Raw genomic sequence first — 50,414 nt, 5'->3', positions numbered from 1 at the left:
ACGGCTACCAACTACCGCCGCCTGCGCATCCCTTCTCACAACACGGTATTAACTTGTCAATGAACCCGCAGCGCTGATCGCGCCGCTTCCGAACATCTCGGCGACGATCCGCTCTGGATCACCGCGTCTTGTTCAGCTTATTTAGCGGTCTTTACTTTCGCTGTCAACCTCTTTTTTTTGAGGTGCTCGGCAGTTACTTGATCGGACCGCTGTTTCCTTTGAAGCGTCACTGCTCTTTCGAACCGTGCTGCGTCGCGGGAGGCGGTGTATAGGCCGCTTGGCCGATGCCGCGCAAGCGCTTTTTTCGCCCCATCGCGATTTTCATGCGGCACCGCCGCCTCACCGGATGGCCGCGGTCAGGGCTCAGCGTCGAATGATCGCCTTGAGCCAGGGCGAAATTGCAAAAACGTCGGTGAAGTAGCCCTGCTGGATCACGGCGCGCCCAGCCTTGTGAATGTTGGCCGGCAGCTTCCCCAGCTCTCCCTTCCGGGTCACCACATGGATGGAACGGCGGAAGCCGGAGGTTGGCAGCGGCAGCACGCGCATATGGTTGAGGTGCTGGCGGCTTTTCACCAGGGCCGTCGGCGGAAGCAGGCTCCATCCCATCTCCTCCGCCACCATGGCCATCACGGTGTCGGTCGCATCGAAGGCGAAGCTGCGCGGCACCTCCATGCCCAGCCGTCGCAGATGCTGGTCCACCAGCCGGCCGAGCGCGCTGTCCGTCGTGCTGCGGATCAGCGGCAAGGTTTGCGATAGCGTCCGCAGGGCGGCCTCATCGACCACCTCGGGACAACTGCGCGGCAGCAGCAGCACGAAGGGCTCGGTGAGCAGACACAGGCTGTCCACCTGATCCATGTCGTCGAAGCTGTCATTGGTGAACAGGACGTCCAGCCGGCGGGCGAGGAACTGCTCGCGCAATTGCCCGCACAGGCCCGACGCGATGCTGAAGGACGGCACATGGTCGCGCAGCCGTTGCAGCAGCCGCGGAATGAACGGTGCCGCCAGCGTGTCGATGCAGCCGATGCGCAGTTCCGGCATGAAGGCGCCATCCGTGCCGCCGATTGCCGCCGGCAATTGCCGCGCGTCGGTCAGGATGCGGTTGCTCCAATGCCAGAGCCGCTGCCCGGCCGCCGTCAGCGCCATCGGCCTGATGCTGCGGTCGAGCAGCTGGGTGGCAAAGGCGGTTTCCAGTTGACGGACGACATGGGAGACGGCCGATTGGGTCAGCCCGAGCCGGCCGGCGGCGCGGGTCATGCTGCCCAGTTCGGCGACGGCGACGAACACCTCCAGGGATCCCAGGTCAAAGTCTCGGTGATGCATGACGCTCCGATCTGCGACGGTTCGGGACAACTGCAAACTGCATACTATCTTATGTTGGCTCTGGGCATGAATGCAGCTCATCCCGACCATGAAAGAAATTTCTCCAACTGACTGGAGCACAGGTTTCCACGGCAGCCTCATCGCCTTCCTGCAATCACGCCGGGGTTCCTGCCATGACGCCTCCCTTCGACGAACCCAACCCGCCGACGGCCGCAGCCCGACGGATCGGCGATTGGGTGGCCGGGTTGCGACGAAGCGATGTGCCGGGCCCGGTCGCCGCGGTGGCACTGGACTGCATCGTCGACACGCTCGGGGTCGCGCTCGCCGGCACCGGCGAAGCGTCCGCCCGGCTGGCGGCCGACGAGGCGCTTGCGAGCTATGCCGCCGGGCCATCGCAGTTGCTGGCCGGGGGTCGTCTGTGCGCGGAGGGCGCCGCCTTCGCCAATGTCGCAGCCGCCCACGCGCTGGATTTCGACGACAACAGCTATGCCGGCTTCGTCCACGGCTCCGCCGTCGTGGTGCCGACGGCGCTGGCGATGGTCGAGGAGGCTGGAGGTACGGGACGCGATCTGCTCACCGCCGTGGTCGCCGGCGCGGAAGCGCAATATGCGTTGGCGGAAGCGGTCGGCAACGGCGTGTACCATCGCGGCTGGTGGACAACCGCACTGTTCGGCACCGTCGGGGCAGCGGCCGCCAGCGCCAAGGCGCTTGGACTGGACGGACGGACGACAGCGGACGCCATCGCCTTCGCGCTCTGCGGAACCGGCGGCCTGCGTGCCTGCTTCGGCACCGGGGCCAAGCCGCTGCTGGCGGCGCAGGCCGCAGCGAACGGGGTGCGCGCCGCCCGGCTGGCCGCGCGGGGCCTGACCGTGCCCCATGGGGTGGTGGAGGACCCGCGCGGCTTCGCAGCGCTGATGGCGGCGGGCCGCTTCGACCCGGCTGCCCTGGATAGGCTCGGGCGGCGCTGGCGCCTGCTCGATCCCGGCATCGACACCAAGCTCTATCCGGTCTGCCTGTCCGCCCACGCCGCCATCGACGCGGTGCGCGACCTGATGGCGGAGCATGGATTGAAACCGCAGGACATCCGGACCGTCCACTGCCGCGTCCCGCCGGTGGTGGCCGCCAACCTGACCTATCGGTGTCCGGCAACGGCGGGAGAAGCCCGCTTCAGCCTGCCCTTCGCCGTCGCCTGCGCGATGCTGTACGGAACGCTTGGGCTGGAGCATCTGGACGATGCGACGCTCACCGACCCGGACCTGCGCCATGCCATCGGATGCGTCTCCATGGCGGCCGATCAGGACTGGAACGCCGATCCCACCCGCGCCCGCACCGCCCCCGAGGGCGCGGAGGTGAGCGTCGAGACACAGGCGGGAGAGCGCCATACACGCTTCTGCGCCTCGGCACGCGGCACGGTGGCCCGTCCGTTGTCGGCGGCGGAGCGTGCGGCGAAATTCCGCGACTGCGCCGCCCGCGCCGTCGAGGCCGAGGCGGCGGAGCGCCTCCATCGGAAATTGTACCGGCTTGAGGCCGAAGGCAGCCTGTCACGCCTGCTCGCCCCCGCACACCATGGCGCCAGCTCATGATGTCGATGAATATCGATCATGCTGCGTAGCCACTCTCCTGGGAGCGGCCCGTATTTTCATCATGCTGACCCGGCCAACCATCCTGGGAAAAACATAAGGAAACCAGGGATTTCTCCGGGAGTGCACTGCACAAATTTTGCCCGCTCCGGCCCTTTGCACAAATCTTAGCCCGTTCGTTGCCCGGTTCGTCGTCCGTCCGGCGTCCTTTCCTCCGGCCGCGGCCTTGTGAGACCGTTTCGGTCAAGCAGGAACCAAGGTCCGCGGCAAGGGCCGGCAAACAGAGGGGCTTTCATGATGATGCGACGTTTGGTGGCACGCGCCGTGCTCTCGGCGATCCTCCTGTCCGGGACGGCGATGTCGGTCCAGGCCGCAGGGACACTCAAGGTCTCGGTGGACTCCAACCTGAACACGCTGGATCCGGCCAAGATGAAGGGTGGCCAGGAGTATGTTGCCGCCTATCTGATCTTCAACGGCCTGACCGTCATCGGCCATGACATGACGGTGAAGCCCGATCTGGCCGAACGCTGGGAGCGCAGCGACGACCTGAAGACCTGGACCTTCCGTCTGCGCAAGGGCGTGAAGTTCCACAACGGCCGCGAGCTGGACGCCGAGGACGTCGTCGCCACCATCGCCCGCATCCAGGACAAGGCGACCGGCTCCACCGCCCGCGTCAATTTCGAGATCGTTGACTCGATGAAGGCGCTGGACCCGCTGACGGTCCAGTTCCAGCTGAAAAGCCCCTATGCCGGCTTCGCCGAGCTGTTCGGCGAGCGTCAGGCCCGCATCGTCCCGCGCGACGCCGTCGACACGCTGGCCTCCAAGCCGGTCGGCACCGGGCCGTTCGAGTTCGTGTCCTTCGCCCCCGGCGACCGCATCGTCCTGAAGCGCAACGCGAACTACTTCGAGCCCGGCCTGCCGAAGCTGGACGAGGTGATCGTGCGCATCCTGCCGGAATCGGCCGCCCAGGTGGCGGCGCTGACCACCGGCGAACTGGATCTGGTGTGGAACCTGCCGCTGGAGGCCATCGACAAGGTCAAGGGCGACCCGAAGCTGAAGATCGATTCCGTCCCGACCTCGACCTGGGACGGCGTCATCATGAACAACACGGTGAAGCCCTTCGACGATCCGCGCGTGCGCAAGGCGGTGGCGATGGCGCTCGACAAGCAGGCCATCACCCAGATCGCGCTGTTCGGCAACGGCACCCCGACCCACTCGCCGATCCCGCCGAGCCATCCCTACTACAACAAGGATCTGAAGATCGCCAAGGGCGACCCGGCCGGCGCGAAGAAGCTGCTGGCCGAGGCCGGCTATCCCAACGGCTTCGAGGTCACGCTGCACACGCCGGCCGGCCGCGCCACCCGCGAACGTCTGGGCCTTGCCGTGCGCGAGCTGCTGAAGCCGGCCGGCATCACCGTCAATGTCCAGCGCGTTCCCTTCGACGTCTTCCTGAAGGACATCGAGGGCAAGGCCGGCTTCTACATCGACGGCTTCTTCAGCCGCCCGACCATCGACACCTCGGTCTACCCCTGGTACCACTCGCGCGGGTCGTGGAACACCGCGCTGTGGAGCTATTCCAACCCGAAGATGGACACGCTGCTGGACGGCGCGCGCCAGGCCAAGAGCGAGGATGAGGCCAAGGCGCTCTACACCCAGGTCCAGGCGCTGGCCGTGGAGGATTCGCCGGGGGTCATCCCCTACGTCATCAACCACATCAACGGTCTGAGCGCCAAGGTCCACGGGTTCCATTCGCACCCGATGATGTTCCTCGACCTGCGCGACGTATCGGTCGACTGAGGTCGTTCGGGGACCGGCACCAGACGCCGGTCCCCTCCTCTTCCCGCAGGGGATGCTGCCATGTTTGCCTACACACTGACCCGTCTCGTCTATCTGGCGCTGGTCCTGGCCGTGATGTCGGTCCTGATCTTCCTGGTGACGCAGGCGATGCCGGGCGATGTCGCCTCGATGATCGCCGGCCAGTTCGCCTCGAAGGAGGTGGTGGACGCCATCGCGGTCAAGCTCGGCCTCGACCAGCCGCTGATCGTCCAGTACGGGCATTGGGCAGCCGGCATCCTGCGGGGCGACCTCGGCCGCTCGCTGGTGCTGGAACAGCCCATCGGCCCGATCCTGATGGAGGCGCTGGCCCGCTCGCTGGTGCTGGCCGTGGTAGCGCTGTTCGTGGTCGCGGTGGTCGGCATCGGGCTCGGCGTGCTGGCGGCGGTGCGGCGCGGCAAGCTGACCGACCAGCTGGTTTCCGGGGTCTCCTATCTCGGCATCGCGGTGCCGGACTTCTTCTGGGCCATCGTGCTGGTGCTGGTCTTCGGCAGCTATATGAAGCTGCTGCCCACCGGCGGCTATGCGCCGATCGCCGACGGCTTCCTGCCCTGGGCCTCGCATCTGGTGCTGCCGGTCGTCACCCTGGTGCTGATGCTGCTGGCCCGCATCGCCCGGCTGACCCGCTCCAGCATGATCGATGTGCTGCAAACCAACTACGTCAAGTTCGCCCGCGCCAAGGGCATGCCGGAATCGGTGGTGATCCTGCGCCACGCGCTGAAGAACGCGCTGCTGCCGACCATCACCGTGCTGGCCATCGATTTCGGCCTGATCCTCGGCGGCGTCGTGGTGATCGAGACGATCTTCTCCTATCCCGGCATGGGCCGGCTGCTGCTGTTCGCCATCCAGCGCCACGACCTGCCGCTGATCCAGGCGACGATCCTGATCGTGTCCGCCGCCTACTGCCTCGCCAACCTGACCGCCGACCTGCTCTACGCCTTCGTGAACCCGAAGATCCGCCACGGCATGAGGGCCTCCTGAGATGACCGACGTGACCCCCGTCCAATCGGTTCCACGCCGGCACCTGCCGTCCCTGCCCGTCTCGCTCCTCGTCGGCATCGTCCTGCTGGCCCCGCTGGTGGTCGCCGCCGTCGCCGGCTCCTGGATCGCCCCCTACCCTTATGATGAGATGAACATCATGAGCCGGCTGCAGCCGCCGGGGGCCGAGTTCTGGTTCGGCACCGACGAGTTCGGCCGCGACGTGTTCAGCCGCACCCTGGTCGGCACCGGCAGCTCGCTGGTGATGGGCGTCGCCGCCACGGCGCTGAGCCTGCTGGCCGGCGTGCCGCTGGGGCTGATCGCCGGCTACAAGGGCGGGCGCGCCGGCGAGGCGATCATGCGGGCCATGGACGTGCTGATGTCCTTCCCGCCGATCCTGCTGGGCATCCTGGTTCTGGCCGTCACCCCGCCGGCGCAGTGGAAGGCCATCGTCGCCATCGGCATCGTCTATGTACCGCAGGTGGTCCGCCTGACCCGCGCCATCACGCTGGAGCTGATGCAGGAGGAGTTCATCACCGCCGCCCGCCTGCGCGGGGAGAGCGCCGCCTACATCCTGTTCCACGAGATCCTGCCGAACATCTGGCCGCCGCTGGTGGTGGAAGCGAGCCTGCGCGTGGTCTTCGCCATCCTGCTCGGCGCTTCGCTCAGCTTCATCGGCATGGGGGCGCAGCCGCCCTCCTCCGACTGGGGCCTGATGATCAGCGAGGCGCGGCCCTTCGTGGAACAGGCGCCGTGGATCGCGCTGTGCCCCGGCTTCGCGCTGGCGACCGCGGTGATCGGCATCAACCTGCTGGGCGACGGGCTGCGTGCCCTGCTCGACCCCCGCAACACGGGAGCGCACTGAGATGATGACCGCTCCGCAAGCCCGTCCGGCGGTTCCGCCGGTGGTCAGCCCGGCGATCGCGCCCGAACCGGCGCCGCTGCTGGATGTCCGCGGCCTGACCATCAGCTACGGCAATGCCCGCGGCACGCTGCGCGCCGCCAGCGACGTCAGCTTCGCCATCCGTCCCGGCGAGGTGATGGGGCTGGTCGGCGAGTCCGGATCGGGCAAGAGCACCGTCGCCATGGCGATCCTCGACCTGCTGGGCGGGGGTGGCCGGGTGGACTCCGGCGAGATCCTGTTCGACGGCGTCGATCTGCGCCGCCTGTCGCCGTCAGAACGCCAGGCGTTGCGCGGCGACCGCATCGCCGCCGTCTTCCAGGACCCCTTCACCTCGCTGAATCCGGCGCTGACCGTCGGCCACCAGATCGCCGAACCGCTGATCCAGCACAAGGGCCTCTCCCCCCGGCAGGCCGCCGGACGGGTGCTGGACCTGCTGGCCGAGGTCGGCATCCGCGATCCCCGCCGGGTCGCCGCCGCCTACCCGCACGAGCTGTCCGGCGGCATGCAGCAGCGGGCGCTGATCGCCACCGCGCTCGGCTGCGAACCGAAGCTGCTGATCCTCGACGAGCCGACCACGGCGCTGGACGTGACGGTCGAGGCCCGCATCATCGAACTGCTGGCGAAGCTGTGCGACAGCCACCGGCTGAGCGCGCTGTTCGTCTCCCACAATCTCGGCATCGTCAACCGCATCTGCCAGACCGTCACCGTCCTCTATGGCGGCGTGGTGGTGGAGACGGGAGCGACCGGCCGCGTGCTGTCCCGTCCGGCCCATCCCTATGCCAAGGGTCTGGTCGCCGCCCTGCCGCGCATCACCGCGGAGCGCCGCCACCGCCTGCCATCGATCCCCGGCACCGTCGCCAAGCTGGCTGGACCGCCCGCGGCCTGCGTCTTCGCCCCGCGCTGCCCCTTCGCCGAGGAGACCTGCCGCAGCCAGCCTCAGGCGATGCTGACGGATGGAGACGGGGCCGGAAACGGGGACGGCGTGCGCTGCTGGAAGGCCAATGCGCTGGCCGGCACGCCCTGGCCGGACGAGGATGCCGCCGCCGGCCGCCGCCCCAGGGCGGCGCAGCCGCACTCCGCCCCGCTGGTGGAGGTCGACCATCTGCGCAAGATCTACGGCGCCAACCGGTCCATCCTGCCCTGGCTGCGCCGGGCCGGCACCGTGGCGGTGGAGGATGTGTCCTTCACCGTCGGCCGCGGCGAGGTTGTCGGGGTGGTCGGTGAAAGCGGCAGCGGCAAAAGCACCATCGGCCGCGCCCTGCTGGCGCTGACCGAACCCAGCGCCGGCACGGTGACGTTCGACGGCGCCGACCTGACGGAGCGGGTCAAGCGCGGCGACCAGACCCTGCGCCGCCGCGCCCAGCTGGTCTTCCAGAACTCCGCCGCGTCGCTGAACCCGCGCAAGACGGTGGGGGCGGCGATGGACCGGCCGCTGGTGCTGGCCGGCCGGGCGGATGCGGAGGAGCGGCGAAAGACCGTCGCCAGCCTGCTGACCCGCGTCGGGCTGCCGGCCGCCTACGCCGACCGCTATCCGCACGAGCTGAGCGGCGGCGAGCGCCAGCGTGTCAACATCGCCCGCGCGCTTGCCACCGATCCGGATTTCGTCGTCTGCGACGAGGCGGTGTCGGCCCTCGACGTGTCGGTGCAGGCCAACATCCTGAACCTGCTGGCCGAACTGCGCGACGAGATGGGGCTGTCCTATCTCTTCATCACCCACGACATCGCCGTGGTGTCGCACATCGCCGACCGCGTGCTGGTCGTCTATGGCGGCACCATCTGCGAGGAAGGGCCTATCGGCCGCGTGCTGCGCCCGCCCTACCATCCCTACACCGAGGCGCTGCTGTCCGCCGTGCCGCGGCTGGCGGAGGACGGGCAGGAGGCGCCGCGCATCCTGCTGGAGGATGCGGCCCCCACCCCCGGCGGGCGGGGCTGTGTCTTCGCCGGACGCTGCCCGCGCAAGCTGGGAACGGTCTGCGCCGAGCAGGCTCCCCCCGTCCATGAGACGGCCGACGGCCACCGCATCGCCTGCCACATCCCGCTGGCGACGCTGGCCGAACGCGCCGCGGTCTTTCCCGAACTGGCCGACGGCGACACCCGGCACTGACCGGGTACCGTCCGACCGGCCAATCTGCCGGCGTTTCCCCGCGGAGGCGCCGGACGCCACCCCCTTGCCTTATCGATCACCCACCCTCAACCGAGCCGGGACTTTCCGCCATGACCGTCCACACCCGCATCCGTCAGTTCAACACCAAGAAGACCTATCCCGAGCAGTCGATCGACAACGACCTGTGCCAGACCGTCGTCGCCCGCGGCACCATGGTCTTCGTCCGCGGCCAGATCGGCCAGAATCTCGACACCAGCGAGAGCGTCGCCATCGGCGATGCCGCCGGCCAGACCGAACAGGCGATGGCCAACATCAAGATGCTGCTGGAAGAGGCCGGCTCGCAGCTGGAGCACATCTGCAAGATCACCGTCTACGTCACCGACCCGCGCTACCGCGAACCGGTTTACCGCACCATCGGCAAGTGGCTGAAGGGCGTCCACCCGGTGTCGACCGGCCTGGTGATCAGCGCGCTCGCCCGCCCGGAATGGGTGGTCGAGGTCGATGCGATCGCGGTGATCCCGGACGCCTGAGGCTCCGCACCCGCCGCCAATCGTCAAACCAACCGACAAGAAGAACCGCCACCATGAGCACCAGCCTGACCAACCCGCCGCGCCGCGAGCTGCAGAGCTTCCTCGACTTCCCGATCTGCACCGACCTCGACCAGCTCGACGGCCATATCGGCATTCTCGGCATTCCCTACGGCGATCCCTACTCCATCGACGAGGTGACCAACGACCAGACCAACGCCCCGACCTGGGTGCGCCGCTACACCGAGCGGGCGCTGCGCAAGCTGGAACGCTGGGACTTCGACATCGGCGGCCCGCTGCTGGGCGGCAAGGACATCAAGGTGGTGGATTGCGGCGACGTGAAGGCCGATCCCCGCAATCTCGACCTGCATTACGCCAACGCCGAGGCGGTGGTGCGCCGGATGCTCGCCAAGGGCATGCTGCCCATCGTCATCGGCGGCGACCATGGCATCCCGATCCCGGTGCTGCGCGCCTATGACGACCAGGGGCCGATCACGCTGGTCCACATCGACGCCCATCTCGACTGGCGCGACGACGTGAACGGCGCCCGCAACGGCTATTCCAGCCCGATCCGCCGCGCCGCCGAGATGGACCATATCGGCCAGATCTTCCAGATCGGTCTGCGTTCCGCCGGCAGCGCCCGGCCGGAAGAGGTCGAGGCGGCGATTGCCTATGGCGCGGTGCTGGTGCCGGACGTGGAGTTGCAGGACATCGGGATGAAGGCGGTGCTCGACCGCATTCCCGACGGCGGCCGCTACTACTTGACCATCGACGCCGACGGCATGGACCCGACCATCATGCCGGCGGTCAACGGCCCGGCGCCGGGCGGCGTCACCTATCCGCAGATCCGCACCCTGATCCACGGGCTGGTGGCGAAGGGCCGCGTCGTCGGCATGGACATCGTGGAGATCACGCCGAAGAAGGATCTCAACGGTATCACCGCGATCACCGCCGGCCGCATCATCTGCAACCTGATCGGCAAGACCATCCAGGCCGGCTATTTCGACGCCAAGTGAAAACAATCGAGTGATGGGGAGCATGGAGCGATGACCGCTGCCCGCCGGCTCGACCGGCTTTTCTGCGACCGGGCGCTGCTGGCCGGCGGCTGGGCGTCGGGGGTGCTGCTGCGCTTCGACGCGCAGGGGCTGATCGCCGCCATCGAAACCGGGGTGGACGCGCCGCCCGCCGGGGTGGAGCGGGCAGCCGGGCCGGTCATCCCCGGCATGCCCAACCTGCACAGCCATGCCTTCCAGCGGGCGATGGCCGGGCTGACCGAACGGGCCGGCCCGGCCGAGGACAGCTTCTGGACCTGGCGGGAGGTGATGTACGGCTTCGTCCGCCGCATCGATCCCGACAGTCTCCAGGCGGTGGCGGCAATGGCCTATGCCGAGATGCTGGAGCGCGGCTACACGTCGGTGGCGGAGTTCCACTATCTCCACCACGATGCCGACGGCCGGCCCTATGCCGATCCCGCCGAGATGTCGATGCGCATCCTGGCGGCGGCGGACTCCACCGGGATCGGGCTGACCCATCTGCCGGTGCTCTATGCCCAGGGCGGTTTCGGCGGTCAGCCGGCGGGCGAAGGTCAGCGGCGCTTCCTCAACGATCCGGATCGCCTGCTCGCCATCGTCGAGGCCAGCCGCGGCGCGCCCGGCGGACAGCGCGTCGGTTTGGCCCTGCATTCCCTGCGCGCGGTGTCGCCGGACGCGATGGCGGCGGCGCTGGACGGCATGGCGGGGCTCGATCCTACGGCGCCGATCCACATCCATGTCGCCGAGCAGACCGCGGAGGTGGAGGCCTGTCTCGCCTGGTCGGGACGGCGGCCGGTGGAATGGCTGCTCGACCGCGGCTGGCTGGGGCCTTCCTGGTGCCTTGTCCATGCGACCCATGTCACCGCCGGCGAGGTAACGGGCATCGCGGCCTCGAAGGCGGTGGCGGGGCTTTGCCCGACGACCGAGGCCGATCTCGGCGACGGGCTGTTCCCGGCGCGCGATTTCCTGGCGCAGGGTGGCCGGTTCGGCATCGGGTCCGACAGCCAGATCGTCATCGATGCCGCGGAGGAACTGCGCCTGCTGGAATTCGGGCAGCGGCTGGCCGCAAGGCGGCGCAATCTGCTGGCCCCGCATCCGGACAGCTCGACCGGTGCTGCCCTCTACCGGGCGGCGGTGGCCGGCGGCGCACAGGCGCTGGGACAGCCGGAGCCGGCAGGCGGCCTCAAAGCCGGACAGCGCGCCGATCTGGTCGTGCTCGACCCGGACGATCCGCGTCTCTACGGCCGCAGCGACGACACGCTGCTCGACTCCTATGTCTTTGCCAGCCCGCGCAATCCCGTGCGCGATGTGGTGGCGGCCGGGCGGCTGGTGGTCAGGGACGGCCGGCATGTCGATGCCGAGGCGATCCGCACCGGCTGGCGGCGTGCCGTCGACCGGCTGCACGCCGCCTGAGCGAAGCCCCGAACGAAGCGCAAAAGGAACAGGGACATCCCGATGACGGCGACCATCGACATTCTGGAACGGCTGGTGGCCTTCAACACCGTCAGCCGCGAAAGCAACCTCGATCTGATCCGCTGGGTGCAGGAGAGGTTGGAAGCCGCCGGCGTCGCGACCTGGCTGGTGCCGAGCGACGACGGGCGCAAGGCCAACCTGTTCGCGACGCTGGGGCCGGCGGACCGCCCCGGCGTCCTGCTGTCCGGTCACAGCGACGTCGTCCCGGTCGAGGGGCAAGCATGGACCAGCGATCCGTTCCGGCTGACCCGCCGGGACGGCAAGCTGTTCGGCCGCGGCACCGCCGACATGAAGGGCTTCGTCGCCGCCGCCCTCGCTTTGTTCGACCGCGCCGCCGGCCAGCAGGCCACCGGCCGGCCCCTGTCGCAGCCGCTGCATCTGGCCTTGTCCTATGACGAGGAGGTCGGCTGCCTCGGCGTCCGCCGGCTGATCGAGATGATGGCGGCATTGCCCGTCCGTCCGCGCTTCTGCATCGTCGGCGAGCCGACCGGCATGCAGGTGGTGACCGCCCACAAGGGCAAGACCGCCCTCCGTGCCGAATGCCACGGTGTCGAATGCCATTCCAGCCTGGCGCCGCAGGGCCTGAACGCCATCCATATGGCGAGCGACCTGCTGACCGGGCTGCGCCGCATCCAGAACCAACTGAGAGAAGACGGCGCGCAGGACGAAGCCTATGACGTGCCCTGGACAACCATCCATGCCGGGGTCATCCAGGGCGGGGAGGCGCTGAACATCGTGCCGAACCGCTGCCGCCTCGATTTCGAGATCCGCCACCTGCCGCAGGACCCGGTGGGGCCGCTGCTGGACAGCATTCAGGCGGAGGCCGATGCCATCGTCCGGCGCCTGCTCCCCGATTTCCCGGCGGCCGGGCTGACCGTCGCCGAGCTGTCGAGCTATCCGGCGCTCGACACCGACAGCACCGCCGAGGTGGTGGCCTTCGTCAAGGCACTGACCGGCGGCAACAGCACGGGCAAGATCTCCTTCGGCACGGAGGGCGGGCTGTTCCAGCAGCGGTTGTCGATGCCGACGGTGGTGTGCGGCCCCGGCAGCATCGGCGAAGCCCACAAGCCCGACGAGTTCATCGCCGAGGACCAGCTTGCGGCCTGCGACCGCATGCTGGATGCCCTGCTCGCCCGCCTGACCTGACGGCATTCCCCCGGAAATAGGGCCGCCGGTGGAGGTGGGGCCGCCCGATCAGACGGCAACCATCTCCATCAGCCGGGCACGGTCGGCGGACGAGGCCGCTTCGCCATGCAGCGTGATGCGGCCCCGCTCCACCGCATAGAAGCGGTCGGCGACGTCGAGCGCGCGGTGGATGTTCTGTTCCACCAGCAGGATGGTCAAACCCGCCTGCTTCAGTTCCGTGATGATCGCGAAGATCTCGTCGACGATCATCGGCGCCAGCCCTTCCGTCGGCTCGTCGATCAGCAGCAGCTTGGCGGTCCCCACCATCACGCGGGCCATCGCCAGCATCTGCTGCTCGCCGCCGGACAGGGTGGTGCCGAGTTGCCGCCGCCGTTCGGCCAGCCGGGGGAAGCGGGCGAAGGCCTGCCCGATTGCCTGCTCGTTCTCCCGGCGCGCCCGGCCGGGGCATTGGCGCAGCCCCAGCCGCAGATTTTCCTCGACGCTGAGGCCGGGGAAGATGCGGCGGTCCTCCGGCACCAGACCGAGCCCGAGGCGGGCGATGGTGTCGGGCGTCTGCCCGGCCAGGTCGACGCCGCCGAAACGGATCGTGCCGGAACTGGCCGGCACCCAGCCGGCGATGGATTTCAGGATGGTGGTCTTGCCGACGCCGTTGCGGCCGAACAGCCCGACCACCTCGCCCGGACCGGCCTGGAGGGACACACCCTGCAGGACATGGCTGAGGCCGTAATGCGCGTGCAGGTTCTCGATGGAAAGCATGGCTGTCACCCGTGTCCGAAATAGGCGGCCTGCACCGCGGGATCGGCGCGCACCGCCGTGGGCGTCCCCTCGGCGATCTTGCGGCCCTGGGCCATCACGACGACATGGTCGGACAGGCTCATCACCAGCCCGATGTCGTGTTCGATCAGCAGCACGGTCAGCTCGCCGGCCAGCGAGCGGATCAGCGCGCCGGTGTCGGCGGTGTCGCCATGGCTCATGCCCTGGGTCGGCTCGTCCAGCAGCAGCACCCGCGGTTCGGCGGCCAGCGCAACCGCGATCTCCAGCCGCCGCTGTTCGCCGTGCGACAGGTTGCCGGCAAGCTCGCGCGCCTTGGCCGACAGGGAGAAGCGGTCCAGCAGCGCCTCGGCCTTGGCGAGCGCCCGGCGGCTGTGGCCGACCGGACGCAGCGCGTGCCAGGGCCGTTCCAGCACCTGCGCGGCGATCCGCAGGTTTTCCAGGACCGGCAGTTCGAAGAACAGGTTGGTGATCTGGAAGGACCGCGCCAGCCCGGCGGCGAGCAGCCGGTCGGGCGAGCGCCCGGTGACGTCGGCGCCGTCCAGGGTGACCCGGCCGCCGGTGGGGCGGATGGCGCCGCTGATCAGGTTGAACAGCGTGCTCTTGCCGGCCCCGTTGGGACCGATGACCGAGGTGATCCGTCCGGCGGCGGCATCGAAACCGACGCCCGCCACCGCCTGGAGCCCGCCGAAATTCACCGACAGGTCGCGGACGCCCAACGCACAGGCGCTGCCCGCCACCGTCTTGAGGGAGGCCGCTGTCATGGCGTCGCCCTCCCCTTTTCGCCGCGGCGGCTCAGCCGCGCCAGCAGGGCGCCGACCAGCCCCTTGCGCAGGAAGATGACGGACAGCATGAAGATGACCCCCACGACGATCAGGTGATGCTCGGTCCAGGACCCGACGACCGAGCGCAGGGCGGTCAGCAGCAGGCTGCCCACCACCGGCCCGACCAGCGTGCCGACGCCGCCGACGATGACGGTGATCACCGCGTTGCCGGAGGTCTCGAAGAACATCAGTTCGGGCGAGACGAAGCCGCGCAGCATCGGGTAGAGCGCGCCTGCCAGCGCCGCGACGCAGGCGGCCAGCACATAGACCGCCAGCTTGTAGCGCCAGGCGTTGAAGCCCAGGAACGGCACGCGCTTCTCGTTGGCGCGGATGGCGGCCAGCGTCCGGCCGAACGGCGCATCCATCAGATAGGCCAGCCCGGCATAGGCCGCGACGGTCAGGCCGAGCACCAGCAGGAAGAAGGACAGCGGGTCGGCGGTGTCGAGGCTGAACGGCCCGAAGCCGATGCTGATCTGCGGGATGCCGATCAGCCCGTCCGACGCGCCGAGCGCACGGGTGTTGTAGACGGACTTGGCGGCGACCTGGGCCAGCCCGAAGGTGATCAGCGCGAAATAGACGCCCTTCACCCGGTTGGCGATGACGCCGCCGATCAGGCCCGCCACGCCGCCCGCCAGCAGGGCCGCCGCCATCGACAGCCAGAAGCTGGGCGCGACATCGCGCAGGACGAGCGCCGAGACATAGGCGCCCAGCCCGAAATACAGCGCCTGCCCGAGCGACAGGAGACCGGTGTAGCCGAGCAGCAGGTCGACGCTCATCGCCAGACCGGCGAAGATCAGCGCCTCGGTCGCCAGACGCAGGTAGAAGCCGTTGCCGGTCGCCCAGGCGACGGCGGCGAAGCCCAGCGCCGCCGCCAGGAAGGCCAGCGCCAGCCAATGGACCGGGGCCAGACGGGAAAGCCGGGATGCCGGACCGGCGCGGCCGGGATCGGAGAGGGTGCGCAAGGTGGCCTCAGGCATGTCCCAACCTCCCGAACAGGCCCTGCGGCCGGACCATCAGCACCAGCACCATGATCCCGAACACCAGCGGGTCGGACCAGACCGGCGAGATGTAGAGGCTGGACAGCGCCTGCACCTGGGTCAGCAGCAGGCCGGCGATCACCGCCCCCTGGATCGACCCCATGCCGCCGACGATCACCACGGTGAAGGCCATCAGGATGAAATCGCGCCCCATGGTCGGGAACACCGAATAGATCGGCGCCAGCAGCACGCCGGACAGGCCGGCCAGCGCCACCCCGAAGGCGAAGGTGCCGGCATAGACGCGCCGCACCGGCACGCCCAGCGACGAGGCCATGTCCTTGTCGAAGGCCGCCGCCCGCACCATGGCGCCCAGCCCGGTGCGGAAGACCACGACCCAGACCGCGGCGATCAGCGCGAGCCCGAAGCCGATCAGGAACAGCCGGTAGTTGGGCAGGAACATGCCGAGGATTTCGGTGCCGCCCTCGATGGGGTTCTCGGGCCGCTGGGTGTTGGGGCCGTAGACCAGCTTCAACAGGTCTTCCATGATCATGCCCAGCCCGAAGGTCAGCAGCAGGGTCAGGATGTGGCGGTCGCGGCTGTGGAAGACCCGGGCGATCAGCCAGCGCTCGGCCAGCCAGCCGATGGGCAGCATCAGCAGCGGCACCAGCACCAGCAGCGCCCAGAAGCCGACCCCCAGCCCGGCCAGCGTCAGGGCCAGGAAGGCGCCCATGGCGTAGAACTCGCCATGGGCCATGTTGATGACGTCCAGCAGCCCGAAGATGATGGTCAGGCCCAGCGCCATCAGGACGACGGCAACCCCGAGCGACAGACCGTTCAGCGCCTGCGGCGCCAGGACGAATTGCAGATAATCGATGAGATCGGCCATGGGCGTCGGCTCCCTGGAAGCGGTCCTCAGAAGCGGGTGCACTGGTCCGGCCCGATGGCGGCGTCGCCCGGCACGGTGCCGACCACGTCGAAGCGGTTGCCGCTGCCGTCCGCCGCGATGCGCACGGCATACATGTCCTGGATCGCCTGATGGTCGCCGGCCCGCATGGTCTTGGTGCCCTGCGGCGTCGACCAGCTCAGCCCTTCCATCGCCTTGCGCAGCGCATCGGTGTCGGTGCTTCCGGCCTTCTCCACGGCGGCCTTGAAGAACCCGATCAGGCCGTAGCTGTCGGCGCCATAGAGGTCGGGCGCGGTGTCGTAGGCCTTGCGGAAGGCGGCGACGAACGCCTTGTTCTCCGGCGTGGCGAGTTCGGCGGAATAGCCGACGCCGGTGACGAAGCCGTCGGCCGCCTTGCCGATGGCGCCGATGTTCTGGGCGGTGACGGTGCCCGACGCGCCGACGATGGTCAGGTTGCGCAGCAGCCCGTATTCGCTCATCTGCGTCAGTAGCCGGACGGTGTCGTTGCCGGCGGTCGATGTGTAGAGCACGCTGGGCCGCGCGGCGCGGAGCTGGCCGAAATACTGCGAGTAATCCTTGCTGCCGAGCGGGGCGAAGACCTCGCCGGTCGATTGCGCGCCGGTCTTCTCCGCCGCCTGCTTGAAGGCCGCGACGGTGGAGCGGCCCATCTCGTAGTCGGGGCCGAGATAATAGACCTTGGCCTTCGGCTTGTCCTTGGCCAGCCATTCCGCCAGCGCCGCCGATTGCTGCCCTGCCCGTGCGTTCACCCGGAAGACGTTGGGCGAGCATTTGTCGGTGGTGATGGCGTCGGAGAAGGAGACGGTGGTGGCGATCAGCCGGCCGTTGCGCTCGGCAAGCTGGCCGACCGCCAGGGTGGAGCCGGAATTGACGGTGCCGGTCAGGAAATCGACCTTGTTGACCTGGAACAGCTTCTCCGCCTTCTGGGTGGCGACGGCGGGGTTGGCCTCCTCGTCCTCGAACAGCAGTTCGACCTGACGGCCGAGGATGCCGCCGGCGGCGTTGACCTCCTTGGTCGCGAGTTCCAGGCCCCAGCGGACCTGCTGGCCGATCGGCGCGTAGGTGCCCGACAGCGGGGTCACCACCCCGATGCGGATCGGATCGGCGGCGGACGCGACCCCGCCGAGCCCGAGCAGGAAGAGCGCGGCGGTGCCGAGAAGCGTGGTCTTGGTCATGATTTTTGGTTCCTCCCTGTTTTGCCCATGCTTGGAAGCATCGTTCAGACGCCCGTGAAGACCGGCTTGCGCTTCTCGTGGAAGGAGGCGACGCCTTCCTTGAAGTCCTCGGAGCCGCGCAGGCGCCCGTAGGCCTGCCCCTCGATCTCGATGGCGCCGTTGACCGAGACGTTGTTGCCGCTGTTCAGCACGCCCTTGATGGTGCGCTGGGCGAGAGGCGAGAAGCCGCGCAGTTCGTCCACCAGGGCGGCGACCGTCGCTTCCAGTTCGGCGTCGGCGACGCACTCGGTGACGAAGCCCCAGTCGGCGGCCTGCCGGCCGGAAATGCGCCTGGCCCGCATCACCATGTCCTTGGTCCGGCAGATGCCGATCATGTGCAGCAGGCGGGCGGAACCGCCGGAACCGGGGATCATGCCGATGCGCATCTCCGGCAGGGCGAACTGCGCGGTCTCCGACGCGATACGGAAATCGCAGGCCAGCGACAGCTCGAAGCCGACGCCGAAGCAATAGCCGCGGACCTGGGCGATCACCGGCTTGCGGCAGCGTTCCGGGGCGGCGATGTTGACCGCCAGTTCCGACACATGCTCCGCCGACTTCTCCATGAAGCCGGCGATGTTGCCGCCGGACGAGAAGTTCTCGCCCTCGGCGCGCAGCACGATCACCCGCACCATGGGGTCGCGGTCCAGCACCTTGAACACGGCGGCGAACTGGTCGCGCTGGAGCATGCTGACGATGTTGAAGGGCGGACGGTGCAGCACGATGTCGGCGCGCTCCTTCGCCTCGTCGATCTCCACGCGGAAGCCGTCGAGGTCGGCGAGCAGGCGGTCGGTGCTGTCGAAACGATAGGGGGTCACGGTCGAAACTCCATGGATGAAGACTGAATTCAGGACAGGGTCGGGCTGTGCTCGGCCGGGCCGTTCTCAAGGGCGAACTCGCCGGCCTGCAGCTTGCGGCGCAGGATCTTGCCGACCGGCGATTTCGGGATTTCGTCGAGGAAGACGTACTCGCGCGGGCGCTTGAAGTTGGCGAGGCCGGAGGTGCGGCAATGGTCGTCGAGATCCTTCGCCTCGACGCCGCGGGTGCGCTTGACGAAGGCAACGACCCGCTGGCCCCAGCGTTCGTCGGGCAGGCCGGCGACCGCCACCTCCAGCACGCCGTCATGCAGGGACAGCACGCTCTCGATCTCGACCGGCGAGACGTTCTCGCCGCCGGTGATGATCATGTCGTCGACCCGGCCGGTGACGAAGAGGTCGCCGTCGCCGTCGAGGAAGCCGATGTCGCCGGTGAAGTACCAGCCGGCATGCAGCGCCTTGGCGTCGGCGTCCGGCCGCTTCCAGTAGCCTTCGAAGGACTCGTCGCCCGACAGGTCGGCGGCGATCTGGCCTTCCTCCCCGGCGGCGGCACGCTCGCCGGGATCGAAGCTGCCGAGGCGGACGATGCGGATGCGCTGGTTCAGCGCCGCCTTGCCGGCCGACCCCGGCTTGGCCGGCGCGTTCTGGTCGATGGTGAAGGTGTAGATCTCGGACGAGCCGTAATGGTTGACGAACAGCTCGGGCCGGAAGGCGGCGTCCAGCCGCTTCAGCAGGCCATCCGTCATCGACGCCCCGGCGAAGCCCAGCTTGCGCACCGACGACACGTCGGTGTGCGCGAATTTCGGGTCGGCCAGCAGGTCGTGATAGAGCGTCGGCACCAGATAGAGGCAGCTCAGCCGCTCCGCCGCAATCAGGTCGAGCGCCCGGGCCGTGTCGAAACGGGGCAGGCAGACGAAGCAGCCGTCCACCAGCGCCATCGCCAGCAGCGAGCGCACCCCCATCGTGTGGTAGAGCGGCATGACGCCCAGCGTCCGTTCGCCCCGGCGGTAGCAGTTCTGGGCGACATGGGCGACGGCGGCGGCACGCTCCGTCCGGTGGCGGCGCGGCACGCCCTTGGGCCTGCCGGTGGTGCCGGAGGTGTAGAGGAACAGCGAGACATGTTCCGCCGTGGCGCGCGGCTGTGCCGCAGCCGGATCGCCGTCCAGCAGGTCGGCGAAGCGGCGGTCTCCGGGATCGACCGGATTGCCGACCGCGATGCGGGGCAGCGCCCGCGCCGCGGCGGAGGTCCGGACGGCGTCGGCCGACACGTCCTGATAGAACAGGACGCGCACCTCGGCGTCGGGCAGGCAGTAATCCAGCTCGTCGGGCTTCACCCGCCAGTTCAGCGGCACCACGGCGATGCCGGCCAGCTGGCAGGCCCAATGGATGGTCGCCATCTCCCAATTGTTCTGCAACGCGGTGGCGATGCGGTCGCCGGGGCGCAGGGCCAGCCGGTCGAAGGCGCCGACCAGCCGGCGGATGCGTTCCAGCCACTGCGCGTAGGTCAGCCGCAGGTCGCCGTCGACGATGGCGAGCGCGTCCGGGCTGCGCTCCGCGCTGGCCAGGATGCTGCGGCCGAGGTCAAACATGGGCGACCTCCCTCACTGTCTGGCCGGTGACATCCATCACGGCGCGGACGATGCCGGCATAGCCGGTGCAGCGGCAAAGATGGCCGCTCAGCATGTCGCGTAGCTCCTCTTCGGTTGGCTTGGGATTGCGGTCCAGGTAATCGGTCAGCGACATCAGGATGCCGGCGGTGCAGAAGCCGCATTGCAGGGCGTGATGCCGCCGAAAGGCCTCCTGCAGCGCGGTCATCCGCCCCTCGTTGGCCTGCGACAGGCCTTCGACGGTGTCGATGCGCCGGCCGTCGGCCTGCACCGCCAGCGTCAGGCAGGCGCGGACCGCCACGCCGTCGATGCGGACGGTGCAGGCGCCGCAGACGCCGTGCTCGCAGCCGACGCGGGTGCCGTGGGCGCCCAGCTCGTGGCGCAGGAAATCGCTCAGCAGCAGGCGCGGATGGGCATGGCCGGTGCGCGGCGTGCCGTTCAGGACGATGGAGACGGCGTGGCGCGCCTCCGCCGTCAGCGCGGATGTGGATTTCAGCGGCGGCATGACAGGGCCTCTTCAAGGACGGTTCGGCCGATCCGGCGGACGAGGTCGCGGCGGTAGCGGGCGGTGGCGTGCTGGTCGTCGTCGCCGCCGAGGTCCCAGGCGAAGCCGTTCAGCGCCTCGTCGAGATCCGGCGGCAGCCCGCCCTCGACCAGCGGCCAGGAGCGCATGGTCGGCCGGTCCGCCACCCCGCCGACGGCAAGGCTGGCGCGCTCCCCGTCCACCGTGGCGGCGCAGGCGGCGATGGCGAAATCGCCGTGCCGCATCGACTGCTCGCGGAAGGCATGGCCGCTGCCGGGGCGGGCGAGCGGAAAGCGGATGCTTTCGACGATCTCGTCCGCCGCCTTCACCGTGGTCAGCGGCCCCAGGAAGAAATCGGCGGCGGCGATTGTGCGGCGGCGCTTCACGTTGCGCAGCACCACCTCGCCGCCGGTGGCGACCAGACAGAGCGGCGTCTCGGCGCTGGGATCGGCATGGGCGACCGACCCGCAGAGCGTGCCGCGGTTGCGGGTCTGGAAATGGCCGACCCACGGCAGGGCGGCGGCCAGCAGCGGCACATCGCGCGCCAGGGTCGGGCGGGCCAGCACCTCGGCCTGGGTGACGGCGGCGCCGACGGTCAGCCAGCCATCCCCGGCCCGCAGCGTGCGCAGCTCCTCCAGCCGGCCGAGGTCGATCAGCAGGCGCGGCTGGACCAGCCGCATGTTCAGCATCGGCATCAGCGACTGGCCGCCGGCGATCACACGGGCGTCGTCGCCTCCGGCCGCCAGCGCCGCCAGCGCCTCGGCGACCGTCGCCGGCCGCAGATAGTCGAAGGGTGCGGGCTTCATCGGTCAAACCCCAGAAGACGCAGCAGGCGCGTCAGAAGCGAGGGAGAGTCGGCGGGCACCTCGGCGCCACCGGCGCGGGCGACCAGCTTTTCGAAGAACTGGCCGATCAGCAGGCGCGACGCGCTGTCGAGCATCCGCCCGCCGACCGCGGCGACCTTGCCGCCGACCGACGCGCTGTAGCGGTAGGTGACACGCGTGCCGGTGGCGGTGCGCTCCAGCGTCACATGCCCGGTGCCGCTGCCCGACCCGAGCGCGCTGGTGCCGCTGCCGGTCAGGGTCAGCGCGCTGGGCGGATCGAGGTCGGACAGCGCCACCTCGGCGGTGTAGCGTCCCCTCACCGGTCCGATTCCGACCACCACCTCCGCCCGGTAGGCGTTGGGGCCGACGAGGTCCAGCGCCTCGCAGCCGGGCAGCAGTGCCGCCAATTCCCTGGGGTCGAGCAGGATGGCCCAGACCTGTTCCGGCGTCGCCGGCACCTCGCGGCTGCCCTCCGCGGTCAGGCCGCGCCCACCCTTCACGGCAGCCAGCGGAACTTCCCCGGAACCGGGGGCGGAGGCCGGGCGCGGCGGCTCCGGCGAATGGATCAACGCCGCCAGCTTGGCCGGGGTGATCGGCAGGGACGGCACCTCGTTCAGGCCGTCGGCGGACAGCGCGTCCGCCACCGCATTGGCAAGGCAGACCGGGGTGCTCATGCAATTCCCCTCCCCCACCCCCTTGGCACCGAGCGGCGTCACCGGCGACGGGCTTTCGCGATGGAGGATGACGGGAACCGGAACCTCGCAGGCGGTCGGCACCAGATAGTCGGCGAAGGTGCCGGACAGGAACCGGCCATCGTCGCCATAGGCGTACTCCTCGTAGAGCGCGGTGCCGACGGCATGGGCGAAGCCGCCGAGGATCTGACCCTCCACCAGCAGCGGATTCAGCAGCCGGCCGGCGTCGTGCATGGTGACGTAGCGGTCGATCCGCACCGCCCCCGTCGTCCGGTCGATCTCGACCCCGCAGAAATCGAAGATGAAGCCGTAGCAGGCGGAGCTGTTGATGTGGTCGGCATCGGTCGGCGCCTTCAGCGGCTCCGGCGTCCAGAAGGCGGTCTCACGCAGCGCCGCCTCCTGCCCGTCGGGCAGCGTTCCCGGCGCCCAGTGGCCGGCGGCGGCGACACGGGAGAAGGACAGGCCGTTGTCTGGGTTGGCGTCGGAGAAGACCTTGCCACCGGCGAAGCGCACATCCTCCGCCCGGCAGTTCAATTGTCCGGCGACCAACGTCGCCATGCGGCCGCGCAGCTGGGTTGCCGCCACCTGGGCCGCGCCCGCCACCGCCCCGGCAAAGCGACTGGAATAGTTGCCCGACGCGATCGACCAGGCGTCCTTGCCGGTGTCGAGGTCGGTGTTGACGCGGATGTCCTCGAAGCGCAGGCCGAAGACGTCGGCCACCACCTGGGCCAGCACGGTGCGGTGCCCCTGCCCCTGGGGAGCGGAGGCCACCGTCACCGACACGCCGCCGGTGGGATCGACGGCGACGCTGGCGGTCGCCTGCGCGCCGTTCTTCGGCCCGGCCTTGCGCCGTTCATCGGCGGTCAGCACGGTGGTGATGTAGCCCATGTTGGAGATCGACGGCTCGACCACCGCGGCATAGCCGATGCCGTAGAGCCGCCCCTCCGCCCGCAGCGCGTCGCGCCGGGCCTTCAGCGCGTCGAGCGCCCCCTCGTGCACCGCCTGCTCCAGCGTCGCGCGGTAGTCGCCGCTGTCGAGCATCCCGCCCGACGCCGTGCGGTAGGGCATGGCGTCGGCCGCCACCAGATTGCGGCGGATGACATCGAGCGGGTCCAGCCCAAGCTCCGCCGCCACCCGGTTCATCAGCCGCTCCAGCCCGTAATAGAGCTGCCCGCCGCCGAAGCCGCGGTTGAGGCCGGTCGGCGTCTTGTTGGTGACGACGATGCGGTTGGTCACCGTCAGGTTCGGGATGTCGTAGGCGCCGGTCAGGTTGCCATGGTTGCGGTAGAGCGAGGCCGGTTCCGGCGCCCGCAGATAGGCGCCGCAATCCTCGGTCTGCTCCATCCGCAGCGCCAGCACCCGGCCGTCCGGCTCCACCGCCGCCTCGATGCGCATGCGGCGCGCGGTGGCGGAGGTGGCGGCCATCAGATGCTCCAGCCGGTCCTCCACCCATTTCACCGGCCGGCCGGCGACGCGGGCGCACAGCCCCATCAGCACGACATGGGGGAACACCGCCTGCTTGTTGCCGAAGCTGCCGCCGGAATGGGGCGGCGTCTTCAGCCGCAACCGCGATCCCGGCACGTTCAGCGCGCGCGCCATCACCGGATGGACGGCGAAGGGACCGGAGAAGTTCGACAGCACCTCGTACGCATCCTCGGCCGCATCGTAGTCGGCCAGGACGACGAAGCACTCCATCGGTGTGCAGGAGTTTCGGGGATACTCGACCTCGACCGACACGGCATGGGCGGCACGGGCGAAAGCGGCCTCGGGGTCGCCATAGCGGAAGCTGCGGCTGTTGACGAGGTTGGAGCCCACCGCCGGATGCAGCGGCTCCGACTCTTTCTCCAATGCCTGGGCAATCGAGGTCACCGGCGGCAGCGGGCGATAGCGCACCTCGATCCGGTCGAGCGCGTCCTCCGCGACATAGCGGCTGTCGGCCAGCACCACCGCCACCGGTTCGCCGACATGGCGCACGCGGTCGATGGCGAGGCACCAATGCTCCATCGGCGCGCGGATGCCGACCAGGAAGGCGCTGGCAAGGCGCTTGGCGTCGGCCCCGGTCACCACGGCGGCGACGCCGGGAACCGCCAGCGCGGCGGCAAAGTCGATGTCCAGCAGGTCGGCGTGGGCGTGCGGCGAGCGCAGGATCGCGGCGTGCAGGGTGCCGGGCTTCACCGGCAAATCGTCGGCATAGCGGGCGACGCCGGTCAGGAGTGCTGCGTCCTCCACCCGCGGCATCGCGCGGCCGACGAACGGCACCGCGGCCGGCGGCGGCGGCGGCGAAACGCCTTCGCTGTCAATGGTGTGAGCGGCGGTCTGCGTGGCCGTCATCGTCATCCTCCCGTTACCGGAGGAGACTAGACCGTTTGCCAAACGAAGCTTTTACCGTGGAGTGTCGCGATTTACCCTAGCGTCTCATTTTTATGCACGTCTCATTATCATGCATGCCCGGCTTCCGGCCGCCCCCCGCCGGGCCGGTCCACCAGATTGACGACCCGGCGGTATTCGGTGGGCGTCACGCCCTGGTGGTTGCGGAAGAAGCGGCTGAAATGGCTGGGGGCGGAAAAGCCGAGCCGGCCGGACACCTCGGTGGCGCTCTCCAGCCCAGCGGCCATGGCGTCAATGGCCGCCTCCATCCGCAGCACGTTGAAATAGAGCGCCGGGGTGATCGCCATCGTCTGCTGGAACAGCCGGAACATGTGGGCGCGCGACAGGCCGGCGGCGGCGGCGACACGGGCGGCGTCGAACTCCTCGCCCAGGGTTCCCCGCATGAACAGGATGGCCTGACGGATGCGGAAATCGCCGGCCATCGGCGCGGCGTAGCGTGTCCCGCCGAGCGTCCGCCATTCGGAGAAGCGGTCGATGATGGCGATCATCAGGTCGAACAGCGCCTCCTCCATCCGCTCGCCCGACGGGTCGTCATAGAGCAGTTCCGCCGCCATGCGGTCGGCCAGCCGGCGGATGTAGGGCGTCAGCTCGCCGCAGGATTGCGCGAAGAAGCCGGGGTTGCCGCTGGCATTGAGTTCCCGCTGCATCGCACCGAGCCAGCGCGGCTCGATATACAGCGCCAGGATCACGGTGCGCGGGGCGCCCGGCTGATGAGCATAGGAATGGGCCTCCCAGCTGTTCACCAGCACCGCGGTGTCGTCGCGCAGCGGATAGAGCTGTTCCCCGACGGCAAAGCGGGTGTCGGCGCCGGATGCCTTGATCAGCACATGGCAATGGGGATGCGCGTGGTGGATCAGCGCACTGTCCATGTCCAACAGGGCGACGCGGCCGAAGCTTCCCTGATGGATGCGCATCGCTTTCGACATGGCTTCCGGTCCCTTCCTGCCCATCGGCGGCAAACGGCCGCCGGGATGCTCTTCAATGGTTTGCTTTACAAGCTAATCGTCGGCGATCCCCTTTACCAGTTCCATGCGGGCGCAACCCTGCTTCCGCCGGAGCGGCCGGTCACCGCGGCATGCGGCTTTGCGGCGTTTGGTAGACGTCGCTGAAATGCGTGCGGAACAGGCGCATGGCCGGCGTCAGCTCGACCCCCTGTCGCCAGGCGAGGCCGACATCCATCGCCGGAACCCGCTCGCGCATGATGATCGTTTCGATGCGCCGGCCCTCCAGCGACCATGGCCGGTAGACCATGTCGGACAGGATCGTCACCCCCTGGCCGTTGGCCACGGTGGAGCGCACTGCCTCGATCGACGAGGTCCGCAGCCGGACATTGGGACGGAAGGGCGAGGCGCTCCAATAGCGCGTCGTCCAATGGGCGGCCTCGTCCACGGTCAGCATGATGTAGGGGTGCTCGGCGACATCCTGCAACCCCACGGAATCGAGGTCGAGCAGCCGGTGCCCGGCCGGCACCCACAGGCGCCGCTGGCTTCCGATCAGCGTTTCGGTCGTCAGTTCCGGGTTGCTGATGTTGGAGGTCAGGACCACCGCCATGTCGAGCCGGCCGGTGATCAGATTGTCCTCGATCATCTCGCGCGTCAGCTCGTGGATGTGGATGCGCAGGTTGGGGTAGCGCCGTTCCAGCCGCTCCAGATGCTGCGGCAGGAAATATCCCAGCACCGTATAGCTGGCGCCGATGGTCAGGCTGCCGGCCACCTCCTCCGCCGTGTCGGCGGGGTGCAGCGCCTCCTCCACGCTCGCCATGATGCGATGGCTGGCAGCCAGGAAGCGGCGGCCGGTGTCGGTCAGTTCCATGCCCTGCGCGGTGCGGACGAACAGCCGCCCGCCGATCTCGGCCTCCAGTTCCTTGATGGCGGAGGTGATCGCCGACTGGGAAATCGACAACTCGCGCGCCGCACGCGACACCTGCCCGAGATTGGCGGTGGCGACGAAATATTTCACATGACGGAAATTCAGCATGCCGAACCCCGGAATTTGGCGTGAATGGATATTGAGAAATCAGAACATGCCTAAATCCTGCACAGGCTTTGCGGACTCGATTTTGGCAGAATTCTGCGGAAATGCCTGATTTACAGGCGGATTTTGACATCGGAAAAACAGATAAAGCAATCTCAAAAATTAGAAATTGCAAAGGGTCGGAAACAACATACGCTCATATGGCAAGGCAGCCATTCCGCGGACTCAGTCCTGGGGCTCGACGCCCCCGGTTCCGCGAAGCAAGGGAGTAAGGCGTTGGCTCGTACAATGGTCGATCTCAACTGTGACCTCGGCGAGGGGTACGGCCAGTGGACGCTCGGCGAGGCCTCCGACGATGCGCTGATGGACCTCATCAGCTCGGCCAATGTCGCCACCGGCTTCCATGCCGGCGATCCCAACCTGATGGACCGCGTGGTCCGGCTGGGCGTCGAGCGCGGCGTGGCGCTGGGCGCCCATCCCGGTTACCGCGATCTCCAGGGCTTCGGCCGCCGCGTCATCCAGGCCAAGCCCGAGGAGCTGGTGAACGACATCCTCTATCAGGTCGGCGCGCTGCGCGAATTCGCCCGCCGCCACGGCACCCGGCTGCAACACGTCAAGCCGCACGGCGCCCTTTACATGGAAGCGGCGAAGGACGAGACGCTGTCGCGCCTGATGGTCGAGGCGCTGCTGAAGTCGAGCCCCGACACGCTGCTGTTCTGCATGGACGTGTCGAAGACCTGCGCCGTCGCCGAGGCGGCCGGCCTGCCGGTCATCCGCGAATTCTACGCCGACCGCGATTACGACCGCAGCGGCTCCATCGTCTTCGCCCGCCGCATGCGCCCGCTCGATCCGGCGGAGGTCGCCGACAAATGCGTCCGCGCCTGCCGCGACGGCAAGGTGCGGACGGTGGAGGGCGACGACATCGACATCGCCTTCGACTCCATCTGCTTCCACTCCGACACGCCGGGCGCGCTCGCCATCGGAGCCGCGGTGCGCGACGGCCTGCTGAAGGACGGGCTGCGCATCGTCGCCGCCGCCGACCTGCACCCCCAAACCCGCTGATCTCCATTCCTGCCGACCAGACAGCTCGCCCACCACAGCTCGCCGACATTTCCTGATTTCTCCCCCTCGCCCCAGGCGGCCCGTTGAAGAAGGATTGATTCGATGCCCGAGATCCGTTCCCCCCTGCCCGGCTCCTTCTACCGGCGCCCCGCTCCCGGCCAGCCGCCCTTCAAGGAAATCGGCGACCGGGTGGAACCGGGCGACGTCATCGGTCTCGTCGAGGTGATGAAGAGCTTCAACGAGATCCGGGCGGACGTCGGCGGAACCATCCTGAGCTTCGCGGTCGAGGACGAGGAACCGGTGATGGCCGGCGCCGTCCTCGTCGAGCTGGAAGGCTGACCCCGATGACGATCCGCCGCCTGTTCGTCGCCAACCGGGGCGAGATCGCGGTGCGGATCATCCGCGCCGCCAAGAGCCTGGGGATCGAGACGGTCCAGGCCTATTCCGAGGCCGACCGCGAGATGCTGGCGGTCAAGCTTGCCGACAAGTCCGTCTGCGTCGGCCGCCCGGCCGCCCGCCACTCCTATCTCGATGCGGCGGGGCTGGTGGCCGCGGCGCGGACGGCAGGCTGCGACGCCGTCCATCCCGGCTACGGCTTCCTGGCCGAGAATGCCGAATTCGCCGACATGGTGGAAAGCTTCGGCATGGTCTTCGTCGGGCCGGCGGGCGAAACCATCCGCCGCATGGGCGACAAGGCCGCCGCCCGCGAGGCCGCCATCGCCGCCGGGGTGCCGGTGGTGCCGGGGTCGCAGGGCCGCGTCGCCGACATCGACGCCGCACTCGCCGCCGCCGAAACCATCGGCTACCCGGTGATGATCAAGGCGGCGGCAGGCGGCGGCGGGCGCGGCATCCGCATCGCCGAGACACCGGACGAGCTGCGCCGCCTCGCCCCGCAGGCGCAGTCGGAGGCCCAGGCCGCCTTCGGCGACGGCGGCCTCTATCTGGAGCGGGTCATCGAAAACGCCCGCCACATCGAGGTGCAGATCCTCGGCGACGGCGAGCGGGCGATCCATTGCTTCGAGCGCGAATGCTCGCTTCAGCGCCGCCGCCAGAAGGTGTGGGAGGAGGCGCCGGCCGCATGCCTCGACGAGGCCACCCGCGCCAGGATCTGCGCGTCGGCGGTGGCGCTGGCCGAAAGCGTCGGCTACCGCGGCGCCGGCACGCTGGAATATCTCTACGACGAGCCGTCGGGCGCCTTCTACTTCATCGAGATGAACACCCGCATCCAGGTCGAGCATCCGGTGACCGAGATGATCACCGGCATCGATCTGGTTGCGGCGATGGTCCGCATCGCCGGGGGCGAACCGCTGCCCGTCACCCAGGACCGGGTGACGCGGACCGGCCACGCCATCGAGGTTCGCATCAATGCCGAGGATCCGGCCGCAGGCTTCATGCCCTGCCCCGGAACCGTCGAACGGCTGTCCGTGCCGACCGACCCGGCAATCCGCTTCGATGGGATGATCTATGAGGGCTACACGGTCCCGCCCTTCTACGACTCCCTGCTCGGCAAGCTGATCGTGCACGGCGCCACCAGGGCCGAGGCCATCGACCGCCTCGCCGCGGCGCTGGAGGGCTTCACCGTCACCGGGCTGAAGACCACCGTCCCGCTGCACAAGGCGCTGGCCGCCGATCCGGATGTCCGGGCGGGCAAGGCGCACACCCGGTTCCTGGAAGGCTGGCTGGCCGGGAACCCCGCTTTCACGTCCCAGAAGGCCGCGCAATAGGAGCACCGGATGCAGACCCGCTATTCCTACGGTGGCGACGAGCACATCTTTGTCGAAATGGACGAGGAGATGTCGCTCGAAGCTTTCTTCAAGAGCATGTCGATCACCAACGCGCTCCGCTCCGCCTATATCGAGGGCGTCACGGAGATCTGCCCGGCCAACGGCAGCTTTCAGGTCAAGTTCGATCCCGACCGCATCGCTCCCGACGACCTGATGGGCCGGCTGCGGGCGCTGGAACAGGCGGCGGACCGGGCGGAGAAGCGGCTGGAGACCCGGATCGTCGAAGTGCCGGTCTATTACCGCGATCCCTGGACCACCGAAACGCTGATGCGCTTCCGCGAACGGCACCAGGATCCGCAGAGCACCGATCTGGACTATGCGGCACGGGTGAACGGCTACGACACGGTGGAACAGTTCATCCACGCCCACCACGCCTCGCCCTGGTTCGTGTCGATGGTGGGATTCGTCGCCGGACTGCCCTTCCTCTACCAGCTGGTCGAGCGGTCGCGGCAAATCCAGGTGCCGAAATACCTGCGCCCGCGCACCGACACGCCGAAGCACACCATCGGCCATGGCGGCTGCTTCGGCTGCGTCTATTCGGTGCGCGGCGCCGGCGGCTACCAGATGTTCGGCATCACGCCGATGCCGATCTACGACCCGACCCAGAAGGTTTCCTACCTGCGCGACTTCATGGTGTTCTTCCGCCCCGGCGACATCGTGAAATGGAAGCCGATCGACCACGAGGAATACGACGCCATCACCGCCGACGTCGCGGCCAACCGCTACGAACCGCGCATCCGCAAGGTCACCTTCGACCTCGACGGCTTCAATGCCGACATCGACGGCACCAACCAGCGGCTGATGGAGACCCTCCATGGCGTTTAAGGTTCTCAACCCCGGCCTGCTGACCACCGTCCAGGATCTCGGCCGGCCCGGCTATTTCCATCTCGGCATCCCGATGTCGGGCGCCATGGACCGCTATGCGCTCCGCGCCGCCAACCTGCTGGTCGGCAACCCGGAAGGAGCCGCCGCGCTGGAGGCGGTCTTCATGGGGCCGCAGCTGGAGTTCGAGGTGGACGCCACCGTCGCCGTCACCGGCGCCGACCTGCCCGCCCGCGTCGATGGCGAGCCGCATCCGGCCTGGACCGCCTTCCCGGTGCGCGCCGGACAGGTGCTGTCCTTCGACTATCTGAAGGGCGGCGCCCGCGCCTACATCGCGATCTCCGGCGGCATCGATACGCCTCCGGCGCTGGGCAGCCGCTCCACCTACATCATCGGCGCGCTCGGCGGCTATCACGGCCGGGCGCTCGCGGCGGGCGACATGGTTCCGCTGGGCAGGTCGGGGGCGTTCCGCCACGGCACAGAGGTTCCCGAGGCGCTGCGCCGCACGGTGGGCATGAGTGCAGAGCTGCGCGTTCTGCCCGGCCTCTACTGGCGTCTCATCACCGAGGAGGCCGGGCGCAACTTCTTCGAGGACAGCTGGAAGGTGGCGCCGGAGGCCGACCGCATGGGCTACCGGTTCCGCGGCGGCCGCCCCTTCAGCTTCGAACCGCGCGAACAGCCCTTCGGCGCCGGCTCCAACCCGTCGAACATCGTCGATGCCTGCTACCCCTACGGCTCGATCCAGGTGCCGGGCGGTACGGAGCCCATCGTCCTGCACCGCGACGCCGTGTCGGGCGGCGGCTATTTCACGCTGGGTGCGGTGATCTCCGCCGACATGGACCTGATCGGCCAGATGCAGCCCCACACCGGCGTGCGCTTCGTCAAAATCGACATGGAACAGGCGCTGGCCGCCCGCGCCGACGAGGCCCGGCGGCTGGGTTTGCTGCGCGACGCCCTCGCCTGACCGGCCGGGAGGCGGCAGCGGCCCGCCGCCTCCCCCCAAGCTCTTTTATAGCTCTTTTAAAAACATCCCCCGTCCGTCCCATCCCATGCCGTGGAGCCCCCTCGCATGAACGCCCTCGCTCGCGCTCTTGTCGCCGCCACAGTCCTTGGAAGCAGCCTTGCCGCCCTGCCGGCGTCAGCCGCCGAGTGGTTCCCCTATCCGGCGGTGGAGGTGACGCCGGCCTTCTCCGCCGACGGCCAGCCGAAGGACATCTCCTACAGCCCGCTGCCGAAGGCCGCGAAGAAATGGGACATCTGCGTGTCCTTCCCGCACATGAAGGACGCCTATTGGCTGGGCGTCGATTATGGCGTGGTCGAGGAGGCCAAGCGGCTGGGCGTGAAGGTCAATGTGGTGGAGGCCGGCGGCTACACCGAGCTGAACAAGCAGATCAGCCAGATCGAGGACTGCGTCGCCCGCGGCGCCAACGCCGTGGTGATCGGCGCCATCAGCTTCGACGGGCTGAACAATCTGGTCGCGGAGTTGGCGAAGAAGAACATCCCGGTCATCGACGTCATCAACGGCATCTCGTCCCCGGCGCTCACCGCAAAGTCGTTGGTCTCCTTCCACACCATGGGGGCCGAGGCCGGCCGCTATCTTGCCGCCAGGCATCCGGCGGGCAGCCCGCCGGTGAAGGTCGGCTGGTTCCCCGGCCCGGCCGGCGCCGGCTGGGTCGAGGCAGCCAACAAGGGCTTCATGGAGGCGGTGGCCGGCTCCGCCGTGCAGGTGCTGGAACCGCGCTATGGCGACACCGGCAAGGAGGCGCAGCTGCGGCTGGTGGAGGACGTGCTGCAAGCGACGCCGGACATCAAATATGTCGCCGGCACCGCGGTGACCGCCGAGGCAGCGCAGGGGCTGCTGCGCGAACGCGGCCTGAGCGACAAGGTCGGGCTGATCGCCTTCTACATGACACCCGGCGTCTATCAGGGCATCAAGCGCGGCTTCATCCAGGCGGCACCGGCCGATTCCATGGTCATCCAGGGCCGGATCGCCATCGATCAGGCGGTGCGCGCGCTGGAGAAGACCGATCTGGTCCGCCATGTCGGCCCGAAGATCTTCGTCGTCGACAAGGGCAATGTCGGCACGGTGTCCCGCGACACCATCCTGCCGCCGGACAATTTCGCTCCCGTTTTCAGCGTGAAGTGACCTCCCAGCCCCCATGCGGACGGGCCCGACGGTCCGCATGGGCGGCATTCCATCCGGAGCACGCGCATGTCCCCTCCCGTCCTGATCAGGACCGTTGCCCTGACCAAGCGCTATCCCGGCGTCACCGCGCTGGATCGCGTCGATTTCGATCTGCGCGCCGGTGAGGTGCATGTGCTGTTCGGGGAGAACGGCGCCGGCAAATCGACCCTGATCTCGCTGCTGGCCGGCGTGTCCGCCCCCAGCGAGGGCGAGATTCTGGTGCGCGGCCATCATGTCCGCTTCACCGGCGTCGCCGACGCCCGCGCCGCCGGCATCTCCGCCGTCTTTCAGGAATTCTCGCTGGTCCCGACCCTGACGGTGGCGGAGAACCTGTTCCTGGGCGACGAGCCGCGCAAAGGCCCGTTTCTCGACCGCCGGGCGATGCGGCGCAAAGCCGCCGCCCTGTTCGCCGACCTCGATTTCGCCATCGACCCCAGGAGGCTAGTCGCCACGCTGAGCCGCGCCGAGCAGCAGATGGTCGAGATCGCCAAGGCATTGCACGGCGAGGTCGGCATCCTGATCCTCGACGAGCCGACGGCCTCGCTGACCGACCGCGAGGTCGATCATCTGTTCGCGGTGATCGCCCGCATGAAGGCCCGCGGCGTCGGCATCGTCTACATCTCGCACCGGATGCAGGAGTTCGCTCGCATCGCCGACCGTGTCACCGTGCTGCGCGACGGCCGTCGGATCGGCACCGTGGCGATGGCCGACACCAGCGAGGCGGCCCTGCTGGAGATGATGGCCGGCCGCGCCATCGCCGAAATCTACCCGTCCATCGCCCGCAATCCCGGCGAGGTCCTGCTGCGGACGGAAGGACTGCACGCCTGGGGTGTCCATGGCGTCGATCTGGAGGTCCGCACCGGCGAGGTGCTGGGCGTGGCCGGCCTCGTCGGCTCCGGCAAATCGCGCAGCTTCCGGGCATTGATGGGCCTGCTGCCGATCCAGGCCGGCCGGGTGACGGTGCGGGGACGCGACGTTACGGGTGCGTCGACCCGCGACCTGATGCGCGCCGGCCTCTGCTATGTGCCGCCCGACCGCAAGACCGAGGGGCTCCAGCTGGCCTTCAGCACGCGGGACAACCTGGCGCAAGGGGAGCTGGCCGGCACGCCGAGCCGCTTCGGCCTGCTGCCCTGGCAGCGCATCCGCAGGCGGTGCGAGGCGACCGCCGAACGGGTCGAGCTTCCGGTCGCCTATCGCGGCCGGGCGGCCGGCCAGCTGTCCGGCGGCAACCAGCAGAAGGCGCTGTTCGGCCGCGCGCTCGGCCGCGACTACGACCTCTACATCTTCGACGAACCGACCGTCGGCGTCGACATGGGCGCCCGCGCCGCCATCTACCGGCTGATCCGCGAGCTGGCGGAGGCCGGCAAGGCGGTGGTGGTGATCTCCTCCGACCTGCCGGAGGCGATGAACCTCGCCCACCGCTTGGCAGTCTTCGCCCATGGCCGCATCGCCGCCGAACTGGAGGGCGACGCCATCGGCGAGGCGGCCATCCTCGCCCATTTCTTCGACCCCGTTCCATCGGCCTCCGCCCCTCCGGTACCCGACATCGACCAAGAAGCGAGACTGCCCGCATGAGCGCCACCTCCGCCGCCTCCCCGCCGTCCGGCACCGCTCCCGTCCCCGCCACCGTCCGGCTGCGCATGGCCGGGCGGGCGCTGTTCATCCGGCTGGGCGTGCTGCCCTTCTTCCTGGCTGTGGCGCTGATCGTCTTCGCGCTTGCATCCGACCGCTTCCTGACCGCCGAAAACCTCGTCAACGTGATGCGCCAGTCGGTCTATCTGGTCCTGGTGTCGCTGGGGCAGATGATGGTGCTGATCACCGGGGGCTTCGATCTGGCGGTCGGGGCGACGGTCGCCCTCACCTCCGTCGTATCGGCGCTGGCGATGGCGGCCCTCGGCCAGATCTTTCCGGATGCTCCGGTCCTGGTGATCGCGCTCGGCGCGCTGGCCGGTTTCGCGGTGGCGGCGCTGGTCGGTCTGGCGAACGGGGCCGGCGTCGCCCTGTTCGGCGTCTCGCCCTTCATCATGACGCTGGGCGTCAGCTCGGTGGCGGCCGGCGGGTCGCTGTTCCTGACCGGCGGCGTCCCGGTGTCCGGGCTGCCGGCCGAGTTCGCCGACCTGTTCGGCTTCGGCCGCTGGCTGGGCATTCCGGTGCCGGTGCTGGTCGCCGCCGTGGCCGTCGCCATCGCCTGGGTGGTCATGACGCGCACCCGCACCGGCGCCCATCTCTATGCCGTCGGCGGCAACATCAAGGCGGCGAAGTTGTCGGCCATCCACACCGGCCGGACGCTGGTCGTGGCCTATGTGCTGTGTGCCCTGATCGCGGCGCTGACCGGCCTGCTGCTGACCGCCCGGGTGGAATCGGGCGAGGCCAATCTCGGCGGGACGCTGGCCCTGGAGTCCATCGCCGCCTGCGTGATCGCCGGCGTGTCGCTGCGCGGCGGCATCGGCCGGGTCGAGACCGTGGTGCTGGGCGCCTTCTTCATCGTGCTGGTACAGAACGGCATGAACCTCGCCCAGATCGGGTCCTATCTGCAGATGGTGCTCCTCGGCGGGCTGCTGATCCTGGCGGTGATCTTCGACCAGATCCGCTATCGCATGATGATGACCGCCTGAGCGACGTTGCCCGGCAGGTTGCCGGCCGCTTCCGCAGAAAAACCACTTCAGTATCCAAACTGTTATCGGAGCGTTTAGATTTTCTTCAGTGAATTGCTGTGTTATCGCAGTTGCCACAAGCAAATGCAGCGTCGGCGAAAGGTCCCAGATGCCTGACACCCTGAAGGCCGACGCCCCGTCCGCCCCGCTCCTGACCATTCCCGACGCGCTCGCTTCGGAAGCCGCGGCGGTGATGCTGAGCGGCGATCCCGGCGCGTTGAAGGCCGTTCAGGGGAAGATGGCGGCGGCGCTGGCCGGACAGGGCTTGCCGGAGGCATCGGCGGGCACGCTGGTCGATGGCTGGATGCACGACTTCACCGCCGGGCTCGGCGCGCAGGCGACGCCGGATGCGGCCATTGCCCAGGCGAACCGGATCGCCGCCGGTGCCGCCGCGCGGATGGCCCAGGCAACGCAGGAAGCGGCCTCGCTGACCGGCGAGCAGCGTGTCGCCACCGCCTTGGCGCAAGGACAGGGACACGGAACGGACGCGCTGGCCGCAAAGGGCGCGGCATCCGACCTGTCCGCCGCCCTGTTCAACGGGGTGATGGACCCGCTCGCCCGGCCGGCGGGTGCGGCCGACCCGATTGCTGCCCTGTCGCAGGCCCTGAATTCGCCGCCATCCCCTACGGTCACACCGGCGGCGGCACCGCTTTCCCCGGCCGAGCAGCTGAGCGCCGCCCTGGCCTCGGGTTCCGGCGTTCAGGAGGCGGTGAAGGCGGTGGGGGCCGGACAGAACGGCCACTTCGCCGACACGCTGGAACGCGCCCTGTCCAGTGGCGCCGACTCCACCGCCGCCGTGACCGCGGCGAAGGAAACGAGTGCCAGCAGCGAGGCCCTGGCCCATTCCACCACGGTCGGGCAGTCCGACGGCGCCCGCATGCTCGCCGCCCTGGCCTCCGGCAGCGCCGAGGCGCACACCGCCGCGAACGGGGCCACGAACGGGGCCGCCTTCGCCAGCGTCCTCAACGATGCCCTGACGCAGGGGGGATCGCCGGATGCCGCCCTCGCCGCGTCGGTCAGGGCGCAGACCGAAATGACCGCCAGCCAGAACGCAGCCGTCGTGCCGCCCAAGCCGGCCGACGCGCTGGTGGCGTCGCTCGCCTCAGGCCGCAATGTCGGCGAGACCGTCAAGTCCTTCGCCTCGGCCGCCGGCATCGACCCGACCGCGGCCGGCGGATTCGGGCAGGCCCTGGGCAGCGCCCTGTCCACGGGCCATGAGCCGTCCGGCGCCCTGGGCACGGCACGCCAGGACGTCGCCGCGGCATCGTCCCTGTCGGCCGAGACGGCGAAGGGGGTGAAGGCCGATCCGCTCGTCACGGCTCTCGCCAGCGGACAGAATGTCCAGCAGGCCGTTCAGGCCCTCGGCGGCTCCGGCGCGGCCTTCAGCGCGGCGCTCGGGCAGGCCCTGGCGGAGGGACGGCCCGCCGGGCAGGCGCTGGCTGCGGCCCGTCAGGCCGCCGACACCGTCCAGCAGAACACCCAGGCCAGCGAAGTCCCGGTGTCGGCGCAGGACAAGGCGATTGCCGACCTCGCCAACCCCGACAAGGCGGCAGCCCCCAAGGAGGCCGCCGAAAACAAGCAGGCCGCCAAGGATGGGGCCCAGCACAGCGACAGCGCCGATGGCAAGGCCGCCGAACAGGTGGCGGATGCCCAGGCGAAGGACGACGGCGGAAAGGAAAAGGACGGAAAGGGCGACGCCAAGGCGGACGATAAGGCGGGCGACAAGGGCGATGCGAAGGCCGACGCCAAGGAGAGCACCGGCGACAAGGCCGCGCCCGATGCGTCCGCCGATGGAAAGCCGGCGGCACCGGACGCCTCCCCGCAGGCGGCAAAACAGGCGGCGATGAGCGATGCCGCCCCCAAGGCCATCAGCTTCGATCTGCCCGGCACGGCGGACAAGGGAACAACCGCAAGCGACACCGCCGCCCACTCCGCCGCATCGACGGACGCACGGCCGGCCGTTTCCGCCCCCTCGGTGACCAAGGCGCTGAGCACCGGCGATGCCTTCGCCGTCGCGGCGCAGAGCCAGCAGCGGGCCGTGCAGTCGGTGGTCCGTGCCGTCGAAAACACGACGTCCGACAGCTCGGGCACCACCACGCCGACCGTTACGCCTACATTGCCCGCCATCCCCACCGTCCCGGCCGAGCACCACGCCGCGGCGCCGACCCTGTCGGCATCCTTCGACGCGGCGGCCCTGGCGAAGGCGCTGGCGATGGCCGAGGGAACCGCCGCCCCCGCCGGCTTCACCGTCTTCCACCTGATCGAAGCGATGTTCCGCCCCGGCGAGACCGGCAGCAGCGTGGTCGGCGTCGCGGTGGTGGCGAACCAAGGGTCGCAACTCGGCATCTGGCAGTACAGCGTCGACGGCACCAGCTGGAGCGCGGTTGGTCCGGTGGCCGAAACGGCGGCACTGGTGCTGCCGGGCAATGCCCTGCTGCGCTTCCTGCCCGCGGCCGGCGCCTCCGGCCAGGCGCCCGCCCTCGAACTGCGGGCCGTCGGGAACGAGTGGACCGGCGGGTTCAGCGGCACGGAGCACCGGCTGTTCACGCTCGACGGAACCGGCGGCACCACGCCCCTGTCCGCCGACGTGGCAAAGCTGTCCATCGACATCACCTCCGTCAACGGCGCCCCGGTGGCGACCGGCGTGCAGGCCGTCCTGGACGCCATGGCGGAGGACAGCGGCAACCCGGCCGGCGCCACCGTCACGACCCTGTTCGGCAAACTGTTCTCGGACCCGAGCGATGCGGTGTTCGGCGCCTCCGGCGACGGCTTTGCGGGTGTCGCCGTGGTCGCCAACCCCGGCAATTCCGCCCAGGGCGAATGGCAGTACTGGAACGGAAGCAGCTGGGTCGCCGTCGGTGCTGCGTCGGACGGCAACGCGCTGCTGCTGTCCGCCGAGACGATGCTGCGCTTCCTTCCCACCGCAAACTGGAACGGGCAGCCCCCCGGCCTGATGGTGCGTCTGGTCGACGATTCGGCAGGAGCCATCGTCAGCGGCGACCGCGTGGATCTCAAGAACCTCGGCGTCGGCGGCACCACCCCCTACAGCGTGTCGGCCATCCAGCTCGACACCCGGGTGACCGCCGTCAACGACGCCCCGATCGCCACCGGAACGACGGCGACGCTGGCGCACATCGCAGAGGACGCCGCCAATCCCGCCGGGGCGACCGTTTCCACCCTGTTCGGCGGCCTGTTCTCCGACCCCACCGACGCCGTGGCCGGCGGATCGACGGCGAACGCCTTCGCCGGGGTGCTGGTGGTCGGCAACGCCGCCACGGCGACGCAGGGACTGTGGCAGTACTGGACCGGAAGCAGCTGGGCCGACATCGGCGCGGCAAGCGCCGGCAACGGCCTGCTGCTGGCCGCCGGCACCGCCCTGCGCTTCCTGCCCGCCGCCGACTGGAACGGCACCACCCCGGCGCTGACCGTGCGGCTGGTGGACAATTCGCTGGGAGCGATCACCAGCGGCGAGCACGTCACCGTGACCGCGGGCGGCGGAACCAGCCGTTTCAGCGCCGGCACAATCACGCTGACCGGCAGCGTCGATGCCGTCAACGACGCGCCGGTCGCCACCGGCATCGCGGCAACCCTGCCGGCCATCGCGGAAGACACCGCCGATCCGGCCGGTTCCACCGTCACCAGCCTGTTCGGCAGCCTGTTCTCCGACGCGGCCGACGCCGTGACCGGAGGATCGTCGGCCAACGGCTTTGCCGGAATCGCCATCGTCGGCAATGCGGCGACCGCGACGGAAGGCGTCTGGCAATATTGGACCGGCACCGCCTGGGCGGCCGTGGGCACGGTGTCGGAAGGGTCGGCCCTGGTGGTCGCCGCCGCCGACCGTCTCCGTTTCGTGCCATCGGCCGACTGGAACGGCACCACCCCGGCCCTGACCGTCCGGCTGATCGAACAGGGTGCCGGCACCACCGCCACCGGCGGCCATGTCGACCTGACTCACGGCGTCGGCGGCAGCACGGTCTACAGTGCCGAGACCATCGCACTGACCGGCAGCGTCACGCCGGTCAACGACGCTCCCGAAGTCACAGCCGGCACCACGGCGCTGTCGACGGTGAAGGGCGTGGCGGTCGCGGTCACCGGCCTGTCGGTGTCGGACATCGATGCCGGCTTGACCCCGCTGCTGGTGACCCTGTCCGCCGGGCACGGGACGCTGACGCTCGCCGATGGCGGGACGGACGCCGTCATCACCGGCAACGGCACGGACACCGTCACCATCCGGGCGACGCTCGCCACCATCAACAGCCTGCTGGGCGCCACCAACGGGCTTCTCTACACCGCGACCTCCTACACCGGGGCCGACAGCATCCATGTGCTGGTCGACGACCAGGGCGGCGGCGGAGCCGGCGGGCCGCTGACCGCCAGCGCGTCCGTCGCCGTGACGGTGGCGCCGCCGAACGCCTCCCCGGTCCTGGCCGACACCGATCTCTCCCTTTCCGTCGCGGCCGAGGCCCTCGCGGCCCCCACGGCGGGAACCGCGGGCATCGCCGTGTCGACGCTGGTCGGCCTGAACGGCAGCGGCCCGGCGAACGTCACCGACGGCGACACCGGTGCGGTCACCGGCATTGCCCTTGTCGGTACCAACGAGGCCTATGGGCACTGGTGGTTCTCGACCGACGGCGGTTCGACCTGGAGCCTCGTCGGCACCGTCAACGACAGCGATTCCGCCCTGCTGCTGCGCTCGACCGACCGGCTCTATTTCCAGCCCAACGCCTCGGTTCCCGGCACCATCAGCGGTGCCCTGACCATCCATGCCTGGGACCAGACCAGCGGGACCGCCGGCAGCAAGGTGACGATGGACACCAGCGCCGGCAGCGCCTTCTCCACCGCGACCGACAGCGTGACGCTGCACCCCGGCGTGCTGATTCCGAACGGCTCCTTCGACCACGGGCTGACCGGCTGGACCTACACCGGCGGCACCAGTGTCGGTTCGACCGGCGACGGCCATGAGGCGACGCTCACCTCGGCGAGCGGCCAGACGCCGACCCAGCTGGAGGATTTCCTCGGCCTTGCCCACGGCTCCATCGCCAGCGCGACCGGGACGGTGCCGTCCGCCGGCCATGCGATGAAGCTCGGCACGACCGTGACGGTGACGCAGGACACGACGCTGACCTTCGACTGGTCCTTCACCTTCACCGACAACGCCTCGTACCACGACTTCGCCTTCGTCAGCGTCAATGGCGTGGTGACGCTGCTGGCCAAGGAGGCGAGCGCCAGCGGCAGCTTCAGCGTGGTGGTTGCGGCCAACAGCACCCTGTCGCTGGGATTCGGCGCCTCCGACACCGGCGACAACAGCGTCAACCCGATCCTGCGCGTCGACAACATCAAGCTGACGACGGTCGCCAGCGATCCCATCGTACTGGACATGACCGGCCACGGGCTGGCGCTGCGTCCGCTGTCCGACGGCGTCCATTTCGACGTGACCGGCGACGGCGTCGCCGACAGCACCGGCTGGATCGGAGCCGGCAACGCCCTTCTCGTGCAGGACAGCAACGGCAACGGGCGGATCGACGATGCGCACGAACTGGTCTCCGAACAGTTCGGCAGCGGCTTCAACAGCAGCCTGGAGGCGCTCGCCTCCCTCGACCGCAACCATGACGGCCGCTTGGACGCGACCGACGAGGCCTTCGCCACCCTGAAGGTCTGGCAGGATGTGAACGGCGACGGCGTGAGCCAGGCGGCCGAGTTGCGCGGACTGGCGGAGGCCGGCATCCGCTCCATCGCCACCACCGCGAGCCCGAGCGACGCCAGCCTGGCCGGCAGCCGCATCCTCGGCACCACCAGCATGACGATGGCCGACGGCAGCAGCCATGCGGTGGCCGGCGTCGCCTTCGACGTGAAGGCCGCCTCCGCCGCGCAGGTTCAGGTCCAGCCGCAGGCGGTCCCATCGGGGACCAACTTCACGGCTCTGCTGACGTCAGGCCTGGGCTTGCCTGCGGAAGGTACAGTTGTACCGCAAGATGTTTTCTCTCATTTGCCGGATTCGACTGCGGCATCTCACGTCTTCGATCAGCACCATTCACAAAACACCGATACACAAAGCGTGCACCACATCACAACATCCTAATGAAACTGACAGATTTAGAGGATTTATTAGGAATTTGAACACTGTTTTGTCTTAAAGCCCGATAAGGGTTGTCGGCTATGTTCGCCATTGTCGCAAGCCCCTAAGCTCTGGTCGATGGCGAGCCCCAGGACCCCCCCATGCGTAAATCCTTCATTTCTGCTGCGGTCTTGCTTCCGCTGATCGCCTGGGGTGCGCAACCTGTGCTTGCGTCTCCGCGCGAAGACGTGATCTCCCTGATCGGCAAGGCGACGGAAACCCATGACCGGCTGAGGGGGGCGGAGGCTGCGGCGGAGTCCGCCCGCAACGCGCTGCGGATCAGCCATGGCGGCTGGTACCCGACGCTCAGCCTGTCCGCCAATGGCGGGCGGGAGACCACCAACAAGCCGGCAGGGCTTCCCAACACCGACCTGAACGCCAAGCAGCTGTCGGTGCGCGCGACCCAGCTGATCTGGGATTTCGACGCGACCAACGCCGACATCCGGCGGGCGCAGGTCTCCGTGGTCCGCGCCGACATCGCTGTGGAGCGCACCCGCCAGGAACTGCTGGTGGAAGGATTGAGCGCCTACGCCACCCTTGTCCGCGCCCACCGGCTGCTCGTCTTCTCCCGGCAGTCGGAAGACAACATCCGCCGGCAGACCGGCCTGGAAGAGGTCCGTCTTCAGGAGGGCTACGGCTTCACCACCGACGTTCTCCAGGCCAAGAGCCAGCTTGCCGGCGCCCAGGCCCGCCGTGTCGCGGCTGAAGAGGCGATGCAGACGGCCCTCAGCCGCTTCCAGGCCTATTTCGGCCATGTGCCCTTCCAGCTCGACGGCGCCGAAGTGCTGGCGATGACCAAGGCCGCGCTGCCGCAGTCGATGGATGCGGCGGTGGAGGAGGCGCGCCGCCACAACCCGCGCCTTCAGGAACTGGCCCTGACCACGGCCGCCGCCCAGGAGGCGGTGGCCTCGGTGCGCGGCCGCAACTTCTATCCGCGGGTGGAAGGCTATGTCGAGCGCAACATCAAAAGCGACGTCGCCGGCCAGCCGGGACGGCAGGACGAGCTGCTGTTCAAGCTGCAGGTCACCTTCTCGCTGAACACCGGCCTGACCGCGATCAACAGCGTCCGCCTCGCCGAGGCCGACCTGCGCGCCGCCGACGCCAACTGGGCCGACCAGGAGCGCACGGTTCTGGAAACCGTCCGCAACAGCTGGAACCGGCTGGAAAGCGCCCGCTCGCAGGTGCGGCTGCTGAACGATCAGGCCAGCCTCGCCGCCGGCTTCCTCGACGTGGCGCGGGCGGAACGCGAATTGGGCTCGCGGTCGCTCATCGACATCCTGTCGGGCGAGACGACGCTGATCAACGCGCGCAGCGATGCCGCCGCGGCGGAGACGGAGCTGGTTCTCGCCGGATACCGCCTGCTCGCCGCCATGGGGCGCCTGACTGCCTCCGACATCCAGACCAAGCCGATGCCGAAGCTGGCGGCGATGGGGCGCGGCCTGTTCGACGGCACCGGCAAGACCGAGCCGCCACCTCCCGCCAACCGAGACACCAAGCGCAAGCGCGGGAAGGGAGACCAGCAATGACCGGCGGCGCCATCGGACTGCTGCTCCTGCGGCTGCGCTCCAACCTGCGGCTGACGACCCGCGTCTTCGCGGCCTCGCTCGCGGCGAACCTGCTCGGCCTCGCCTCGTCCTTCTACACCATGCTGGTGCTGAACCGGTATGTGACGCACGGCGTCGATTCCACGCTGGCGGCGCTGACCGTCGGGGTGGTGCTGTCCATCGCCTTCGAACATCTGTTCCGCCATGTCCGCCTCGGCATCGCCGGCCGCATCGGCCGCGCCGAGCATGACCGTCTGGCGACCGGCGCCTTCGGCATCCTGCTGACCGCGCGCAGCGGCGCCGGCTCGGCCGAGGGCGACGCCGCCCGGCGCGAGGCGATGCGGGCGCCCGAGCAGATCGACGCGGCTCTCGGCTCCGCCAATCTGGCGACGCTGTTCGACCTGCCGTTCGCGCTGGGCTTCATCCTCGTGGTGGCGCTGGTCTCCTGGCCGCTGGCGGCGATCTGCGTGCTGTTCACCCTGCTGTCGATCGCCGCCGGCCTGCTGGCCCAGGCCGACATGCGGGCGGTCGGCCGCGATCTGGCCCAGGCCGGTGCCGATGCGCAGGGTCTCGTCACCTCCGCCATCGTCGGCCGCGACGCGGCGGCCCTGTTCGGCGGCGCCAAGCCGCTGCTCGGCGATTGGCAGCGCGCGGCGAAAACGCTCCGGGCCTTGCGCGAACGCATGTCGATGCGCCAGGGCCGCGCCCAGTCGATGGCGCAGAGCCTCCAGGCGCTCCAGGGCGTCGCGGTGATCGCCACCGGCGCCGTGCTGGTGGTGCGCGGCGAGCTGGATGTCGGGTCGCTGATCGGCGTCAACCTGCTGGTCGGCCGGGCGCTGGCCCCCTTCACCCGGCTGGCGCAGATCGGGGAATCGCTGGCGATGGCCCGGCAGGCGCAGAGCCGGCTGGAACAGTTCGCCCGCACGGCGGTGGAGCCGCCGACCGGCACCAGCCTGCCCCGCTATGGCGGCACGTTGGAGCTGCGCGACTTGACCTACACCCCGGCCGGGGCGGTCACCCCGCTGCTGCGCCGCCTGTCGCTGTCGGTGCCCGCCGGCAACATTCTGGTGCTGAAGGGACGGAACGGCTCGGGCAAATCGACGCTGATCCGCCTGATCGCCGGGCTTGCCGATCCGCAGGAAGGGGCCGTTCTGGCCGATGGCGTCGACATCCGCAAATTCGCACCCCTCTGGTGGCGCCAGCAGACCGGCTATCTGCCGCAGGAGCCCGTCTTCCTCAACCGGACCATCCGGGAAAATTTGCTGCTCGCCAACCCGCGCCTGTCGGAGACGGACTTGCAGGCCGTCCTGCACCGCGCCGGTGCCGAGCGCGCGGTGGCCGACTGCGCCCAGGGGCTCGACACGCCGCTGCGCAACTTCGGCCAGGAGCTGCCGGTCGGCCACCGGCGCCGGCTGGCGCTCGCCCGTGCGCTGGCGGTCGGCGGCCGGCTGATCCTGCTGGACGAGCCGACCGACGGTCTGGACGCCGAGGGCACCGCCGTCGTCTACCGCACGCTGATCGAACTGGCGCGCGCCGGCCACACGGTGGTCATCGCCTCGCACGATCCGCGCATCCTCCAGGGCGCCTCCCTGGTGCTCGACCTCGATCAGTCGCAGGATTTGGCCATGAGCCGTGACCCGGCCGGACTGGTGGCGTCATGAAGCCGCTTCCCCTGCTGACCCGCAAGCGGGCCGCCAGCCCCACCCTGCCCCCCGGCCTTTCCCCCAGCCTTAACCTGGGCGCGGCAGCAGCGGCACCGGCACTGCCCTTCGCCACCGCCACGGCGCCGGAGAGCGAAAGCCGTTTCGGCGACGGCCTGTTCGCCGTCAGCATCGCCGCCTTCCTCGCCGCGCTGGGCTGGGCCTCCATCGCCGAACTGAACGTCTCCAGCAGCGCGCCCGGCGACGTGGTGCCGCTGGCCTACAACCAGTCGGTCCAGCATTTCGAAGGCGGCATCGTCCGCGACATCCTGGTGCAGGAAGGCGATTCGGTGAAGGCAGGTCAGGTGCTGGTCGAACTGGACCAGACCAAGACCCGCGCCGATCTGGAAGAGCTGCGCCTGCGCCTCGGCTCGCTCTCCGCCGACATCGCCCGGCTGGAGGCCGAGGTCACGCGGCGCGACAGCATCGACTTTCCCGAGACGCTGACCCGCGAGCGGCCGGATCTGGTGGCGCAGACCCGCGACCTGTTCCGCGCCCGGCGCGACCGGCTGGCCTCCGACATCGACATCCAGCGCCAGGACATCGTCCAGCGCGAACAGCAGATGGCCGCCGTCCGCGCCCGCATCGCCGGCTCCCAGGCGGCGCAGGGGCTGATCCGCGAACAGCTGTCGATCAGCGAAAGCCTGCTGAAGCGCGAGATCACCAACCGCATGAAGCATCTGGAGCTTCTGCGCGACGACGCCCGCATCGCCGGCTCCATCGCCGAGGACCGCGCCACCCTGGCCCAGGCCGAAGCCGCCCTGGCGGAGGCGCGCAGCAAGCTGGTGTGGATCGGCCGCAAGTACGAGGAAGAGGGCCGCAACGCCCTGGACGAGGCCCGGCGCAACCACAACGAACTGTCGCAGCGCCTGACCCGCTATCAGGACAGCCTGGACCGCTCCAGCATGCGGGCACCGATGGACGGCATCGTCAAGACGCTGGCCGTCTCCACCAAGGGCGCCGTCGTCAAGGCCGGCGAGACGGTGGTGGAGCTGGTGCCGCGCGACGGCAATCTGGTGGTGGACGCCCGCCTGCCGGTGCAGGACATCGGCTATGTCCGCGCCGACCAGCCGGTGGTGGTGACGCTGGCCGGCAGCGACGCCTCGCGCTTCGGCCATATCGAGGGGCGGGTGCGGACGATCAGCCCCGACACGCTGCTCGATGCCAACAAGCAGTCCTACTACAAGGTCCGCGTCGAGCTGCCGGTGACGCGCTTCGACTATGGCGGCAAGACCTACGAGCTGTTCCCGGGCGTGCGGGTGACCTGCAGCATCCTGACCGGACGCCGCACGATCCTCGACTACGTCTTCTCGCCGGTCCTCAACGGCCTCCAGCATGCGATGCAGGAGCGGTGAGAATGGTCCGGCCGATGAATGGATCACTCCCTCTCCCCCCCGCTCACGCGCAAACGAAGTTTGCGCTGACGCGACAGGCGGACCTTCGGTCCGCCGAAAGCGGGGAGAGGGTCGGGGTGAGGGGGACGCACGGCGTGGCTTTACTGGCAATGCAGGCCGCCGCACCGCCCCATTACTCCACGCAATGCCTCCCCCTCACCCTAACCCTCTCCCCGGGGGGGAGAGGGGATAGTTTCCCTCTCCCGAGGATCACCCGATGCTGAGTTCGCTCCAGCCCCGTTCCCGGCAGCCGCTGCGCTGGTCGCACATGACCAAGAAGGCGCGCTTCGCCCTGATCCTGGCGGCGGCGATGCTGGTCACCGTTCTGGTGTCGCTGGTGGTGCGCGCCGGCTTCCTCGGCGAGCGCGCCGGGGAGCCGCTGGCGCTCGCCGTGGTGGGACCGCTGAGCGGACCGGACGCGGCGCTCGGGCTGGCTCTGCGCAAGGGTGCGGCGCTGCGGGCCGACACCATCAACGCGGCCGGCGGCATCGGCGGACGCCCGGTGGAGGTCAGGCCCTTCGACGACGAGGGCGACAAGGGCAAGTCGCTGGAGATCGCCCGGCGCATCGCCAACGATCCAGCAATCGTCGCGGTGGTCGGCCACACGCCGGACGCCACCGACAGCGCCGCCGCCATCTATGCGCAGAAGAAGATCCCGCTGATCGCACCGCGCCCGCTGGTCCGCCCGACGGACGGCACGCCCAGCCCGTGGCTGTTCAGCATCGGCTTCGACCGCACCCACGAAATCCGCTTCCTTGCCAACTATGTCCGCAACGTCGTCGGCGAGCCCACCGTCGCCATCATCCGCGAGGACAGCGAGCAGGCGGCGGCGCTTGCCGGCCAGTTCGACACCATCCTCCAGCGCTTCGGCACCAAGCTGGTCAACCAGTGGACCTACGCCCCCGGACGCGGCGGGGCCGGCGCCCTGCCGGCGCTGGCCCAGGCGGTGAAGGAGCGGATGCCGACCGGCGCCATCGTCGTCATCGGCTCGGCTGTGGACAGCGCCCGCGTGGTGGTCGCCTTGCGCGACGTCGGCGTGCGCAACCTGATCGCCGGCAGTTCGGAGATGGCGACCGCCGCCTTCCGCACCGAGATCGTCGCCCAGACCCAGGCGAACCCCAAGGCATTGACGCCGGAGGCCTACGGCCATGGCCTGCTGGTCGCCTCGCCGGTGCTGTTCGACACCGCGAACGAGCGGGCGCAACGCTTCTACGGCCAATATGTCAAGCGCTTCAACGCCGTGCCCGACTGGGCAGCGGCGCTGGGCGCCGACGGCGTCGACCTGATCGCCGGCGCCATCGCCGCGGCCCCCGCCGGCACCGGCAAGCCGGACGGGGACGCGTTGCGCCTTGCCATCGCCGGCCATGACCGTGCCGAGACCGCGGTCCAGTCGACTGCCGGAACCTGGACCTTCGACGCCCGCGGACAGGCGACCCTGCCGGTGATGATGGCGACCTACAACGGCCTGAACCCGGTGGCGGCGCTGACCCAGCTGCAGCCGATCCGCGAGGCCGGCGTCTCCAACTTCCTGGAGGAGGTGCAGCGCGGGCGGGCGCTCTACGTCAACGACCGCTTCATGTACAAGACGGACGTCATCTACACCGGCGTCCAGCTGCACGAGATCCGCGACCTCAATCCGGACGCCAACGAAGCGACGCTGAACCTGACCATCTGGTTCCGCTACCGCGGCGCCTTCAACCCGGCCGACGTCGTCTTCACCAACGCGGTCAAGCCGGTGGAACTCGGCAAGCCTTACCGCGAGGAACGCGGCGAGGTGACGACCTACGTTGCCTACCGGATCGAGGGGCGCTTCTCGCTGAACTTCTCCGACCAGCGGCCGCCCTACGGCAGCCATTCCGTCGGCGTCAGCTTCCGCCACCGGACGCAGAACCGCAACACGGTGATGTTCGTCACCGACGTGCTCGGCATGTCGCTGGTGAACACCAACGACTTCGTCGAAAAGCTGAAGGCGATGGCCGCGGCGGAGACCGCGTCGGCCGCCGACCTCAGCCTTGCCGACCGCTTCCGCCGGGCGCTGGAAGGGGAGAGCGAAAGCTCCACCCTGCTCGACCAGCTGCGCGCCAAGCGGGTGCTGGCCCCGTCGCCGGGCTGGCGGCTGTCGCGCGCCTGGATTTCCCAGGACGTCACCAGCGTCAGCAGCGAGGGCGATCCCAACTATGTCGGCTTCGGCCGGCCGCAGCCGGACTTCTCCCGCGTCGATTTCGGCGTGGTGGCGACGCCGGACGCGCCTGCGGCGCGCGACTTCATCCACCGCGACTTCTTCGTCTACATCGCCATCTTCAGCGCGGTGCTGGCGGTCTTCGCCGCCTTCATGGACCGGCGCGACCGCGGACAGTTCTGGAAGATCCAGACGCTGTTCATGCGCATCCTGTCCTGGCCGCTCCTGCTGATGTCGGCCGGCAACATCGCGCTGGACCAGGCGGTGGCGACGCTGCCGGCGAGCGGCATCGCCATGGTGGTGAACGGCATCGCCGTGCTGTGGTGGATCGTGCCGGCCATCCTGGTCGACCGCACGATGGAGCGCTTCGTCTGGACCCCGCTGGAGATCCGCACCCAGCGCCGCATCCCCGCCATCGTCCGCCGCTTCTCCACCCTGATCGTCTTCGGCTTCGCCGGCTGCGGCATCATCGCCTTCGTGCTGAAGCAGCCGATCACCAGCCTGCTGGCGGCCTCCGGCCTCGTCGGCATGGTCATCGGCCTCGCCATCCAGGCCAACATCGCCAACGTCTTCTCCGGCATCATCCTCAACATCGAGCGGCCGTTCCAGATCGGCGACAGCATCCAGATCACCGATGTCGTCCGCGGCGTCGTGGTCGACATGACATGGCGGACGGTGCGGGTGCGCAACGTCGCCGGCTTCATCGTCGCGATGCCGAACGCCAAGGTGTCGGAAGCCACCGTCGTCAATTTCAGCTCGGTCGAGCGCGTTTCGATGAAGCTGGAATATTTCGCCGATGCCAGCATCGACCCTGGCCACATGGGCGGCCTGCTGACCACGGCGCTGCGCGCCACCGACCGGGTGATGCCAAATGACAGCGGCGGATTGCCCTTCGTCCGCTATGACGGCTTCCGCGCCGTCAACGGCCAGTGGCTGTGCAAGTACAACCTGTTCTTCTGGGTCAAGGACCACGACGCCAGCTTCGCCGTGCCGGAACTGGTCTGGCGCTCGGTCTACCGGACGCTGGCCGACGCCGGCATCGACCCGACCCCGCCCGACCTGATGGAGGCGGGTGCCGCCGCCGCGGTCGTCACCGCAGCCATCCCGCACGCGACGGTTCCGGCATGAGCAGGAGCATCCCGATGACACGCCCCCTCCGCCGGCCCCTCCGCCGCTGCCTCGTCGCGACGATGCTGCTGCCGGTCCTGCTCGCCGGGTCGGCCTGTGCGCCTTTCGGCAGCGAAAAGTCCGCCGCGATCCTGGAGCGGGTGGCCGACGGCGAGTACGACGTCGGCATCCGCTACCCGTCCAAGCGCACCCGCTACGTCATGATCGTCGAGGAGGACGAGGAGTCCTTCGCCCTCGCCAACCGCCCCGTGACGGGCAGGACCGCTGACGGCACAACACCGGCTCCAACAGCCGAACCGGCCGCCCCGCAGCAGAACGACCGGGTGCTGACGCCCTGCACCGGGGCAGCGGGCAACTGGTACCGCCACACGCCGGCCGGCTATGTCTGCGCCGGCGGGGCGGGCGGCTGACCATGAAGCGTACGGCTCTCACAATCGCCCTGCTGCTCGCCGGCTGCGCCGCCGACGGGTCCATGCCGCGCGTCACGGATGGCGGGACGGATCCGGCGCCGATGCTCCGCATCGCTGCCGATGCCGAAGCCAACGGCCGGCGTCCGGTGGCCGTCGACGTGGTCCGGGTGGCCGACAGCGCCCTGGCGCGCCGGATCGTCTCGCTCGATGCCGCAGGCTGGTTCCGCGAGCGGGCGGCCCTGAACGGCGAGGCTGCCGGGCGGATCGCCATCGCGTCCTGGGAACTGGTGCCCGGCCAGAGCGTGATCCTCCGCAGCCTTCCCCCCTTTGCCGCCGCCCCCACCGCAACCATCGTCTTCGCGCGCTACGGCACGCCGGGGGTTCACCGCCAGTCGCTGGACGGCATGACCGCGTTCGACATCCGGCTGGGGCGCGATGGCTTCACCGTGGCTCCGCTGCCGAAGGACACCGCACCGTGACCGTCCGGCCCGCCCCCTCGCCCTCCGCACCTCCGGCAGCACCCGCCGCCGCCGGCACGGCACGCGCCGCCGGTCCGGGTGTCCTGGCCCTTTTCCGCGCCTTCCACGCCGACCTGCTGGCCGCCTGCGCGCAGGACCAGGCCCCTGCCGGGTCGGTCGCCGAACGGCTGGTGGCAATGCTCCACGGCATGAGCGCCTCGGCGACCGCCCAGGGTCCCGCCGCCCATGGCACGGTGGTGAAGGCGGCCTTCGCGATGGCGATGCTGGCGGACCGGGCGCTTGCCCAGGTGAAGCCGGCGGACGCCGTCGTCGCCGGCCGCCTGTTCGGTGCGAACGCCACCCTGCAAACCCTGTTCGTCCAGGCCGACGACCTGATCCGCCAGGGCGCCAAGGCCGACCGCGGGCTTGCCGCGGTTTATCTGGCGGCCCTGGCCCTCGGCTTCCCCGACGATGCCCAAGCGGCGGCGCGGCGCTCCCCGCTGCACCGGATCGTCACCGGCCGGGAGGGCGGAACCGAGCAGCCGCAGGCCGGCC

Annotated in this window: 38 protein-coding genes (1 of these 38 cut by a window edge); 25 read left to right on the top strand and 13 right to left on the bottom strand. The window is 69.4% G+C overall.

What is annotated here, in order from left to right; translation table 11 throughout:
* Positions 1-363: 363 nt before the first annotated feature.
* Entirely contained in the window at positions 364-1,410 is a 1,047-nt protein-coding gene (locus CRT60_RS20255; RefSeq protein WP_244592650.1) for a LysR family transcriptional regulator, read from the bottom strand.
* A gap of 83 nt (positions 1,411-1,493) precedes the next feature.
* Here CRT60_RS20255 and CRT60_RS20250 point away from each other — a divergent pair, with 83 nt between their 5' ends.
* From CRT60_RS20250 to argE, 9 genes are all read left to right on the top strand, one after another.
* The gene (locus tag CRT60_RS20250; protein ID WP_098738324.1) at positions 1,494-2,903 is read left to right on the top strand and encodes an MmgE/PrpD family protein; all 1,410 of its coding nucleotides are present in this window, start codon (positions 1,494-1,496) and stop codon (positions 2,901-2,903) included.
* Between the two features lie 291 nt (positions 2,904-3,194).
* Positions 3,195-4,697, top strand: a complete 1,503-nt coding sequence (locus CRT60_RS20245) for an ABC transporter substrate-binding protein (protein WP_244592649.1) — start codon at positions 3,195-3,197, stop codon at positions 4,695-4,697.
* A 60-nt stretch (positions 4,698-4,757) separates the two neighbouring features.
* The gene (locus tag CRT60_RS20240) at positions 4,758-5,714 is read left to right on the top strand and encodes an ABC transporter permease (protein ID WP_098738323.1); all 957 of its coding nucleotides are present in this window, start codon (positions 4,758-4,760) and stop codon (positions 5,712-5,714) included.
* Between the two features lies 1 nt (position 5,715).
* A complete protein-coding gene (locus CRT60_RS20235; RefSeq protein ID WP_098738322.1) occupies positions 5,716-6,576 on the top strand; it encodes an ABC transporter permease in 861 nt (286 codons plus the stop codon).
* Position 6,577: 1 nt separating this feature from the next.
* A complete protein-coding gene (locus CRT60_RS20230) occupies positions 6,578-8,719 on the top strand; it encodes a dipeptide ABC transporter ATP-binding protein (protein WP_098738321.1) in 2,142 nt (713 codons plus the stop codon).
* A 110-nt stretch (positions 8,720-8,829) separates the two neighbouring features.
* On the top strand, positions 8,830-9,249 hold the full coding sequence (locus tag CRT60_RS20225; protein ID WP_098738320.1) for a RidA family protein: 420 nt from the start codon (positions 8,830-8,832) through the stop codon (positions 9,247-9,249).
* A 53-nt stretch (positions 9,250-9,302) separates the two neighbouring features.
* Positions 9,303-10,262 (top strand): agmatinase, encoded by a 960-nt coding sequence (locus CRT60_RS20220; protein WP_098738319.1) that lies wholly within the window; start codon positions 9,303-9,305, stop codon positions 10,260-10,262.
* Positions 10,263-10,292: 30 nt separating this feature from the next.
* Complete coding sequence (locus tag CRT60_RS20215; protein ID WP_098738318.1) at positions 10,293-11,690, top strand: formimidoylglutamate deiminase; 1,398 nt, start codon at positions 10,293-10,295, stop codon at positions 11,688-11,690.
* Positions 11,691-11,732: 42 nt separating this feature from the next.
* Entirely contained in the window at positions 11,733-12,896 is a 1,164-nt protein-coding gene (gene argE / locus CRT60_RS20210) for an acetylornithine deacetylase (protein WP_098738317.1), read from the top strand.
* A gap of 48 nt (positions 12,897-12,944) precedes the next feature.
* Here the strand turns inward: argE and CRT60_RS20205 are convergent, their stop codons facing one another.
* The 12 genes from CRT60_RS20205 to CRT60_RS20150 form a co-directional block, all read right to left on the bottom strand.
* Positions 12,945-13,652 carry an ABC transporter ATP-binding protein gene (locus tag CRT60_RS20205; protein ID WP_098738316.1) on the bottom strand — a complete coding sequence of 236 codons (708 nt, stop codon included), beginning with the start codon at positions 13,650-13,652 and terminating at the stop codon, positions 12,945-12,947.
* A 5-nt stretch (positions 13,653-13,657) separates the two neighbouring features.
* Positions 13,658-14,431 carry an ABC transporter ATP-binding protein gene (locus CRT60_RS20200; RefSeq protein ID WP_098738315.1) on the bottom strand — a complete coding sequence of 258 codons (774 nt, stop codon included), beginning with the start codon at positions 14,429-14,431 and terminating at the stop codon, positions 13,658-13,660.
* Positions 14,428-15,468 carry a branched-chain amino acid ABC transporter permease gene (locus CRT60_RS20195; protein WP_098738314.1) on the bottom strand — a complete coding sequence of 347 codons (1,041 nt, stop codon included), beginning with the start codon at positions 15,466-15,468 and terminating at the stop codon, positions 14,428-14,430. The genes CRT60_RS20200 and CRT60_RS20195 overlap by 4 nt, the downstream gene beginning before the upstream one ends.
* Complete coding sequence (locus tag CRT60_RS20190) at positions 15,461-16,354, bottom strand: branched-chain amino acid ABC transporter permease (RefSeq protein ID WP_098738313.1); 894 nt, start codon at positions 16,352-16,354, stop codon at positions 15,461-15,463. The genes CRT60_RS20195 and CRT60_RS20190 overlap by 8 nt, the downstream gene beginning before the upstream one ends.
* 26 nt (positions 16,355-16,380) lie before the next feature.
* Positions 16,381-17,565: an ABC transporter substrate-binding protein gene (locus tag CRT60_RS20185; RefSeq protein WP_098738312.1), complete on the bottom strand. Its 1,185-nt coding sequence runs from the start codon at positions 17,563-17,565 to the stop codon at positions 16,381-16,383.
* A 44-nt stretch (positions 17,566-17,609) separates the two neighbouring features.
* Positions 17,610-18,419 carry an enoyl-CoA hydratase/isomerase family protein gene (locus CRT60_RS20180; RefSeq protein ID WP_098738311.1) on the bottom strand — a complete coding sequence of 270 codons (810 nt, stop codon included), beginning with the start codon at positions 18,417-18,419 and terminating at the stop codon, positions 17,610-17,612.
* Between the two features lie 29 nt (positions 18,420-18,448).
* Positions 18,449-20,005, bottom strand: coding sequence for an AMP-binding protein (locus CRT60_RS20175; protein ID WP_098738310.1), 1,557 nt, complete (start codon positions 20,003-20,005; stop codon positions 18,449-18,451).
* Positions 19,998-20,528: a (2Fe-2S)-binding protein gene (locus CRT60_RS20170; protein ID WP_098738309.1), complete on the bottom strand. Its 531-nt coding sequence runs from the start codon at positions 20,526-20,528 to the stop codon at positions 19,998-20,000. Before CRT60_RS20170 ends, CRT60_RS20175 begins: the two co-directional genes overlap by 8 nt.
* The gene (locus CRT60_RS20165; protein ID WP_098738308.1) at positions 20,516-21,352 is read right to left on the bottom strand and encodes an FAD binding domain-containing protein; all 837 of its coding nucleotides are present in this window, start codon (positions 21,350-21,352) and stop codon (positions 20,516-20,518) included. The genes CRT60_RS20170 and CRT60_RS20165 overlap by 13 nt, the downstream gene beginning before the upstream one ends.
* Positions 21,349-24,393 carry a xanthine dehydrogenase family protein molybdopterin-binding subunit gene (locus tag CRT60_RS20160; protein WP_244592648.1) on the bottom strand — a complete coding sequence of 1,015 codons (3,045 nt, stop codon included), beginning with the start codon at positions 24,391-24,393 and terminating at the stop codon, positions 21,349-21,351. The genes CRT60_RS20165 and CRT60_RS20160 overlap by 4 nt, the downstream gene beginning before the upstream one ends.
* Positions 24,394-24,500: 107 nt before the next feature.
* Positions 24,501-25,376: an AraC family transcriptional regulator gene (locus tag CRT60_RS20155; RefSeq protein ID WP_098738306.1), complete on the bottom strand. Its 876-nt coding sequence runs from the start codon at positions 25,374-25,376 to the stop codon at positions 24,501-24,503.
* Between the two features lie 139 nt (positions 25,377-25,515).
* Positions 25,516-26,427: a LysR family transcriptional regulator gene (locus CRT60_RS20150; protein ID WP_098738305.1), complete on the bottom strand. Its 912-nt coding sequence runs from the start codon at positions 26,425-26,427 to the stop codon at positions 25,516-25,518.
* 273 nt (positions 26,428-26,700) lie between these two features.
* On the opposite strand from CRT60_RS20150, the gene CRT60_RS20145 reads away from it, so the two are divergent.
* From CRT60_RS20145 to CRT60_RS36250, 16 genes are all read left to right on the top strand, one after another.
* Positions 26,701-27,486, top strand: coding sequence for a 5-oxoprolinase subunit PxpA (locus tag CRT60_RS20145; RefSeq protein WP_204562027.1), 786 nt, complete (start codon positions 26,701-26,703; stop codon positions 27,484-27,486).
* Positions 27,487-27,588: 102 nt separating this feature from the next.
* Entirely contained in the window at positions 27,589-27,825 is a 237-nt protein-coding gene (locus CRT60_RS20140) for an acetyl-CoA carboxylase (protein WP_098738303.1), read from the top strand.
* 5 nt (positions 27,826-27,830) lie between these two features.
* Positions 27,831-29,210: an acetyl-CoA carboxylase biotin carboxylase subunit gene (locus CRT60_RS20135; protein ID WP_098738302.1), complete on the top strand. Its 1,380-nt coding sequence runs from the start codon at positions 27,831-27,833 to the stop codon at positions 29,208-29,210.
* Positions 29,211-29,219: 9 nt separating this feature from the next.
* Positions 29,220-30,095 carry a 5-oxoprolinase subunit B family protein gene (locus tag CRT60_RS20130; RefSeq protein WP_098738301.1) on the top strand — a complete coding sequence of 292 codons (876 nt, stop codon included), beginning with the start codon at positions 29,220-29,222 and terminating at the stop codon, positions 30,093-30,095.
* A complete protein-coding gene (locus CRT60_RS20125) occupies positions 30,085-31,056 on the top strand; it encodes a 5-oxoprolinase subunit C family protein (protein WP_098738300.1) in 972 nt (323 codons plus the stop codon). The genes CRT60_RS20130 and CRT60_RS20125 overlap by 11 nt, the downstream gene beginning before the upstream one ends.
* Before the next feature lie 105 nt (positions 31,057-31,161).
* Positions 31,162-32,238 (top strand): TMAO reductase system periplasmic protein TorT, encoded by a 1,077-nt coding sequence (torT, locus tag CRT60_RS20120; RefSeq protein WP_098738299.1) that lies wholly within the window; start codon positions 31,162-31,164, stop codon positions 32,236-32,238.
* Between the two features lie 66 nt (positions 32,239-32,304).
* The gene (locus CRT60_RS20115) at positions 32,305-33,852 is read left to right on the top strand and encodes a sugar ABC transporter ATP-binding protein (protein ID WP_098738298.1); all 1,548 of its coding nucleotides are present in this window, start codon (positions 32,305-32,307) and stop codon (positions 33,850-33,852) included.
* Positions 33,849-34,892: an ABC transporter permease gene (locus tag CRT60_RS20110; protein ID WP_193548450.1), complete on the top strand. Its 1,044-nt coding sequence runs from the start codon at positions 33,849-33,851 to the stop codon at positions 34,890-34,892. Before CRT60_RS20115 ends, CRT60_RS20110 begins: the two co-directional genes overlap by 4 nt.
* 148 nt (positions 34,893-35,040) lie before the next feature.
* The gene (locus CRT60_RS36610) at positions 35,041-41,010 is read left to right on the top strand and encodes a hypothetical protein (protein WP_193548449.1); all 5,970 of its coding nucleotides are present in this window, start codon (positions 35,041-35,043) and stop codon (positions 41,008-41,010) included.
* 200 nt (positions 41,011-41,210) lie between these two features.
* On the top strand, positions 41,211-42,572 hold the full coding sequence (locus CRT60_RS20095; protein ID WP_244592647.1) for a TolC family protein: 1,362 nt from the start codon (positions 41,211-41,213) through the stop codon (positions 42,570-42,572).
* Positions 42,569-44,251: an ATP-binding cassette domain-containing protein gene (locus tag CRT60_RS20090; RefSeq protein ID WP_098738297.1), complete on the top strand. Its 1,683-nt coding sequence runs from the start codon at positions 42,569-42,571 to the stop codon at positions 44,249-44,251. The genes CRT60_RS20095 and CRT60_RS20090 overlap by 4 nt, the downstream gene beginning before the upstream one ends.
* A complete protein-coding gene (locus tag CRT60_RS20085; protein WP_098738296.1) occupies positions 44,248-45,645 on the top strand; it encodes an HlyD family type I secretion periplasmic adaptor subunit in 1,398 nt (465 codons plus the stop codon). Before CRT60_RS20090 ends, CRT60_RS20085 begins: the two co-directional genes overlap by 4 nt.
* Before the next feature lie 256 nt (positions 45,646-45,901).
* On the top strand, positions 45,902-48,991 hold the full coding sequence (locus tag CRT60_RS20075) for an ABC transporter substrate-binding protein (protein ID WP_098738294.1): 3,090 nt from the start codon (positions 45,902-45,904) through the stop codon (positions 48,989-48,991).
* A gap of 14 nt (positions 48,992-49,005) precedes the next feature.
* Positions 49,006-49,401: a hypothetical protein gene (locus tag CRT60_RS36495; protein ID WP_098738293.1), complete on the top strand. Its 396-nt coding sequence runs from the start codon at positions 49,006-49,008 to the stop codon at positions 49,399-49,401.
* Positions 49,402-49,403: 2 nt separating this feature from the next.
* Entirely contained in the window at positions 49,404-49,880 is a 477-nt protein-coding gene (locus CRT60_RS36255; RefSeq protein WP_098738292.1) for a hypothetical protein, read from the top strand.
* On the top strand, positions 49,877-50,414 hold the 5' portion of the coding sequence (locus tag CRT60_RS36250) for a DotU family type IV/VI secretion system protein (protein WP_098738291.1). It continues 215 nt past the right edge of the window; 538 of the gene's 753 nt are visible here — the first part of the coding sequence; the start codon lies at positions 49,877-49,879; its stop codon lies off the right edge, out of view. The genes CRT60_RS36255 and CRT60_RS36250 overlap by 4 nt, the downstream gene beginning before the upstream one ends.

The organism is Azospirillum palustre, assembly GCF_002573965.1.
Classification (GTDB): domain Bacteria; phylum Pseudomonadota; class Alphaproteobacteria; order Azospirillales; family Azospirillaceae; genus Azospirillum; species Azospirillum palustre.
This window is presented reverse-complemented; position numbering and strand designations above follow the sequence as displayed.

Bases quoted from the DNA above. Each gene is read 5' to 3' on its own strand.
- CRT60_RS20255 (WP_244592650.1), bottom strand. From the start codon at position 1,410: ATGGTCGGGATGAGCTGCATTCATGCCCAGAGCCAACATAAGATAGTA.
- CRT60_RS20250 (WP_098738324.1), top strand. From the start codon at position 1,494: ATGACGCCTCCCTTCGACGAACCCAACCCGCCGACGGCCGCAGCCCGA.
- CRT60_RS20245 (WP_244592649.1), top strand. From the start codon at position 3,195: ATGATGATGCGACGTTTGGTGGCACGCGCCGTGCTCTCGGCGATCCTC.
- CRT60_RS20240 (WP_098738323.1), top strand. From the start codon at position 4,758: ATGTTTGCCTACACACTGACCCGTCTCGTCTATCTGGCGCTGGTCCTG.
- CRT60_RS20235 (WP_098738322.1), top strand. From the start codon at position 5,716: ATGACCGACGTGACCCCCGTCCAATCGGTTCCACGCCGGCACCTGCCG.
- CRT60_RS20230 (WP_098738321.1), top strand. From the start codon at position 6,578: ATGATGACCGCTCCGCAAGCCCGTCCGGCGGTTCCGCCGGTGGTCAGC.
- CRT60_RS20225 (WP_098738320.1), top strand. From the start codon at position 8,830: ATGACCGTCCACACCCGCATCCGTCAGTTCAACACCAAGAAGACCTAT.
- CRT60_RS20220 (WP_098738319.1), top strand. From the start codon at position 9,303: ATGAGCACCAGCCTGACCAACCCGCCGCGCCGCGAGCTGCAGAGCTTC.
- CRT60_RS20215 (WP_098738318.1), top strand. From the start codon at position 10,293: ATGACCGCTGCCCGCCGGCTCGACCGGCTTTTCTGCGACCGGGCGCTG.
- argE (WP_098738317.1), top strand. From the start codon at position 11,733: ATGACGGCGACCATCGACATTCTGGAACGGCTGGTGGCCTTCAACACC.
- CRT60_RS20205 (WP_098738316.1), bottom strand. From the start codon at position 13,652: ATGCTTTCCATCGAGAACCTGCACGCGCATTACGGCCTCAGCCATGTC.
- CRT60_RS20200 (WP_098738315.1), bottom strand. From the start codon at position 14,431: ATGACAGCGGCCTCCCTCAAGACGGTGGCGGGCAGCGCCTGTGCGTTG.
- CRT60_RS20195 (WP_098738314.1), bottom strand. From the start codon at position 15,468: ATGCCTGAGGCCACCTTGCGCACCCTCTCCGATCCCGGCCGCGCCGGT.
- CRT60_RS20190 (WP_098738313.1), bottom strand. From the start codon at position 16,354: ATGGCCGATCTCATCGATTATCTGCAATTCGTCCTGGCGCCGCAGGCG.
- CRT60_RS20185 (WP_098738312.1), bottom strand. From the start codon at position 17,565: ATGACCAAGACCACGCTTCTCGGCACCGCCGCGCTCTTCCTGCTCGGG.
- CRT60_RS20175 (WP_098738310.1), bottom strand. From the start codon at position 20,005: ATGTTTGACCTCGGCCGCAGCATCCTGGCCAGCGCGGAGCGCAGCCCG.
- CRT60_RS20170 (WP_098738309.1), bottom strand. From the start codon at position 20,528: ATGCCGCCGCTGAAATCCACATCCGCGCTGACGGCGGAGGCGCGCCAC.
- CRT60_RS20165 (WP_098738308.1), bottom strand. From the start codon at position 21,352: ATGAAGCCCGCACCCTTCGACTATCTGCGGCCGGCGACGGTCGCCGAG.
- CRT60_RS20160 (WP_244592648.1), bottom strand. From the start codon at position 24,393: ATGACGGCCACGCAGACCGCCGCTCACACCATTGACAGCGAAGGCGTT.
- CRT60_RS20155 (WP_098738306.1), bottom strand. From the start codon at position 25,376: ATGTCGAAAGCGATGCGCATCCATCAGGGAAGCTTCGGCCGCGTCGCC.
- CRT60_RS20150 (WP_098738305.1), bottom strand. From the start codon at position 26,427: ATGCTGAATTTCCGTCATGTGAAATATTTCGTCGCCACCGCCAATCTC.
- CRT60_RS20140 (WP_098738303.1), top strand. From the start codon at position 27,589: ATGCCCGAGATCCGTTCCCCCCTGCCCGGCTCCTTCTACCGGCGCCCC.
- CRT60_RS20135 (WP_098738302.1), top strand. From the start codon at position 27,831: ATGACGATCCGCCGCCTGTTCGTCGCCAACCGGGGCGAGATCGCGGTG.
- CRT60_RS20130 (WP_098738301.1), top strand. From the start codon at position 29,220: ATGCAGACCCGCTATTCCTACGGTGGCGACGAGCACATCTTTGTCGAA.
- CRT60_RS20125 (WP_098738300.1), top strand. From the start codon at position 30,085: ATGGCGTTTAAGGTTCTCAACCCCGGCCTGCTGACCACCGTCCAGGAT.
- torT (WP_098738299.1), top strand. From the start codon at position 31,162: ATGAACGCCCTCGCTCGCGCTCTTGTCGCCGCCACAGTCCTTGGAAGC.
- CRT60_RS20115 (WP_098738298.1), top strand. From the start codon at position 32,305: ATGTCCCCTCCCGTCCTGATCAGGACCGTTGCCCTGACCAAGCGCTAT.
- CRT60_RS20110 (WP_193548450.1), top strand. From the start codon at position 33,849: ATGAGCGCCACCTCCGCCGCCTCCCCGCCGTCCGGCACCGCTCCCGTC.
- CRT60_RS36610 (WP_193548449.1), top strand. From the start codon at position 35,041: ATGCCTGACACCCTGAAGGCCGACGCCCCGTCCGCCCCGCTCCTGACC.
- CRT60_RS20090 (WP_098738297.1), top strand. From the start codon at position 42,569: ATGACCGGCGGCGCCATCGGACTGCTGCTCCTGCGGCTGCGCTCCAAC.
- CRT60_RS20085 (WP_098738296.1), top strand. From the start codon at position 44,248: ATGAAGCCGCTTCCCCTGCTGACCCGCAAGCGGGCCGCCAGCCCCACC.
- CRT60_RS20075 (WP_098738294.1), top strand. From the start codon at position 45,902: ATGCTGAGTTCGCTCCAGCCCCGTTCCCGGCAGCCGCTGCGCTGGTCG.
- CRT60_RS36495 (WP_098738293.1), top strand. From the start codon at position 49,006: ATGACACGCCCCCTCCGCCGGCCCCTCCGCCGCTGCCTCGTCGCGACG.
- CRT60_RS36255 (WP_098738292.1), top strand. From the start codon at position 49,404: ATGAAGCGTACGGCTCTCACAATCGCCCTGCTGCTCGCCGGCTGCGCC.